Origin of the sequence: Acanthopleuribacter pedis, from assembly GCF_017377855.1 — a bacterium.
Lineage (GTDB): Bacteria > Acidobacteriota > Holophagae > Acanthopleuribacterales > Acanthopleuribacteraceae > Acanthopleuribacter > Acanthopleuribacter pedis.
The window spans coordinates 57,672-115,342 of record NZ_JAFREP010000022.1 but is presented as its reverse complement, the minus strand read 5'-3'; the positions used below and the strand labels follow the sequence as shown (position 1 = coordinate 115,342).

At 55.6% G+C, this 57,671-nt stretch carries 45 protein-coding genes (2 of these 45 cut by a window edge); 25 read left to right on the top strand and 20 right to left on the bottom strand.

Annotated features, from left to right (window positions below; genetic code table 11):
- Window positions 1-3,561: the 5' portion of an alpha-glucan family phosphorylase gene (gene glgP / locus J3U88_RS35085; protein ID WP_207861167.1), read on the bottom strand. It extends 735 nt beyond the left edge of the window; the window shows 3,561 of its 4,296 coding nt (coding positions 1-3,561); the start codon lies at window positions 3,559-3,561; its stop codon lies beyond the left edge, outside the window.
- 436 nt (window positions 3,562-3,997) lie between these two features.
- Between glgP and J3U88_RS22125 the strand changes: the two genes are divergently transcribed.
- A complete protein-coding gene (locus tag J3U88_RS22125; protein WP_207861166.1) occupies window positions 3,998-4,651 on the top strand; it encodes a hypothetical protein in 654 nt (217 codons plus the stop codon).
- A 33-nt stretch (window positions 4,652-4,684) separates the two neighbouring features.
- Window positions 4,685-6,028, top strand: coding sequence for an AarF/UbiB family protein (locus J3U88_RS22120; RefSeq protein ID WP_207861165.1), 1,344 nt, complete (start codon window positions 4,685-4,687; stop codon window positions 6,026-6,028).
- A gap of 980 nt (window positions 6,029-7,008) precedes the next feature.
- On the opposite strand, the gene J3U88_RS22115 is transcribed toward J3U88_RS22120, so the two are convergent.
- The 4 genes from J3U88_RS22115 to fusA form a co-directional block, all read right to left on the bottom strand.
- Entirely contained in the window at window positions 7,009-7,608 is a 600-nt protein-coding gene (locus J3U88_RS22115) for a hypothetical protein (protein ID WP_207861164.1), read from the bottom strand.
- Between the two features lie 215 nt (window positions 7,609-7,823).
- Window positions 7,824-8,366 (bottom strand): hypothetical protein, encoded by a 543-nt coding sequence (locus J3U88_RS22110; protein ID WP_207861163.1) that lies wholly within the window; start codon window positions 8,364-8,366, stop codon window positions 7,824-7,826.
- A 724-nt stretch (window positions 8,367-9,090) separates the two neighbouring features.
- A complete protein-coding gene (locus J3U88_RS22105; protein WP_207861162.1) occupies window positions 9,091-10,926 on the bottom strand; it encodes a methyl-accepting chemotaxis protein in 1,836 nt (611 codons plus the stop codon).
- Between the two features lie 278 nt (window positions 10,927-11,204).
- Entirely contained in the window at window positions 11,205-13,283 is a 2,079-nt protein-coding gene (gene fusA, locus J3U88_RS22100; RefSeq protein WP_207861161.1) for an elongation factor G, read from the bottom strand.
- A 719-nt stretch (window positions 13,284-14,002) separates the two neighbouring features.
- Between fusA and J3U88_RS22095 the strand changes: the two genes are divergently transcribed.
- Complete coding sequence (locus J3U88_RS22095) at window positions 14,003-14,983, top strand: tRNA dihydrouridine synthase (protein ID WP_207861160.1); 981 nt, start codon at window positions 14,003-14,005, stop codon at window positions 14,981-14,983.
- A 49-nt stretch (window positions 14,984-15,032) separates the two neighbouring features.
- Here the strand turns inward: J3U88_RS22095 and J3U88_RS22090 are convergent, their stop codons facing one another.
- The 6 genes from J3U88_RS22090 to trkA all read right to left on the bottom strand — a co-directional run bounded on the left by J3U88_RS22090 (window position 15,033) and on the right by trkA (window position 23,483).
- Window positions 15,033-16,679, bottom strand: a complete 1,647-nt coding sequence (locus J3U88_RS22090; RefSeq protein WP_207861159.1) for a DedA family protein — start codon at window positions 16,677-16,679, stop codon at window positions 15,033-15,035.
- Window positions 16,680-16,841: 162 nt separating this feature from the next.
- A complete protein-coding gene (locus J3U88_RS22085; RefSeq protein ID WP_207861158.1) occupies window positions 16,842-17,291 on the bottom strand; it encodes a hypothetical protein in 450 nt (149 codons plus the stop codon).
- A gap of 18 nt (window positions 17,292-17,309) precedes the next feature.
- The gene (gene thiI, locus J3U88_RS22080) at window positions 17,310-18,512 is read right to left on the bottom strand and encodes a tRNA uracil 4-sulfurtransferase ThiI (RefSeq protein WP_207861157.1); all 1,203 of its coding nucleotides are present in this window, start codon (window positions 18,510-18,512) and stop codon (window positions 17,310-17,312) included.
- Between the two features lie 122 nt (window positions 18,513-18,634).
- The gene (locus J3U88_RS22075; protein WP_207861156.1) at window positions 18,635-20,341 is read right to left on the bottom strand and encodes a penicillin-binding transpeptidase domain-containing protein; all 1,707 of its coding nucleotides are present in this window, start codon (window positions 20,339-20,341) and stop codon (window positions 18,635-18,637) included.
- A 356-nt stretch (window positions 20,342-20,697) separates the two neighbouring features.
- Entirely contained in the window at window positions 20,698-22,143 is a 1,446-nt protein-coding gene (locus J3U88_RS22070) for a TrkH family potassium uptake protein (protein ID WP_207861155.1), read from the bottom strand.
- Window positions 22,140-23,483, bottom strand: coding sequence for a Trk system potassium transporter TrkA (gene trkA / locus J3U88_RS22065; protein WP_207861154.1), 1,344 nt, complete (start codon window positions 23,481-23,483; stop codon window positions 22,140-22,142). The genes J3U88_RS22070 and trkA overlap by 4 nt, the downstream gene beginning before the upstream one ends.
- Window positions 23,484-23,942: 459 nt before the next feature.
- Between trkA and kbl the strand changes: the two genes are divergently transcribed.
- From kbl to J3U88_RS22050, 3 genes are all read left to right on the top strand, one after another.
- The gene (gene kbl, locus J3U88_RS22060; RefSeq protein WP_207861153.1) at window positions 23,943-25,130 is read left to right on the top strand and encodes a glycine C-acetyltransferase; all 1,188 of its coding nucleotides are present in this window, start codon (window positions 23,943-23,945) and stop codon (window positions 25,128-25,130) included.
- Window positions 25,131-25,368: 238 nt separating this feature from the next.
- On the top strand, window positions 25,369-25,692 hold the full coding sequence (locus J3U88_RS22055; protein ID WP_207861152.1) for an HNH endonuclease: 324 nt from the start codon (window positions 25,369-25,371) through the stop codon (window positions 25,690-25,692).
- A gap of 424 nt (window positions 25,693-26,116) precedes the next feature.
- Complete coding sequence (locus J3U88_RS22050) at window positions 26,117-26,608, top strand: hypothetical protein (protein ID WP_207861151.1); 492 nt, start codon at window positions 26,117-26,119, stop codon at window positions 26,606-26,608.
- Window positions 26,609-26,629: 21 nt separating this feature from the next.
- Here the strand turns inward: J3U88_RS22050 and J3U88_RS22045 are convergent, their stop codons facing one another.
- Window positions 26,630-27,400, bottom strand: a complete 771-nt coding sequence (locus J3U88_RS22045) for an RNA methyltransferase (RefSeq protein ID WP_207861150.1) — start codon at window positions 27,398-27,400, stop codon at window positions 26,630-26,632.
- A 355-nt stretch (window positions 27,401-27,755) separates the two neighbouring features.
- Here J3U88_RS22045 and J3U88_RS22040 point away from each other — a divergent pair, with 355 nt between their 5' ends.
- Complete coding sequence (locus J3U88_RS22040; protein ID WP_207861149.1) at window positions 27,756-28,502, top strand: lysophospholipid acyltransferase family protein; 747 nt, start codon at window positions 27,756-27,758, stop codon at window positions 28,500-28,502.
- Window positions 28,503-28,954: 452 nt separating this feature from the next.
- Here the strand turns inward: J3U88_RS22040 and J3U88_RS22035 are convergent, their stop codons facing one another.
- A complete protein-coding gene (locus J3U88_RS22035; RefSeq protein WP_207861148.1) occupies window positions 28,955-30,898 on the bottom strand; it encodes a methyl-accepting chemotaxis protein in 1,944 nt (647 codons plus the stop codon).
- A 2-nt stretch (window positions 30,899-30,900) separates the two neighbouring features.
- The gene (locus tag J3U88_RS22030) at window positions 30,901-31,407 is read right to left on the bottom strand and encodes an ABC transporter substrate binding protein (RefSeq protein ID WP_207861147.1); all 507 of its coding nucleotides are present in this window, start codon (window positions 31,405-31,407) and stop codon (window positions 30,901-30,903) included.
- 720 nt (window positions 31,408-32,127) lie between these two features.
- On the opposite strand from J3U88_RS22030, the gene J3U88_RS22025 reads away from it, so the two are divergent.
- From J3U88_RS22025 to J3U88_RS21990, 8 genes are all read left to right on the top strand, one after another.
- Window positions 32,128-32,553: a hypothetical protein gene (locus tag J3U88_RS22025; RefSeq protein WP_207861146.1), complete on the top strand. Its 426-nt coding sequence runs from the start codon at window positions 32,128-32,130 to the stop codon at window positions 32,551-32,553.
- Between the two features lie 188 nt (window positions 32,554-32,741).
- Window positions 32,742-34,220 carry a peptide MFS transporter gene (locus J3U88_RS22020; RefSeq protein WP_207861145.1) on the top strand — a complete coding sequence of 493 codons (1,479 nt, stop codon included), beginning with the start codon at window positions 32,742-32,744 and terminating at the stop codon, window positions 34,218-34,220.
- Window positions 34,221-35,080: 860 nt separating this feature from the next.
- A complete protein-coding gene (locus J3U88_RS22015) occupies window positions 35,081-35,584 on the top strand; it encodes a hypothetical protein (RefSeq protein WP_207861144.1) in 504 nt (167 codons plus the stop codon).
- A 1,002-nt stretch (window positions 35,585-36,586) separates the two neighbouring features.
- On the top strand, window positions 36,587-37,066 hold the full coding sequence (locus J3U88_RS22010) for a hypothetical protein (RefSeq protein ID WP_207861143.1): 480 nt from the start codon (window positions 36,587-36,589) through the stop codon (window positions 37,064-37,066).
- A 215-nt stretch (window positions 37,067-37,281) separates the two neighbouring features.
- Window positions 37,282-38,361 (top strand): quinone-dependent dihydroorotate dehydrogenase, encoded by a 1,080-nt coding sequence (locus J3U88_RS22005; protein ID WP_207861142.1) that lies wholly within the window; start codon window positions 37,282-37,284, stop codon window positions 38,359-38,361.
- Window positions 38,362-38,488: 127 nt separating this feature from the next.
- Window positions 38,489-39,046 (top strand): NifU family protein, encoded by a 558-nt coding sequence (locus J3U88_RS22000; protein WP_207861141.1) that lies wholly within the window; start codon window positions 38,489-38,491, stop codon window positions 39,044-39,046.
- Between the two features lie 353 nt (window positions 39,047-39,399).
- Window positions 39,400-39,594: a hypothetical protein gene (locus tag J3U88_RS21995; protein WP_207861140.1), complete on the top strand. Its 195-nt coding sequence runs from the start codon at window positions 39,400-39,402 to the stop codon at window positions 39,592-39,594.
- Between the two features lie 7 nt (window positions 39,595-39,601).
- Window positions 39,602-40,543 carry an HD-GYP domain-containing protein gene (locus J3U88_RS21990; protein ID WP_207861139.1) on the top strand — a complete coding sequence of 314 codons (942 nt, stop codon included), beginning with the start codon at window positions 39,602-39,604 and terminating at the stop codon, window positions 40,541-40,543.
- A gap of 241 nt (window positions 40,544-40,784) precedes the next feature.
- Here J3U88_RS21990 and J3U88_RS21985 read toward each other — a convergent pair whose 3' ends face one another.
- The 5 genes from J3U88_RS21985 to J3U88_RS21965 form a co-directional block, all read right to left on the bottom strand.
- Window positions 40,785-41,105 carry an indolepyruvate ferredoxin oxidoreductase subunit alpha gene (locus J3U88_RS21985; protein ID WP_207861138.1) on the bottom strand — a complete coding sequence of 107 codons (321 nt, stop codon included), beginning with the start codon at window positions 41,103-41,105 and terminating at the stop codon, window positions 40,785-40,787.
- 124 nt (window positions 41,106-41,229) lie between these two features.
- Window positions 41,230-41,886: a lipoate--protein ligase family protein gene (locus J3U88_RS21980; RefSeq protein ID WP_207861137.1), complete on the bottom strand. Its 657-nt coding sequence runs from the start codon at window positions 41,884-41,886 to the stop codon at window positions 41,230-41,232.
- 53 nt (window positions 41,887-41,939) lie between these two features.
- A complete protein-coding gene (locus J3U88_RS21975; RefSeq protein ID WP_207861136.1) occupies window positions 41,940-42,272 on the bottom strand; it encodes an STAS domain-containing protein in 333 nt (110 codons plus the stop codon).
- 116 nt (window positions 42,273-42,388) lie between these two features.
- Complete coding sequence (locus J3U88_RS21970) at window positions 42,389-42,907, bottom strand: MogA/MoaB family molybdenum cofactor biosynthesis protein (RefSeq protein ID WP_207861135.1); 519 nt, start codon at window positions 42,905-42,907, stop codon at window positions 42,389-42,391.
- 275 nt (window positions 42,908-43,182) lie between these two features.
- A complete protein-coding gene (locus J3U88_RS21965; protein ID WP_207861134.1) occupies window positions 43,183-43,755 on the bottom strand; it encodes an NAD(P)H-dependent oxidoreductase in 573 nt (190 codons plus the stop codon).
- A 319-nt stretch (window positions 43,756-44,074) separates the two neighbouring features.
- Between J3U88_RS21965 and lpxC the strand changes: the two genes are divergently transcribed.
- The 10 genes from lpxC to J3U88_RS21915 all read left to right on the top strand — a co-directional run bounded on the left by lpxC (window position 44,075) and on the right by J3U88_RS21915 (window position 57,309).
- Window positions 44,075-44,989 carry a UDP-3-O-acyl-N-acetylglucosamine deacetylase gene (gene lpxC, locus J3U88_RS21960; protein ID WP_207861133.1) on the top strand — a complete coding sequence of 305 codons (915 nt, stop codon included), beginning with the start codon at window positions 44,075-44,077 and terminating at the stop codon, window positions 44,987-44,989.
- A 146-nt stretch (window positions 44,990-45,135) separates the two neighbouring features.
- Complete coding sequence (locus tag J3U88_RS21955; protein WP_207861132.1) at window positions 45,136-45,963, top strand: DUF4388 domain-containing protein; 828 nt, start codon at window positions 45,136-45,138, stop codon at window positions 45,961-45,963.
- A 99-nt stretch (window positions 45,964-46,062) separates the two neighbouring features.
- Window positions 46,063-47,031, top strand: coding sequence for a methyl-accepting chemotaxis protein (locus J3U88_RS21950; RefSeq protein ID WP_207861131.1), 969 nt, complete (start codon window positions 46,063-46,065; stop codon window positions 47,029-47,031).
- A 215-nt stretch (window positions 47,032-47,246) separates the two neighbouring features.
- The gene (locus tag J3U88_RS21945) at window positions 47,247-49,061 is read left to right on the top strand and encodes a tetratricopeptide repeat protein (RefSeq protein WP_207861130.1); all 1,815 of its coding nucleotides are present in this window, start codon (window positions 47,247-47,249) and stop codon (window positions 49,059-49,061) included.
- On the top strand, window positions 49,062-50,348 hold the full coding sequence (locus J3U88_RS21940) for a DUF4388 domain-containing protein (protein ID WP_207861129.1): 1,287 nt from the start codon (window positions 49,062-49,064) through the stop codon (window positions 50,346-50,348).
- 7 nt (window positions 50,349-50,355) lie between these two features.
- Window positions 50,356-51,168 carry a hypothetical protein gene (locus tag J3U88_RS21935; RefSeq protein ID WP_207861128.1) on the top strand — a complete coding sequence of 271 codons (813 nt, stop codon included), beginning with the start codon at window positions 50,356-50,358 and terminating at the stop codon, window positions 51,166-51,168.
- A gap of 195 nt (window positions 51,169-51,363) precedes the next feature.
- The gene (locus J3U88_RS21930; protein ID WP_207861127.1) at window positions 51,364-51,888 is read left to right on the top strand and encodes an EVE domain-containing protein; all 525 of its coding nucleotides are present in this window, start codon (window positions 51,364-51,366) and stop codon (window positions 51,886-51,888) included.
- An 11-nt stretch (window positions 51,889-51,899) separates the two neighbouring features.
- Window positions 51,900-53,324 (top strand): ribonuclease E/G, encoded by a 1,425-nt coding sequence (locus J3U88_RS21925; protein ID WP_207861126.1) that lies wholly within the window; start codon window positions 51,900-51,902, stop codon window positions 53,322-53,324.
- A gap of 462 nt (window positions 53,325-53,786) precedes the next feature.
- On the top strand, window positions 53,787-56,024 hold the full coding sequence (locus J3U88_RS21920; RefSeq protein WP_207861125.1) for an APC family permease: 2,238 nt from the start codon (window positions 53,787-53,789) through the stop codon (window positions 56,022-56,024).
- A 205-nt stretch (window positions 56,025-56,229) separates the two neighbouring features.
- A complete protein-coding gene (locus tag J3U88_RS21915; protein ID WP_207861124.1) occupies window positions 56,230-57,309 on the top strand; it encodes a tetratricopeptide repeat protein in 1,080 nt (359 codons plus the stop codon).
- A 30-nt stretch (window positions 57,310-57,339) separates the two neighbouring features.
- Here J3U88_RS21915 and J3U88_RS21910 read toward each other — a convergent pair whose 3' ends face one another.
- A protein-coding gene (locus tag J3U88_RS21910; RefSeq protein WP_207861123.1) for a GatB/YqeY domain-containing protein crosses the window boundary here: on the bottom strand, window positions 57,340-57,671 show its 3' portion. It continues 118 nt past the right edge of the window; the window shows 332 of its 450 coding nt (coding positions 119-450); its start codon lies off the right edge, out of view; the stop codon is at window positions 57,340-57,342.

Genomic DNA, 57,671 nt, shown 5'->3' with positions numbered 1-57,671 from the left:
CATGATACCCGAAAGCATGTCGTAGTTGCCCAAATTGGAGGGCGCGTTGAGCCATAAATCGCAACCCTGAACCAGCATGCGGTTGAGGAACAGGTCGAAATTCTCCAAAAAGATCAGGCGCCCGAGGAATTCTTCGCGACGCGACAGGTGGAACATGTCTTTGACCAGTTTCTCGGCCTGCTTGCGTTCGGCCTCGGTTTCGGCTTCCAGGGTGCCCGGCAAGATGTGCGAGGCGAACAGGATGATCACGGGGCGGTCTTCTTGGTTGAGCAGGCGGGCGAGGTGGGCGGTGTCGCGAAATAGCAGGTTGGCGCGAGGGTTGAGGGCCAGGTGGTGGGTGAAGCCGATAATGAGCGCGTCGTCGCGCATGGTGCCGATGATTTTGGTCAGGAGCGACGGCGAATCGCGGCGGTGGTGCCAGGTGTGTTCCAAATGACGGCGCACCTCGTGAAGCAAGCGTGCCTTGGCCTTGAGTTTGGCGCGGCGGATGTCTTTTTCCGGCAGGGTGGTGACCAGGTCGAAATCCACCTCACCGGGACCGCGCTGGGTCCAGTCGGCGCCCAAGGATGTGTTGAGCAGCTCGAGCAGGTCGGGCGTGATCCAGGAGGTGGGGTGGACGCCCTCGGTTACTTGGGAGATGGGGAGTTCCGAGGCGTGGTAACCGGCGGCCAAGGGTTGCAGTTTGCGCTGAATTTGAGCGCGGTGGGTCTGGTTCTTGGCGGTGAGTTTGCCGGCACTGCGAATCCCTAATAGGTTGAGGGAGAAACGGTTGCGTCGCTGAGGGTCGGGTTGTGCGCCGAGGGCGGTGAGGTGTTGCCACGAAACGGAAAGCGAGTGGCGGTAGAGGTTGAAATAAGGACGGATGGTGTCCTCGTCAAATACGGTGCCTTGGTGTGATTCCTCGTCATGGCCGGCGTGGTACACGGTCATCAGCGTGGTTTCACGGATGTAGGCGAGCGCGGCGTCGAAGGGGAGATTCTCCTTGTGGACCAATTGCGCGGCCCGGCTGAAGGTCAGAAAGGCGCCGTGACAGTCGTTGAGATGCCAAATTTTGGGTTTGATATCCAGTTCTTGCAACAGGTGGCGGCTGCCGACGCCGAGGATCATACACTGCTGTAGGCGGGTTTCGGGGTCGGTTGGGTTGCAGTGGCGCGTGATGAGCCGGTCCTGATCGCTGTTGTCGTGGTGGTCGCTGTCCAGCAGGTAAAGCGACACGGCGCCGACCTCGACCCGCCATACCTGGAGGGTGACCCGGCGACCGGGGAAGGCGATGCGAATGGTAAACAGCGAGCCGTCCCGTTGTTTGAGGGGGCGGATGGGTTGAGAGGTGAAGTCGGATTCGCGGAATTCGCCGTGGAAGTTGCCCTGTAGGTCGAAGCGCTGGGTGGGGGTGCCGTGGTGGAAGGCGAGACTGAGGCCGACCATGGGGAAGTCCAGGTCGCCGGCGCTTTTGAGGGTGTCCCCGGCGATGGTGCCCGCGCTGCTGAAAAACAGGGGCAGGCATTCGTGCAAGGTGAATTGGTAAGAGATATAAGCGACCTCGGGCCGGCGCGGGCCGGTGCGTTGTCCCTGGTAGGCGTCGAAGCGGGCGAGGGTGTCGTCGAGGCGTTGGAGGAATACGGGGTCTTGGGCGAGGTTGTTCAGGGTTTCTTGGGGGACGGAATCGAGCATTTCCACCGGGTTGTGCCCCGACTCGTGCCAGGCCTCGTTGTCGAGTTCGGCAAAAAGTTCGGCCGCGCTTGGATGCCAACTCCACCAGAGGTTGTAGGCGAGTTCTCGCAGGCGGCGCAGGGAGGCGGGCAGCAGGTTTAGCACGGTAAAGGGTTTCATAATCGGCGGTTGGCCGGTGCTGAGGGTGAGGATGTCGGCGTTTTCGTAGAGGGGAAGGGTTTCTTTTTTGTGGCGACCGTGGCCGTGGTAACGACGGTCGCGGGCGGTAATGGCCTCGTGGTAAGCCTCGAGGTAGTTGCGAATGCAAAGGGTCCAATGGAAGTTGTCGGCGCGTTTGCGCGCCTCGCGCGACCACTGTGCTCGTTGTTCGGCGGGCGCGGTGACAAAGCCGGCGGTGAAGCCGGTGAGCTCGGCGGTGGCTTGCTCGTAGTCGGCGGTGGTGCGCTGCATGACATGGCAAAAACGGCTGCGTGGATAGGCGTCGGAAACCCAATTACCGAAACCGGAAAGGTCGGAGGTGAGGGTAGGCACGCCGTTGGCCAGGGATTCCATCGGACCGAAACCCCACGTTTGGTAGTGGGCGGGGAACAAGGAGAGGTCGAAGCCGGGTAACAGACTCGCGTAATCCTGGTTCATGACGCCGTCCTCGCCGTCGAGCACGGCGGGTACAAAGATGACGTTGATGTGATCTTCCGGCTGGTTGCGAATCTCGAGTCGGGCCAGATGGCGTTGGATCGGATCGTCCTCAATGTGGTAGAGGTCGTGGGTGATCAGTTTGGGTTTCTTGAGGGGTTCGGTGCCGTTGAGCGCGTTGACGACCTGGCGGTTGGGATGAAGAACGCGGCTAGGTGTCAGCAAAAACAAAACGACGCGGCGGCTGCCGGTTTTGAGGCGTTCCTCCAGGTGGGGCAAGGTGTCGAGGATGAGGTTCAGGCCTTTATTGATGTAGTCGTAGCTGCCCGAGCTCAAGAGCAGGAGGGTTTCCTCGCGGTCAAGGGTGGCGGCGGTCAGGGCTTCCGCGACTTGGAACAAACGTTCGCGGGCTTTTAGCCGGTGTTCGGGGTCGCTCGTGTGGGGGGCGGGGAAATCGTCGGGTAAGGCGTTGGGCGTGATGAGTGAGGCGCGACGGTCGTGGAAAAACTGCATCTCGCTGGCAGTCACGGCGCTGGGGGTGGTGATGCAATCGGCCTGAATAACGGCCGCTTTTTCGAGTTGATAGGGCGGATACAAACCCAGGTATTTGGCTTTTTCGTCGCCGTTGATTTTCTCCAAGGCGGTGACGACGTTTTCGCCGGTATTGGCGATGGCGCGGCCCAGCACGGTGTGGTGGAGGGTCACGACATGGGCGACTTCCGGGTGCCGGTCCTTGAGGAAGAGTTGGCCCGCGACGACTTGCCAGTTATGCCAATGGGCGACGATTTCCAAGTTCTCTTGGTTCACCTCGCTGTAGGCGCTGATCACGCGGCCCGCGGTGTAGCCGAAGAGCACGGGCTCAAGGAAGTCCCAATCGGCGTCGTCGGCTTCCACGTGGTACTGGCTGAACAGCCAATCGACCAGGTCTTTTTTGCGGCGGTAGGCGTTGGAAAAGTCGACGAGCAGGCAACGCGGGCGGCCGGGAACGTCCCAGCGGTAACTGTTGATGCGCCAGCCTTCGTCCTGGAGTGGGTTGAGCCAAGTCATGGCATGGGGTTCGGGGATCAAGTTGTCGGGATGTTGATCCTCGCGCTCCAAGTGGGGGGCGATCAGGATGTAGTGGTCGCCGTAAATCTTGGTCATCTTCTGCGCTTTGCTCGCCAGAACTCGCCGGGTCCCTCCCTTGGGGTCGCCTAAATCCCAGCAAACTTCAAAGATAAAGTAGGTGTCGGTCGGTTCACGCGGCGGCGTAATCACGGGTTTGACCTCCTAGGCGTGGGCTGTCATGGAAGACCATGTCGCCAAGCTGTCGCTCAGCCGGCGCGCCACAAGGGGTTTCTCCCCTACGGGGTGTTGCATTCGTCATTTCTGCAGGCTTGTGGTTATCATCTTACCTGAACCGCGCGGGATCGTTGAGATATTTACCGCAAAGAGTTATCGGGTTTTGGGTCGGCAGGTCGGTTTAGATCGGCGTACTACCGAGCCAATGGCTTGGTGGCGCTGGGTTTGGGCGCGAAGCTGGGTCGCCTTGGTGAAGCCCGCTGTTGGCGGGTGACAACAAAAAGGAAACCTTTGACGCGGTGATTTCGTCTCAAGTTCGGACCATGCAACCCGCGCGGAAAGGGTGAAAACCGCCGGCCGAAGGCGGCTGAGAAAACGCCGGTCGAAGGCGGCTGAGAAGGAAGGTACAACCATGACGGAAACAGTCGAAGCGACACCGTTTTGTTGGAAAGAGGCACTGACGGCCTATGTCACCGAATACGGTGATCGCCCGAAGACGGCGGCGGCGTTGGCGCGTCACGGCGAACGCGAAACGCCCGAGTTTTTCAAAAGTTACGGCTCGCTGCGGGCCCTGGAGAAAGCGACCTGGGCCGAATTCGGTCGGCGCACACGAATGATTCTCGAGGCCGATGAGACCTATGGCGAATACTCGGGCCGCGAAAAGCTGCTGGCATTCTGGTTTACCCTGTTTTCCGAGTTTGGTCGCGAACGGGCTTTTGCCGCGGCGTATGAATCGCTGCTGCGCGCGCCCGCGCTCGGCATGCCCCGCGTGCTGGAGGGCCTCAAAGAAGAAATCTTGGAATGGGCCGAACCCGTAATTGAAACCGCCTTGGAAGACGGTGAGCTGGTGGAACGGCCGATGGTTACCAAATACTACGCACGAGGTTTGGTTTTTCCGACCTATTGCTTGTTGTTGTTCTGGCTGGATGACGAATCCGCGCAATGCCAAAATACGGATCAAGCCATTGAAAAAACCGTCCATGCTCTGTTTGATTGTGGCGGAAAAAACCTGTTCGACTCCTGGTTGGATTTGGGCAAATTCGTCGTGCAGCAGGGCCGACGTTAACCCGGCTTCGGCCGCGAGGGTGAGAGGTGTTGTGTGAAAGAATTGGGCAAAATTCCAACGGGCAAAATCCAGCGCGCGATGAAGTTCGCAACGACCGGGGCCAAGGTGGGCGGGAATTACGTCAGTCATTATTCCAAAAAGCTGATTGACCCCAAACGGCCGCGTACCGAACTCGAAGAGGCCAATGCGCAGGAAATTTACCAGTCATTAAGCGAGTTGAAAGGCAGCGCGCTTAAGGCCGCCCAAATGATCAGTATGAACCCGGATTGGCTGCCGGCGGCCTACCGGCAAAAGTTTAGCCTCTCCCAGTACAGTGCACCGCCCTTGTCCTACCCGCTGGTGGTCAAAACGTTTATGGAAGAACTGGGCAAGGAGCCCACGATGATTTTTGACGAGTTCTCGCGCAATGCGGTCAATGCCGCCAGTATTGGACAGGTCCACCTGGCCAGGCGCGGCGAGCAGAAGTTAGCCGTCAAGGTGCAGTACCCCGGCGTGGGGGATTCCGTGATGACGGACCTCAAGATGGTGCGTCCGCTGGCGATTCGGTTGCTCAATGTGAACGGCAAAGAGCTGGATCACTTTATGGACGAGGTCGCCGTCAAGATGCTGGAGGAAACCGATTACGGTTTGGAGCTGTCGCGATCCTTGGAGATTAGTGCGGCCTGTCGTCATTTGGAAGGCATTGATTTTCCCGAATATTACCCGGAACTCTCCGCCAAGCGGGTGTTGACGATGGATTGGCTGGACGGCGAGCATTTGCGTGAGTTCCTCAAGCGCAAGCCGGACCAAGCGCTCTTGGATTTGATTGGACAGCGCCTGTGGGATTGTTTCCACTTCCAAATTCACCATTTGCGCAAATTGCACGCGGATCCACATCCCGGCAACTTTTTGTTCCGGGAAGACGGCAGCATCGGCATTCTCGATTTTGGGTGTGTTAAAGAGATTCCCGACGATTTTTACACCAATTACTTTAGCTTGGTGCGTCAGGACTTGCTCGATCCCGAGAACCTGGACGCACGGGACGATTTGTTCTCCCGCATGGGTTTCCTTTATGACCACGACGATGCGGAGCAGCGCAAATTCTTTACCCAATTTTTCATCGGCATGATCGAGTTGCTGGCGCGACCGTTCCACGCGGATCGGTTTTACTTCGGGGACCGTACCTATTTTGACGAGATCTACGCCTTCGGGGAGCGGGTACGGCGTGATCGTGATCTGCGCGACAATAAAACGGTTCGTGGCCGCAAGGACGCGATTTACATTGACCGTACCTACTTCGGGCTCTATCACATCCTCCACGATCTCAACGCGACGATTAAGGTGACCAAGCCGGCCTGGCTACAGGAGGCGGGCGCGAGCCAAGCGTCCGCGGGTTAGGGGGAATATTCCGCACGACGGTATTTTTGGGCGTTGCGGAAGGGAAACTTGTTGTCATGGCTCGGTGATGGAAACGGTTCGGAATGGGCGGCTGTTGAAATGGGTGGTGATCCGGCGTTCCCTGTAGGGGAACGCACACCGCCGTGCGCGGACCCTAACTGGTTTAAAACGTGAGCCGAAGGCGAACCTCTTACAGCGGCACTGAAGGTGCCGAGGATTTCAGCCCCGATCAAATGGTTGTGGCACAACCATTTGCTCTGGGTTCTCTGGGGTTCCCTTTGGGTAGGCGCTGACGGCGCCGGTACCACAACGGTGAACCGTATGGTAGGTACGATCTCCGCGGACCCTACGGGAATGAACGGGTGGGACGATCTTTGGCGGAACTACGGCAATGAACCGAATGGATCATGTGGTTGTTTTATTGGCAAACCAACCCTTGGTTATTTTGTATTGCCATGGAGGCCTGTGGGATTCGTAAATTATGTGGTGTCAACCCCTTCGGGGTTTTTCCGTTCGTGAACCCCCGTGACCCAGGGTGCGACCATTTTCAATGGTCGTACCCGGGGCTAACCTATTGCACGCCTTCAGCGTGCGTCCAGGGTGGCGAGGCGTTGCCTCGCATTTATTGAAAACATGGTCCTAAGGGGCGGCGGTGCGGCCCGCTTCGGGGCGCGCCGGATCGGATCCCAACCAAAGATGGGGCGCGCCGGATCGGATCCCAACCAAAGATGGGGCGCGCCGGATCGGATCCCAACCAAAGATGGGCCGGAGCGAAACCAAACCATGGTGGCCGTTGACCACACCCCGGTCCAAAAAATGAAAAAGGGAACAGCGGCCTGTCGATCTGCTGTTCCCAAATAATCTGAGTAGATGAATCCTGAGTGAAAACCGAGGCGGTGCGAACGAGGGGGGCTGTCGCGGGGTGCCTCGGTGTTAGAACGGGTCTTGCGGTTCTTTACAGCGCGGTGGGCAACCGACGCTTAGAAACCTTTCATCCAAACTTCTTGGAAAAACCAAGAGCCGAAGCTGTCCATGTGGACGAAGTATTCACGTTTGGTGCTGTCGTACCAGCAGCCGTTGTCTTGCATGGCGCGCTCTTGATTCTTTTCTTTGCGAACCAGGTTTTTGATGACCTCGGCGTTTTCTTTGAAGGGAGAGTACTGACAGACATCGTTCAAGCGGAAAAAACCTTTGAGCTTGAGAATGTTGTTGGCGTCGGTGACACCCTCGGGGATAACCTTCAAGTCGCGAGGATCAATGTTGGTGGGAATGGATTTGAATTGTGAAATCTTTGTAAAGGTCTCACGAAACTTACTCATTTTCAAAACATACTGGCTGCCGCGCGGCTTGAAGAAACCGTAGTGCTCGTAGGTGTCGAGACCTTTTTGCTCGGCGACCTTGCTAAGCTTGGTCAGCTCCATGGTGGTCATACCCAGAATGTCTTTGATTTTGGAGAACTTATACATACCGTCGGTATTGAGAATATCCTGAGGGGTGTGATCGTCCTCCACGTTGGGCCAATGCATTTCTTCGTGGTCAAATTCGAATTTGCCGCCCTTAGTGTTGTCCAAATTGGTCATTTAGTGCCTCCGCAAGAGTTTGATGTGTGGTGTTAATTTGTATCCATAGAGAGAGGGAGAAAATTTATACAGCGAGGGAAGCCCGGCTCTTACATCCTAAAAGTTTCGCCCGGCAGTTGCACCGAGATCAAGTAAGAATGTTGAAAAAATCATGATTTGTGTTTTTGTTGGCGTCTTGGCTTTGTTCTTTTGGGGGTTTTTCCCTAAGTCGAAAACTAGTTTCGTACCCAGACGCTGCTAAAGAACCAGTTGGGGAAGAGTTCCATGTCGACGAAAAACTCGCGTTTACCGGCGTCGTACCAGCAACCTAGGGTCGCTTTGGCTTGTTCCTGGTCCTCATGTGCTCGGATCGTGTTGCGAATGTTCTCCTCGCTTTCGCGAAAGGGCGAAAAGGAGCAAATGTCTTTCAGGTAGTAATACCCGCGCAGCTCAAGCAAAAGATTCGCATTTTTGATGTTCTTAGGGACGGTTTGTACCTGGTCCAGGTCGATGTTGGTGGGTAGGTCCTTGCGTTGGTTGAACTCACTGTAGAACTCGCGAAACAAAGACATACGTACAATGTACTGGCTGCCCTTGGGTTTGCCGAATCCGTAAGTTTCGTAGGTGTTGATGTTTTGTTTGAGAGCGTCTCGGCTAATTTTGGTGAGGTCGGCCGTGGTCAGATTTAACTTCTCCTTGATTTTGGAAAACTTAAACATGCCTTTCCGGCATAACAGCTCTTCCTCGGTCCAAGAATCCTCGACCTCAGGCCAAACCATTTCTTCCGGGTCAAAGGAAAAAGGTTGTTTCGTTTGCTTTTTGGTTTTCGTGGCCATTGGTGGTTTAGACCTCCGTTTGTCGAATGGGGGCGTCTCCTTGTAGTCGGCTTGCTGCCACCGAGGTGGCATACGACCTTCAAGGGAACAACCGCGACTCGTCAAATCTTCATTAATCTACGAACCGTTATAAGCATATTCGAGCAGGGGCCTGGCTCAGCCGTCGTTTTTGAGCCGGCTCTGGCTATTTTATTCAATGTATGTTTCGTGGCCAAGTCCGAAAAAGTTTTGTTTCCTTCGATTTAGGCCGTCTCACCCTTGCCAAAACGGGTCCATGGGCGCCTTCTTGGACCCGTTTTTGGGCCGTTTCTTTGCGCCGCCACATCACGCAAAGGCAAGGGGCGCAAGGGTTCACCTTCGCGGTTTGTGGTGAATCATGCTTCAGAAAAAAGCTGGGTTTGTGCCCGCGCGAGCAACTGAGAGCGCTCTCAAAATTTTACATTTCGAACCCATAAAAAAACACGTGGTTAACCAGTTGTCCCACTTTGAGCCCTCGAAAAAAGGCGTTTAAACGCAGTTGGTTAATTCATTGTGGGTTTTTTGTGGATGTTTAATGACAGCGGTGTCGGTCGCCTCGCCTTACTTTGCCTATCCACGAAATATGTTGCTTTATACCTGCTTGTCCCCGCCAAAGGGGTGATGATACAAGGCTAATATACGCAAGGCTTTATGTCTTGAAAGTGCCGATTAATTCCGACACCGATTGGGCAATTTCGCTCAATCCTCGCGCCTCTTGCTGCAGCCGCTCCGCGCTGCTGTTGGATAATTTTGCCCTTTTGTGAACTTTCTCACCGATCTCTTTGACCACCAGCGACTCTTTGTACATCGCGCCGGCTTGTTCCGCGTCGGTTTTGGCCGCGGTACTCACTTTGGACGACTTTTCGGTGACTAACTCGGAGAACTGAGCCGATTCATTGACGCCTTGGGATACCTCATGTGCCTTCTGCGCGCTGCTCACCATGCGTTCTTCGATTTCAATCGCCGTCTGTGTCTGCTGTTCCACCGCCGCTGCAATATCACCGGTTTTGGTGTTGATGATGTTGATAATCTGATTAATGCTGCGAATCGCATCAATTGCGGTGGTTGTGTTGGACTGAATCGCGTTGATGCGACGGGAGATGTCCTCGGTTGCACCGGCCGTTTGGTTGGCCAATTCCTTGACCTCGTTGGCGACAACCGCGAATCCACGACCGGCCTCGCCGGCTCTGGCCGCCTCAATTGAGGCATTCAACGCCAGCAGGTTGGTTCTCTCTGTAATTTTGGAAATCAAGGCGACCACCTCGCCGATCTCACGCGCGGCCGTGTCCAGCTGGTTGACGGTCGCGTTGGTTTCCCGCGCCGTTTCGGCGGCTTGTGCCGACACCTTACGTGCCTCATTGATGTTGCTGCCGATGTCCTGAATGGTGTGGCTTAATTCTTCGACCGAGGCCGCTACTTCATTGATATCGCCCGACATCGCCTGGGCCGCGCCGTCCATATGCCGCATATTGCCCTGTATTTGCTGCATGGCTTGTTCCATTTCTTCCAGCGAATTCACGCCCGCCTTGGCGCTTTTGGCAATGTCGGATAGGGTACCGGAAGCCGTTCCCGCCAGGGTTACCAAACGGTTCGCGTCCCCGGTTAGTTCCTGAGATTCCGCGTTGGTTTCATCGCTTTGCCGGCTGAGTTGTTCGGCGGCTTGTGCGAGCTTGGCAATGTTTTGGTTGAGCTGGACGATCAGTGCCAAAATCGATTCGTTGTAACTGTTGAACCAACGGGCAAGTTGGCCCATTTCATCGTTGCTCTCTTCTGGAAGGCGACAGGTTAAATCCCGTGTCTGTAGCATGTTCTGGATGTGTGCCACGGTAGCGCGAACCGGCTTGGTGATGTAGGTAACCAGACCGAGCGAGATCACGCATGCCAGCAAGGCAACCACCAAACCGACCCAAATCAGCGGGGTCATTTTGTCCATGAGGGCCGATTGAACGTCGTCCGCGGTGAGATCGATGGAAACCAGCGCCACCACGGCGCCGGCGCTGTTGCGAATGGGGCCGTAGCCTGAAATGTAGGTGTTGGAAGTGCTGGTATAGAGATCGGTGTGTTTTGGCTTGCCCTGTTCGAGGGTGGTCGCCATATCGTCGGCCACGCCGTAAAGGGCGGCGTTGTAGGTACTGCCGACAAAAGTCTCGTCCTGGGTCATGATGACAAACTGCATACCCTCGTTGGTTTGGCGCAGGGTGTAAATTGGATGCGGTAATTCCATGGCGTGGGCAATGTCCCGCAGTTGTTCGCGAATCGTGGTAAAGGCTTCGCCGGCGGCGTCGTCATTGCTCCGGACTTGTTCGTGTAAATCGCCGTCAATGGCCAAGGCTGCCACGGCCGCGACGTGTTGGGCTCTTAGGCCCAGTTCCTCAATGGCGGCCTGACGTAACACGCCGTAGGCGGCGAAGAGCAAGGCGGCAATGGTTAACAAGACAATGCCGAGACTGTAGATGCCAAGCTGGACTTTTAAGTTCATCGCCATGGCGCGGACCTCCGCACAACCCCACCCTACGGATTCCCGAAAGGGGCGCCGAAACATCAAAATGCGTTGTATTCATGAGAATGGTTTATCTTACCTAAAGCCGCTTATCGTCGGCGAGCCTTTTTTGTTTAAGTTTTTACATTTGACGGGGCTGTATGCCAACGGCACAGCCGGTTCCCCAACAAAAAAGGCGCATCCGAGGATGCGCCCGTGGGTTTTGCGCCGCGCGTTTTTCCCGCGGTTACCGCGAGAAAAGGGCTGAGCAACCAAAGATTGCGTTAGGCGTGCCCTTGTTCCTCTCGCAAGGCTTTGAACTTTTCGATCAGTTTGTTTTGGACCTCACGGGGCACGGGTTCGTAATGGGAGAACTTGCGGCTGTGCCGCCCGCGACCCTGGCTGATGGAGCGCAGGTTGGAGGAGTATTTCCACATTTCACTCAGGGGCACCTCGGCGTGAATGACTTGGAAGGCGCCGTCGTTATCCATGCCCAGGATTTTCCCGCGACGGCTGGAGACATCGCCCATCACCGAGCCCATGTAATCCTCGGGGATGCGGATTTCGAGCTCGTAGATGGGCTCCAGGATGACCGAACCACCTTGCTCCATCGCTTCTTTCATGGCCAGGGAGGCCGCGATTTGGAAGGCCATATCGGAGGAATCGACGTCGTGGTAGCCACCGTCAAACAAACGCACCGAGAGATCGACAATCGGGCAGTTGGTGAGGAACCCCTCGCTCATGGCGTGGACCACGCCTTTTTCGCATGCGGGGATGAATTTGGTTGGGATGGCGCCGCCGACGATGTTGTTGACGAATTTAAAGCCGCCGCCGCGGTGCAGCGGGGTCACCTCGATATGAACGTCACCGAATTGACCGCGTCCACCGCTTTGTTTTTTGAAGCGTTTGTGGACGGTGGCGGATTTCCGCAAGGTTTCGCGGTAAGGAATATTGGGTTCTTCCAGGGTGCAGGTGACCCCAAAGCGGTTCTGAAGGCGGTGGATGACCCAATCGAGGTGGAGTTCGCCCTGCCCGCTGACAATGGTTTGTTTGATTTCGGATTCGTAACTGAAATGGAAGGTGGGATCTTCCTGGTGGAGTTGGGCCAGGCCTTGGCTTAATTTGTCCTCGTCCGCGTGGTTGTTGAGCACCAGGGCGGCGCGGATAACGGGTTCAGGGAACTTGATTTGGCTGATGATGATCGGGGCCTTGGCGTCGCAGAGGGTTTCGTTGGTGTGGGCGTGTTTGAGTTTGATGATCGCGCCCATATCGCCGGTTTCCAGTTTGTCGGTTTCTACGCGGTGCTTGCCGTTGAGTAAGTAAAGCGCCGAAATGCGCTCGCTTTGGCCGCTGTTGGCGTCGGTCAGCGTGGTGCCGGACATAAGGGTGCCCGAGTAAACTTTGACGAAGGACAACTCGGCGTGTTTTTCCGATATCGATTTGAAAATAAGCGCGGCGGCGGGTTCATCGGCGCTACAGCGGCGGGAAATGATGTTGCCCTCGGGATCTTTGCCGGTAATGTCGGGCAGATCCGAGGCCGAGGCGCCGTACTTCACGAGCACTTCCAAAAGGCGATCAACCCCGATGTTCTTCTTCGCGCTGCAGCACATGATCGGATAGAACGCATTGTGTTTGCTGCAATGGGACAAAACCGCTTTGAGTTCGTCCTCGCTGATTTCTTCGTCCATCAGGTACTTTTCCATCAGGTTTTCGTCGTGGTCCACCACGGACTCGATGAAATTGAGGCGGTATTCCTGATACTTCTCCTCAATGTCGGCGGGAATCGGTTCTTGGCGATAGTGGCCGTCGTCGCCCTCATAAACCAACATGGCGCCGCGGATGAGGTCGATAATTTTGCAGAAACCGGCGCCGGTTTCGTAAGGAAACTGGGCGATGACCACGTTTTCGCCGAACTGTTCGATCACCTCGGCGGCGACCCGGTCGAAGTTGAGGTTTTCTTTGTCGAGTTTGTTGATGACCACGAACTTGCTGAGATCGTGTTTCTTGCCGTATTTCCAATGGAGTTCGGTGCCGACCTCGACCCCGGAAGAGGCGTCTACCACAATCAAGCCGCTGTCGACGACGTGCATGGCGCCGTAGACTTCGCCGATGAAATCGAGGTAACCCGGTGCGTCAACCAGGTTGATTTTGTGATCGCTCCATTTGAAATGCATCATGCTGGTGCTGATTGAGATGCCGCGTTCAATTTCCTGTTCGTGAAAGTCACTGGCGGTGTTGCCTTGTTCGACCGTGCCCATGCGGTTGGTGACCCCGGCGGTGAAAAGCATGGCTTCGGCGAGTGTGGTTTTGCCACACCCGCCGTGTCCCGCAATGCCCACATTGCGAATATCTTCTACATTCATGTGTCGACCCCCTTTTCATCATCCCCGCGTCGGTCGGGCGGGGACAGGTTTGGTGGCGAACGAATAAAGTCGCAACAGGAGGCGGTCGTGGTTCGCCCGCCGCCTCCAGACGACCCCGAACGGGGGCCGTAAGATGATCGTGGCCGGTCGGCGGACGGCTCGGTTGCAACGCCGCGGAACTCGGCCGGTTCCTCACGACGGGTTCTGTACCGGTCGCGCGGGACCTGTAGTCATGGTTGGTTTCGGACCGTGACGACCGAAACGGAACACCCGCGTCTTGACGGGGTGGCTCCCTCGAGCGTGGCAGGAACAGCCTGAGGGCCCGATATGAAGCGGCGTTGGCGCCGTTTGGGCGCGTGGAAAGGCCTGGATGCAAGGTTCGTTTTGTGTGAGGAATGCGTTACCTTGACTATAGCGAAACGGGATTGGGAAACCCAGCGAAACTTGGCCTTCCACAATGGATTCTGTGGCCCGTCTCCCATGACCCCTACTTTTTTGGTAAAATGCCCGTTTGCTGTGCGCGTCGGTCTTTCACCTAAGAAGCGCGATAACTCGCGGTAATTTTAGCTAAACCTCTGGGCTGCAACGGCCTGTAAAAATGCTCGACGTACCTTCCAGGTACGCCTGCGCTTTTTCCAAGCCATTTCGCTCCAGATCTTTAGCCAAAAATCCTCGCTTCGCGCCTCTTAGGTTCCGCACCCGCGCCGAAGAGGTAATGCATGACCTGGTTAACGGGATCCTATCCCAAGGTAATTCTGGCCCCGATGGACGGTTATACCGATCCACCCTTCCGCCGTTTCATTAAAAAAGTCGCGCCCGGTGCGACGGTTTTTAGCGAATTTCTCAGCGCCCGCTTGGTATCGCAAAAACCCAGCCTGGCCAAAACGATGTTTCGCGTTTACGACGATGAAAAACCCGTCGTCATTCAGCTTTACGGCAAAGATCCGGCCGAATTCGCCCTTGCGGCAAGCCTCGCCGAGCAAGAAGGCGCCCAGGGCATCGACATCAACATGGGGTGTCCCGCCAAAAAAGTTGTCGCGCACCGCCACGGTTCGGCCCTCATGAAAGAGATCGACCTCGCCGAGGAAATCATCCGCCAAACCAAGGCGGCGGTTTCTGTTCCGGTTACGGTGAAAACCCGGCTTGGCTGGGAAGACGACCGCAACCTCATTCCCTTCGCGTTACGCCTTCAGGATTGCGGTTTGGACGCCATCACCATCCATGGTCGTACCTACAGTCAAAAGTTCGAAGGTGAAGCCGATTGGACCTCGATCTACGCATTAAAAGAAGCGCTGTCGATTCCGGTATTCGGCAACGGTGACGTGGTTTCGGTTGCCGGCGCCCTGGACAAGCTGGGCAACCTCGACGGCGTCATGGTCGGGCGCGGTGCGGTTGCGGACCCCTGGTTGCTTAAACGGGCCTGTGCGGCTTTTGCGGGTGACGAGGAAGGCGCCCGTCGCGTCTACGGTTTTGAAGAGAAAATCGCGCTTTGGAAAGCCTTTGCCGAACTGGCGGTCGAGAGCAGCGTTAAAACGGAAAAACACGCTTGCCAGTCGTTTCGGAAATTTTTGGTGCGGCTCCACAAGGACCTGGGTTTGTCACGCGAGGTTCGTGCCCAAGCGGTGCGAGCGTCTACCTTGGCAGAGGTACACGCGGCCCTCGATTTGTTTCTCGAGGCTTCGCTGGAAACCGCCGCCTGATTTAGGCGGGCGCCGCCCTGGGTATTGATCGCGTAAAACCCCGTTTTCGTTAATCCGGGGTGGGGTGGGATTGGGCCGTGCGGTAATAACGCCACACGTCACCGATAAAACGGCTGATGGGAAAGCGCGCAACCCCGTTTTTGCGGTTGCGGTAGCCGATTTCCCACAGGAACCGGTAGTGTCGCACCAAGGTGCGTTGGGCGTGCAGGATGCCGTGGCGCTGGTCGTACATATGCGAGGGTTCCCCGGTGGCGCCGTTCAATTCGATGATCTTGAAACGCCGGCCCTTGCGAAAGTCTTCTAAATTGTCGGCGCGGATATCGTAGCGGCCGATGAAAAAGCCGTCCATCGACTGGGATATTTCGTCGATCTTGGCCGCGAGTTCGTCGGTCATCAGGTGAGAGGCGTCGTTAAAAATGGTACCGAGGCAGTGGTTGCCCGCAAGCACCAGCGGTACGGCCTCGCCACGTGGGATGACGGTGTCCAGCTGATCGCGGTAGCGGTGGCGGTAGATGTGGATGCGGCCCAAGCCGGACGGTTGGCGCAGGATGAGTTCGTCCAAGGTTTGGCGGCCGTCACCGGCTGCAACGGGAAACTCTTTGCCGGTTAAACCCAGCACCCGACCTTTGCTTTCGCCTGGCAAACGCACGTAATACACACCGAATTCATAGGGGCCGGGATGGTAGGCCTGGGCCTGGATTTCGCCTTGGAAATTGGCAAAATAGGCGGCGGCTTGATCGCGGTTTTTGACCTTTTTTACGCCCGCACCCCGTTGACCGGAATCCGGTTTGAGGAAGATGGGCCAGGCGATGTCTTCCCGTTCCATCCAGGTTTCCAACTGTTGGAGGCGTTTTTCCGGTGTCTCCGGTGGAAGTGCCAACCACGGGGCGATGAAGGCGTCACATCCCTGAAACGCGCCCAGGATGCGGTTTTTCGATTCGCCGATAAAACCGCTGTTGTTGATGCCGGGGTTGGAAACGAGCGGGTAACTCAAGGCGCGGTAACGCACCATGCACCAGAGGTTGTAGCCGATGATCGGCGCGTAAACGATGGGGATCGGCCAGAATTCCCAGCGGTAAAAACGGCGTAAACGGCTTTTGAGGCGGCGTCGAATCCGCCAATCGCTGAGTTTCATGACGAGCTTGAGGAAGACAAACATCAACAGGATGCCGCCGACCATGACCGGGACTTGGTACTTTTCGTTAAAAATCATCAGCGAGAGGAGTTTGTCGCCGAAAAACCAGGAAAGCCCGACCAGGAGTGGGACCCAAATCGCAACGGCCACCGCCGAGGCGATAATGAAAAATTTGGCGCGTGAGCCGAGCAGGCCGGCGGCAAAATAGGTGGGAAGGCGGGTGCCGGGAATGAATCGGCAGGCGATGACCACCATCATGCCGTTTTTTTCAAACCAGGTTTCGGCCAACTGGACCTTTTCTTCGGGCAAGAGGTTGCGAAGAATGGGGAGTTTGAGCGCGGGGCGTCCGAGCAGCAACCCCGCCAGGTACAGCAGGCCGTCGCCGAAAAAGATCCCGATGAAACAACCCAATAGGGCGGTGAACGGGTTCAGGGTTCCTTGCGCGACCCAAATACCCGCGCTAATGGTGGTCAAATCCTCGGAGACCAGGGTTGCCGATGCAAGAATAAAAATTTTCAACCATTCGGGAGCTTCGAGAAGCCGTTCCAGCAAGCCATTCAAGGGTGGGTGCCTCGTTAATCAAAGGTGGGGGCGCGAGGGTCGCGTGCCGCCGAGGGCATCATAGCGCGTGAAGTGGCGCTTGTGACGTCGTTTTCTTGGGTGTGCCCTGTTGGCGGCCGCGTTTGTCGCGAAGGGGTCCGTGCCGGGGCCGAACGCTACCGATTAATAGCGGATTCCGTCGCGAAAAAGGATCGGTGGTAGGGGTTTATCGGAAAACCGCCAGTCGGGGAACAGGCGCCAAACCCAAGGTGTGATCAGCAAGACGGCCGCCGCCGCGAGGGCGTAAACCAGGTATTGCTCACCGTAGGCGGGTTCCATCAAGGCCATTTCCATTTCCTTGAGGCGTTTGCCGATGTACCAGTAACCCAAGCCGCACCATGCAAGAACGCTCAAATGAAACAAACGATTCCTGCTGATGAGGATTTTCATGGCGACGGCAAAGGCGGTAACGGTCAGGGTCAGGTCCCAAAACTGAACGCGCGCGGGTTCCTCGGGAAGTGGGAACAAACCGTTGGCGGCGAATGCGGCGAACACCATAAAAAAAAGAGACAGAACCACGCGCTGGGGTTCGGGTTTGAACAAAGGGACGTGTTTGACGGCGGGACGCGTCATCAGGGCCTCCTTGCGACCTTAGACATCGGCGGGGAGCGGGCGTTGGGTGTAATCGGCAAACACAATGATCCGTTCAGTTTGGGTCAAGGCTTCTTCGATCAAAGCCGCCGCGTCAATCTTGGCTTCTTCCTTATGTACGATGTCAAGCAGGGCCTTGGTTACAGGATTTTTTGGAGAAAACAGAGAACAGCAGTCTTCGAAGGGCTGGATCGAGATGTCGAAGGTGCCGATGCGGCGCGCGTGACGAATGATTTCTTGTTTGTCCATGCCGATACAGGGACGCAGCACGGGCCACGGCAACCCCTCGTTGACGGCGGTAATGTTTTCAATGGTTTGCGAGGCGACTTGGCCCAAGCTTTCGCCGGTGACGAGGGATTGGCCGTTACAGGGTTTTAGCAGTTCAACGGCGACCCGCATCATAAAGCGCCGCGAGAGGATGACGGTGTAGCGTTCGTCGCATTTGGCGCGCAGGGTTTTCATGAGGTTGGTGAAGTTCACCACGTGGAGGGCCAAGCCGTTTTGGTAGCGTGCCAAGACCTCGGCCAGATCTTCGACTTTTTCGCGCGCGGCCTCGACGGTAAAAGGCGGTGTATGGAAATAGACCGCCTCCAGGCGACCGCCGCGTTTTTGAATCAAATTCCCGGCGACGGGGGAGTCGATGCCGCCGCTGAGCAGCAAGCCGTGGGTGGTACGCCCGCATACCGGAAGGCCGCCCAATCCCGGCCAAGTCTCTAGGTATAGCCAGGTTTCGCGGGTCTCCACGGAGAGACCGAGTTCGATGTCGGGGTTTTTGAGGTCGACTTTGAGGTTCAAACCTTGCTGGAGCAAAAAGGTGGCGACCTCGCGTTGCAGGTCCATCGAGGTCATCGGGTATTTTTTATTGGGACGACGGCCGCGGATCGCGAAGGTTTTGCCGCTGTCCTTGTATTTTTTCATCAATTCCCAGGCGGCCGCTTTGATGTCGTCCAGTTCATGGCCGACCGTGTAGATCGGGCTGATGCCGGCCAAACCGAAGACGGTGGACAAGGCCGTGCGCACCTGTTCGGGTGGGGCGGTGGTGTGGAGCAGGACCCGTTTGTGGCGTTTCTCGCATTTGCCGTCGAGGTGTTTGACGCGGGGTTTAACAATTTTAATGAGGTCGTCGACAAAACGATCTTGGTTGCGTCCTTTGAGGCCCAGCTCTCCAAAGCGTAGGACGTAGGATTTAATATGAAGCGACATGGGAGAAACTCCTCGGAACAAGTGGTCGGGAGAAGCGGTCGCGGCCGCCCCTCGGCGCGGTCGTGGGTCAGAGACCCTTTTTCGATGGGGTGGATGTCGGCGTTTAAGGGCCGTAGCTCAATTTAATCGGCCAGATAGCTTGGCGCCAGGGCGCTCATCTGTTCCTGTAACCGTTTGGCCACACGGGCGCCGTTGATTTCGCATTTGCCGCCGCGATCCAAGAAAAAGGCGAAGGCGACCTTGGGTTTTTCGACGGGGAAAATGCCGATCATAATGCTGTCGTGGGGACGGTCGCCGGCGGTTCCGGTTTTCATGGCGGCCTTGACCAAATCGACCTTGGCGCGTCGGGCCGTGCCGCGCGGCGCTTCCATGGAAGCGGCCATGGAGTCGACCAGTTTGGCGGCGGTTTGCGCGCTAAAGATGGCTTGCTCCGGCGAGGGCTCCGGTGTGTGGAACGGTTGGTCTTCCAGGTTGGAGAATGCTTTGAGCATCCAAGGTTCGGCGACCTTGCCGCCGTTGGCGACGGCGGTGGGAATCATGACCAAGCCGACCACGCTGGTGTCGAGGAAATCGAGGCCGATGGCGATGCGGCCCAGCTCATATGCGTTTTCTGGTTCCTTGTTGACGCGACCGGGCGTGGCCGCGGTGAGCAGATTGGCGCCGACGCGGTCGTCGAAAATACCGCGATAGCCCTCACCCAGTTTGGGCCAACCTTGTTCCAGGCCCATTTGGGCGAACATCAGGTTGCAGGAAACGGCCATGCCTTCCTCGACGGTGTTGAGTTGGCCCTGGGTGGTCCAGTCGTACAAAATACGGTCGCCGATTTTCATGTTGCCGGGGTATTTTCTGGGGGCGAAGGGTTTCACGTCACCGCCGTTTTCCAAAAAGATGCCGTAGGTCAGTACCTTAATCACGGAGCCTGGCTCAAAGGTGCGGGTAAAGGGGTTGTTGCCGTCGGTGCCGTAGGCCGCCAGGATTTCGCCGTTTTGTGGGGAAACCATGATCATGGTGCCGTTGTAGCCTTCCATGGCCTGATGGGCGACCTGCTGAAGGTTGAGATCCAGCGTGGTATGAATGCGGCTCATGCGCTCGCGTTCGCTCAGCATGGCCGGCGCGCCCTGTTCCCCGTTGGGATCGTTCCAGCCGGCGAAGAGTTTGGGGGTGGCAAAGGCGTAGGCCTCGGACTGCATGTCGTATTGCAAAATGGCTTTGCCGTTGCGGTCGAGCAAGACCGGCACGGCGCCGTCTTCCTCGTATTGTTTGGCCAGGGCCGTGACTTTTTCGTAGCGCGGGTTGTCCGCCTGGGCGGTGACTTTTTCAAGCAGCGGTTTGGCGGCTTTTAGATCGCGGACACCTAATTGAATCGCGGCGAAGTCGAGCAGGTAGGGTTGCAACGCGTCGGCTTCCTTCCAGTTTTGCAAAAAGGTCAAATAGATGCGGCCGGCTTCGTAGCGGCCTTCTTCGATCATCAGGTCGAGTACCGCGGCCGGGTCGCCGCCGAACCGACTGGGTTTGTGTTCCAACACGATGCGAAAGTGTTCGCGGGCCGCCTCGCGGTCGTCCTCAAGTAATTTGAGCACACCGAGTCCGTCGTGACCCCGCCCGTTATTGAACGGCAGGCCGGAGACGCGTTCGAAATAAAGTGAGGCGTTTTGGTAATCGCGGCGAACCAAGGCTTCGTTGGCCTTGTCCAGCGTCATATTTATGAACTGGCGATACCCTAAGTAACCGGCACCGGCGACGACCAGGAGGAGGATAAGAAAACGGCGTCCGCCGCGTCCTTCGCTGCTTCCGCCACGTCGTCTGAACTCTCTATTACGCAAAACCATGTTGACTCACTTCTTATCGAAATTAATTCGGATGGGTACCGAGGCGGCGTCGGGAGGACACACAATCTTGCAAGAGGGTCGACCGCGCCGGATCATACGTGGACTCGCTGAAACCACAGGACTTTGTCAAAGGGAACCGACCTCGAGACGGGCATTGCGTGGGAAAGGGGTTTCGGGACCCGCTGCCGGACAGTCGTGGTTTGCGATGAAGGGTGTGGAAGGCCGGCCGATGCAGAGAAACCGAACCTGCGCATAAACCGCTCCAACTTAGCACAGATCCCGTCAATCCGTGAAGGAGGAGGGGCGGGGAGGGGTGTGCAAGAAGGCGGCGGGGCTGGTTTGAACCGGGTTTGGTTTTACCGTTGCCAGGTTTGCGGCATGAAGAGGATGAGCAGCGAGAAGATCTCGAGGCGGCCCATGATCATGCACAGGCTCAGCAGCCAAATACCAGGGGTTGGGATGCTGCTGAAGTTTTCGGTGGGGCCCACGTCGCCCAGGCCGGGACCGATGTTGGAGACGCAGGAGAGGGTGGCCGTGGCCGCGGTAAGTACGTCCACGCCGTAGAGGGTCAGGAAAAAGGTCGCAATGGTGATAATGAACACAAACACCATGCCCAAGCTGAGGATGTTTTGGATGACCTCGCGCTTGACGCGCACCCCGTCGAGTTTGATGACAAACACGCCGGAAGGATGAAGCTGCTGGTTCAGCGAGATTTTGAGGTATTTGGTCAACAGCAGAATTCGGATCACCTTGAGCCCGCCGCCGGTGCTGCCGGCGCAGCCGCCCACAACCATCAGGGCCAGCAGTGAGAATTGGGCGACCGGTTTCCACTGCTCAAAATCGGCGGTGCCGTAGCCGGTTGTGGTGATGATGGAAACCACCTGGAAGAGGCTTTCGCGGAAATTTTGTTCGATGGGGATGCCGGCATCGACACGAGAGAAGTAAATGATGAAGGTGGTTGCAAAAATGAGTAGCAGGTAAAAGCGCAGTTCCGCCGTACGCAGGTAGGCCTTGGGTTCACCGCTGAGCGCGCGGTAGTGCAGGGCGAAGGAGATGCCGCAAATCAGCATAAAAAAGATGACGATGTATTGAATCAGGGGTTGGGTGAAATGGCCGAGCGAGGCGTTGTAGGTGGAAAAACCACCGGTTGCGACCGTGCCGAAGGTATGGCAAGCGGCATCGTAGACATCCATGCCCGCCAACCAAAGGAGCAGGAAGCAGGCCAGGCTCATTAATAGGTAGACGCCCCACAGAAGTTTGGCTGTTTGCTGGATGCGTGGCTCGAGTTTGTCCTTGGTTGGTCCCGGTGATTCCGCTTTGTAGAGCTGCATGCCGCCCAGGCCGAGGTAGGGTAAGATGGCGACGCTGAGAACGATGATCCCCATGCCGCCCAGCCAGTGGGTGAAGCTGCGCCAGAAAAGGACGCCCTTGGGGAGGGCTTCAATGTCGCTCAGGATGGTGGAACCGGTGGTGGTCAGGCCCGAGGCCGATTCGAAGAACGCCATGGCGAAGTTGGGAATGCTGCCGGTTAACATGAACGGCAACGAGCCGACCAGCGAAGCCGCCAACCAGCTAAAGCCGACGATGCCGAACCCTTCTTTGAGGCCCAGCTCGCCCTCGCGGGGTTTGTACTGCTTAAAGGCGCCCGCGCCGATCACGAGGGCGATTAAGGAACTGAGCGCGATTTGCATGGCTGTTTTGTTTTCGCCGTAGAGCAGGGAAACCACCATGCTGACCAACATGCAGCAGCCCATGACCATGGAAATCATGCCGACCAGGCTGATGACCAAACGAATCTTCATGCAAACAGCTCTTCGACATGGCGTTTGCTGGTTGGCCCCGCGACAACCACCACCCGATCCGACTCCAGGATTTGGGTGTGCCCCGTGGGCACAAAAATCGAACCCTCGCGTTCAATCAGTGCAAACAGCACCTCGGGCGGGGTTTTCAAATCCTTGAGCGGGGTGTTGGTGAGCTTGCAGCCGCTGGTGACGCGGAACTCCATGACCTCGGCCTCGTTGCCCTTGAGGGTGGCCACCGAAAGAATATGGCCGCGGCGAACGTATTTCAGGATTTTGTCGACAATCGCCAGGCGTGAGGAAACCGCCGTGTTCACGCCGACTTGGTTCACCAGCGGCACGTATTCCAGTTTTTCCAGGAGCGCAATCACGATGGGCACCCGTTTTGAACGGGCGATTAGCCCGGAAAGCAGATTTTCCTCGTCATCACGGGTCAGCGCCAAAAAGGCGTCGGCTTCTTCAATGCCCTCTAAATCCCACATTTCGACGTTGGTTGGCTCGCCTTGGATGACCAGGGTTTGGTCGAGTTTTTCGGCCAATTCCTCCGCGCGTTCCTCGTCGTTTTCGATGAGGGTGGCGCGAATCCCTTTTTTTTCCAAGATCTTGCAAAGGTAAACCGCAACCTTGGAACCGCCCAAAATCATCACACGGCGGACCATGCGACGTTTCAAACCGCAAAATTCGTAAATGTCGTCAAGTGATCCGCGTTGGCAGAAAAAGAAAACTTGGTCACCCGCTTCCAAGCGGGTGCGGCCGGTGGGGATGATGGTGCGTTGGCGACGGGAAACGGCGCCCGCGAGGAAGTATTGGCGGTCATAGCGCAGCATCATGTCGGAGAGGGTTTCGCCGACACAGGGCGCGCCGTCTTGAATGCTCAGCCCAATCAGCATGCCTTGGCCGCTACCGAATTCGGCGACGTCCGAGGCGCCCGGTACCGCCAGCAGGTTGCCGATTTGCAGGGCGCATTCGAATTCGGGGTTGACCAGTAGGTCGACGCCGAGGTTGTCCTCGCTCAGCCAGTTATCCAGCAGGTAGTAGTCCATATTGCTGACACGGGCGATTTTAAAAGGGACCTTGCTTTTGCAGGCTGTCAGCGCGGCCACGATGTTGATTTCATCCTGATTGGTTAGGGCCATCATCAGGTCGCAGGTCTCAATGCCGGCGCGCTGAAGAACCTTGGGCGAGGCGCCGTTGCCCTGCATGACCAAAATATCGAGCGCATCCTGCAGGCGCTGCATGCGGTCCTTGTCTTCCTCAATCACCGTGACGTCGTGGTGCTCTTTGGAAAGCTGCTCAGCTAGGTGGGAACCAACGGCGCCGGCCCCGACGATAATGATCCTCAAACGTCCCTCACACAAGCACTTAAATTTGGGATGCGATGCTCAACCATAGCGCGAAAGAGGCCTACTTTCAACCAGGACGGGGCGCCTCGGTGGATGGTACCGCCGAGCTGTTAAGCCCTTAAAGCAGATGTGGGCGAAGCGGCCGAGGCGATGGGTTGCTCTCCTGCATTTTGTGGTGACAGTCTTGTGCAAGCGGTTCGTTTTGTTGGGTTTTTGGTGTTGACGGTACCGTTGAGACCTTTCCTTTGATTATGGCCCTGGTGGTGCCGGTCTTGTGCAAATTGCTGTATTTATGATGCTTGGGTGTTGGTTGCGGGGTTGGGTATTCCCGTCCTTGGTCTGTTGCCGAATTTTTGTTTGCAGCCCAAGGGACGGTTTTTTATCGTTGCGGGCCTGTTAGTATAAGGAGATCATGCGGGACGCACGTCCGTTCCCGCAAGTTTGGTCAGGGAAGGACATATGTACGATTCGAGTCGCGATCATTATGCGCATACCCTCAGTGAAATTCAGGATGCCGGTTTGTACAAAAGCGAGCGTATTATCACCACGCCGCAGAGCCGTTCCATCCGCGCCGGTGCCGGGCCGGTGCTCAATTTTTGTGCGAACAATTACCTGGGCCTCTCCGACAATCCCGATCTGATTGCCGCCGCCAAAGCCGGATTAGACAGCCATGGTTTCGGTTTGTCGTCCGTGCGTTTTATTTGTGGCACCCAAGACATTCACAAACAATTGGAAACCTTGATCGCTCAATTCCTCGGTTTCGAGGATACCATCCTGTACTCAAGCTGCTTTGACGCCAACGCGGGTTTGTTTGAGACCTTGCTCGGTAAGGAAGATGCGATTATCTCCGACCAGCTCAACCATGCCAGCATTATCGACGGGGTGCGTTTGTGTAAAGCGCGTCGTTTCCGTTACGCCAACAGCGACATGGCCGAGCTGGAGCGTTGTTTGCAAGAATCCCAGGACGCCCGCATTCGTTTGATCACCACCGACGGCGTGTTCTCGATGGACGGTTACATTGCCAAACTCGACGCCATTTGTGATTTGGCCGACAAGTACAACGCGCTGGTTCACGTGGACGATTCCCACGCGACCGGGTTCGTCGGCAAAACCGGGCGCGGTACCCACGAGCACCACGGTGTGATGGGGCGCGTGGATATCATCACCTCAACCTTGGGCAAAGCGCTTGGTGGGGCGTCGGGTGGTTTTACCGCCGCCCGAAAAGAAGTCGTGGATCTTTTGCGTCAGCGCTCGCGACCCTATCTGTTCTCGAACACCTTGGCGCCGCCACTGGTGATGGCCGCGATCAAAGCGTTCGAAATGCTGGCGGAATCAACGGAACTCCGGGATCGACTTGAAAGCCATACCACCTATTTCCGCGAAAAAATGACGGCGGCCGGGCTGAACATTCTCGAGGGGACCCACCCCATTGTGCCCGTCATGATCGGTGACGCGCGCCAGGCCGCGGAAACCGCCGACGACCTGCTGGGTGAAGGCGTGTATGTAATTGGTTTCAGTTATCCCGTGGTGCCCAAGGGCCAGGCGCGTATTCGGGTCCAACTTTCCGCCGGGCATACCCGTGAGGATTTGGACGTTGCCATCGGTGCCTTTACCAAAATCGCCAAGCAACGTGGTTTGATTAACTAGAGATTGGCGCGGGTTTGTCCCGGCCCACACCGGGGCCGACCCGCCTGGTTTGGATCAGACCTAAGAAGCGCGACAAGTCGCGGTGATTTTAGCTAAACCTCTGGGCTCCAACGGCCTGTAAAAATGCTCACCGCACCCACTGGGTGCGCCTCCGCTTTTTCCAAACCATTTCGCTCCAGATCTTTAGCCAAAATCCCTCGCTCTTATCGCGCCTCTTAGGTCAGAAGGAGATGATTTTTTGGATTTTTTTGTGTCGTTAACGCCCGAGGATGAACAGAAACGCGAGCGCACCAAGGCACGAGAGCTACGCAAAAGCTCCTGGTGGCGCAACCAACTGGGAAGCGGGCGTTGTTACTATTGTCGTGAATACTTTTCTCCCGACGACCTCACCATGGACCACAAAACGCCGATTGTGCGTGGCGGACGTTCCACCAAAAACAACTGTGTGCCTTGTTGCAAGGACTGTAATAACGAAAAAAAATACATGCACCTTGGCGAATGGATCCAAAAACGCCTGGAGGAAGGCCGACCCTTGGCCTGTGCCAAGGATGAGCTTTATTAAAACCACCTGCATTTTTTAGGGGCTTATTTTGAGTTTTTGCTGAGCTTGGGATCTGGTGAATTTTTATATCGTCTGTTTTCCTTTTTGTAAGTGTCTGAGGGTATTCTTGTTGCCGGTTCTTTGGTGAGGAAACGGCATTTGGCGCCGCTCACGGATTTTCTGAGACCATGCCAAAAATGAGTTGGCAATGGAGCCGTGCTTGATAAAATGGCGATCTGCGATTCTTACCGAGGGTCGCATTTGGTACAGTATTCCGGCACGAACGACCTTTCTTCTTCCGCCCCGGTTTGTGGTTTGCACCAGGGAATGCGGCTTTCGAATCGCTGACGGTTCGTTCCTTTGTCGTTCGGTACGCCGTTGAATCGCGCGTTAGCAAGCGCAAACCCCGCGAAGATGTGCGGTTGTATGGTTTTGAGGTGAGTGAATGAAAGCGGGTTCCGCGTCGGTCGCGTCCGGCAAAAAGAAGGTTCGAGGCAAAAAACGTTTGGTCAAACGACTCCAGCAGGAGGCGCGGGCTTTCCAGTTAGATCTTACCCCCGGCAAAAGTTATGATTTGTGGCAGTGGCAACCCCATGCGGTTGGTCCGGGCGAGTTTTGGGCCGAACGGGTCGATAGCCTTTTTGTCGCGTTTTCTCATCTGCTCGAACAGGTCGGGGATTATCCCCAATCCTACCAAACCTGGGTCACTGTTGATGAAAGTGACGAGGACGATACGGCCCTGTATTTCCACACCGCCAACGCCACCGGCGGCAAGTTCCCCATTCGGTTTACCGATGTAACCTGGGAAATAGCCGTGCCTGATTACCTTAAGCCCTACCTTGGCGATGCCGGTACCTTTAACTGCGGTATGGCCGGACGCGAAGAAGCGCCCATTTATTTCATTTACTCCAACTACCACGGTGTGCCGCTTATTTAGCGGGTGACGCTTCGGTTTGCTTTAAGTATGCTCCTCGTCGCGTTCTTTCTTCCAGTCTAGTTTTCGGCTGAGTGCCGCGTAACGGTTGGCACCCTTAGAGAAAATGCCCATCAGCAGGTTCATTTCGCGACGGGTCCAATCGCGGGTCTTGAACATCAAACACACCTCGCGCCACAGCCGGTCGGGGTACTGGGGGTCGAGAAAGTCCATTTCCTTGAGGAAGTGTTGGATTTTGTCGACCAACACCGCCTTCTCGCGCCCGTCGGCCATTTCCGGGTCTGGTTCGTTGCGGTCGAGGCGCCCGGCTTGCTTGCGGTTAATCTCCCATAGAACAATGAGCACCGCTTGCGCCAGGTTCATGCTGGCGTAACCCTCGTTGGTGGGAAGGGCGACGCGGAAATCACACAGGGCAAGGTCGTGATTGGTGAGACCGATTTGTTCATTGCCGAACAGCAAACCGATGGTTTTGCCGCGGCCCACACCTTGGTGGAGTTGTTCATGGAATTGGTCCAAATCCAAAGCGCGTCCATCAAGCCAGGGATTGCGTGGGGAGAAACCGAAAACCAGGTCGCATTCGTCGATGAGCTCGTTTATATCCGCGCACTTGTCCGCTTGTTCGAGGATGGGCAAGGCATGGACCGAGAATTTGCGTGCTTCGCCAACCCCGGCGTCCAGCGGCCCCGAAAATCGCAGCCGTGAGAAGCCGGTATTCGCCATGGCACGGCAGACGCTGCCGAGGTTGACCGGGCCTTCTACCTGATTGAGTAATATGTGAATGTCTGCCTGAACCATCGGTGTGTTCCTCCCCTGCTACATTGCCGGTTTTCCGGCTTCTAGTACCCAGGACGCTGTATTTCGCGCCTCGGTGAACCGTGACGGCCCCGTGCGGCCGCGGTACCGGGGGCTTGTGGTAAGATACACGACTCTTTGCGAAGCGCCCAGTTTTGGTTGGTTCGCATGGTGTCGCCGGGTGGCGCGCCGCTTCGCGGCCTTGCCCCTGTTTGTCGGTAAGCGGCACAAAACCCGTGGTTGTGTCGCGGTTTGTGCTTTAATCTTAAGGAAATCGTCGGTCAACGGTAGGGTGTTCGCTGCTATTTAAGTTTTGACCCGATTTTGCCGTTAGCATGACGTTAAGAGTGGTCTTGTTATGAATGTTCGAGGAGTTATCGCCGGGTTATTGTTTTTGCCCATCACGATCCTGTTGTCGATCGCGGTGTGTTTGGCGAGACCCTTTTCCCGCCTGGCCTGGCCCTCGAAAGTGATGCAGCTTTGGGCGAATTCCGTTTTTTGGATGTCCGGCATCAAACTCCAGGTTGTGGGTGAAGAACACCTCACCGCGGGCAAACCCGCGATCTACATGGCCAACCACGCCAGCATGATCGATATCCCCATTTTGGTCGCTGTTTTGCCGGGGCATGTGCGTTTTTTGTTTAAGCACACCCTGATGTACGTGCCTTTTTTGGGGCAAGCCATGATGTTGCTGGGCATGATTCCCATCAACCGCACCAATCGCACCAAGTCGGTCGAGAGTTTGCGCAAGGCCGGTGAACGTATTCGCTCCGGGATCGATGTGATAATTTTTCCCGAGGGAACCCGGACCAAAACGGGCGAGATGTTGCCGTTTAAGAACGGTGGTTTTTTGATGGCGATCCAAGAGGGCTTCGACATTGTTCCCGTGACCATTCACAATTCTCGCGAGGTATGCGGGCGCAACAGCATTGTGACCCGAAAAGGGGTGTGTCGCGTGACCATCCATCCACGCTACGAAACGACCGGTTTTACGGTTGCGGATCGGCGCCAAATTATGAGTGATGTGGAGCGTATCATCGGTTCCGCGGTTCAGTTACGCGGTCGTGATAACGCCGCGCCTGTGATTGAACTTGGCCATCATTAGTTGCTTTTTCAGTTGTGGATGATGGGCGTTTCCGTTTCCCTTGGCCCGCATTGCTTACGAGGATTCGTCGCGAGAAGCTGAAAGCCTTGTGCGTAGGAAGATTGCTCGAGCGAGTAACGCGGGAGGCCGCCCCGCGGGAGGCCGCCCCGCGGAAGGCAAATCCTCGTAATCGTATGGGTTGCCCCGTAGCAGAATGCCTTGTAAGCAATGCGGGGTGGGAAGAATGGCCGGCATTTGTGGTTTCGTGAGTCGTCGCGACAAGGTCGGACCGATACCGCGGCTCATATGAATGAGGCACACCCTGTCGCGACCACAATGGCCGCTTGCTTGCTAACGAACGTGGGGCGGGTAAACGTGCGAACCTTCATTCGCATGCATACCCGCCCTGTTGTGCAATGAATAATGGGCCGCCCGTGCGCGACGCAAACGCGTCGTGCACGGGCCGGCAGAGGTTAGTTGCCGTCTGCTGTATCCAGCTTAAATTTGTTGGTGATGGCCAGCATGGACTGGGCCGCGTTGGACAAATCGGAAACCGAACTGGTGCTGCTGCCCAGCGCATCAACCATTTCGGCCGAGGATGATTTGGCTTCTTCCGACTTTTCAGCGAGCAGCTTGGAGTGTTCGAGAATGTCGCGGGTTACCGTCAAAACACTCGACGCTTGCTTGAATGCTTCTTGGCAGGCGTCGCGTACCTCAATGGAAATTTCCAGCGAGGATTGGATTGATTGCGAAATCGCTTCCGATTCACTGCTGGTGTTGTCGAGGTTGCGGTGGATCTCCTGAACCGTGGAGGCCTGTTCCTCAATCGTGGCAACGATGCCGGTGTTAATCGAACTTACCTCGTTCATTACCGTGGCAATTCGGTCGTTGGCTTCGATCACGGTGTTGGTACTTTGCTGAATCTCAGAAACACGGTGGGCAATTTGTTGTACCGCTTGTGCGGTTTGTTTGGCCAGATCCTTGACCTCGTTGGCAACGACCGCAAAACCCTTGCCCGCTTCACCGGCGCTCGCCGCCTCAATGGTGGCGTTCAGCGCCAGCAAGTTCGTTTGTTTGGAAATGGCGTCGATGATACTCACGAAATCGCTAATGTTACGGGCGTGCTCATCCAGAATGCGGACACTGTCGCTGGCTGTTTTGGAAAGTTCCGTGGCATCGAGGGTGGTTTTGCTACAGTGCTCCATGTTGCGTGAAATCTCTTGCAGGGTGGCCGACAGTTCTTCAACCGCCGAGGCTACCTCGGCCAGGTTGCGCACCGCGGATTGGACCGAGGTTGAAACCTCTGAGATGTTGCTGGACATGGTTTCTGAACCGGATGCGACTTTTTCCATTTCGGCGTGGGACGTTTCCGTTCCCAGGTTGATGTTGTCGATGCCGACCTGGAGCGATTCGCCGACTTGGGCGACCGCGTGGAAGGTGGTGTCCGTCTTGTCGACGTTCTCGTGAAGGAGCTCGATGTTCTGGTTCAGGTTGGCAAGCTGCTTGTTGAGCAGGTGGCTGGTCGTGTCCATCCGGCCAATGAGGTCGTTGAGTTTGCCCACAAAGGTGTTGAACCATTTACACAAATCACCGATTTCATCGTTCGTACTTGAGTTCAAGCGCACGCTCAGATCGCCCTCGCCTTCGGCCAGATCTTTAATGATTTCCACGACGTCGTTAATCGGCCGAACAATATAATTACCGAGCGCCAAACCGAGCAGGATGGAAATGAGAGAGCCCAAGACAACGATCAGGAGTGACATCCAACGGTTGTCGCCGATGATGGTGTCAAGCCGTTCCAAGGAATAAATGAGGAAGACGTGCGCGCTGGAGGTTGCTCCCTCGTCAAAGGCTGAAGAAACGAACACGAGGTGTTTGCTACCTTGAATGTCCACGGTCTCTTGAAAGCGAATGTTGGTGCCGTAGCCAAACTGTTCGCTTGACTCGAGGGTTTTGGCGAAATCTGTATAATTCGATGTCTCTTTCTGGCTCTCGTATTTTTGGTCCTTTTTTCGAAAAGTGACCGCTAACTCACCCAGCTCCTTCAGCAAGTGGTCGCGTTGGCTCTCCGCATCGCCCGCGCTGATTCGGTTGCCATCTTTGTCGGTGGCCTGGTACATCCAGCCGTCAACGCCTACGTCGAAGACCAGAACCCCGACCAAATCGGAGCCCCTCAAACGGGAGGTGATACTTTTGTTGACTGCTTCCGTGTCGCCCATGATCAGGTTCAAAGAGATTTCGTTCATGAAGCTGGAAGCGTCGCTTTCGATCCGGGTCAAGAACTCGTTAAACACCTGAACTCTGAATTTTCGGTCGGTTACGAACGAGAAGACACTGGAAAGTACGATCACCAATGCGAGGAAGCCGCACCAGATTTTGGTTCGGATTCGCACGTTGAGTAAGCTCTTTACGGCCATGCCTATTCCTCTATTTTGATTTTGTTATTTCCTTCGGGGATCTGCAGGTTAAAACGCGATTGAACCTTGCCGTTAATGGTCAGTACCGCCGCATCGCCGGAGCCATCGATCCGACCAAGGGCACCGCCTTTGAAGGCGTTATCAGTTGTGGCAAAAACAGGAATACCCTTCTTAACGGTCGATTTGACAACGAACTTTATGGAATTGGTGCCGGTAATAATTTTGTCTTCCACCAAGTACATGAAATCCACTTCAAACGAGGCCAAGTTGCGCATCGCCGGTGCAATTTCGCGAATAGAGGTGATCGGTACTTTGATGACCATGAGCGATTGGTCGCGGCTGGTTGCCTCCATTTCGCCCGTCAGACTGCTTGCCGCCGGACCGTTAGGGTTGAAAATAACGGCGACCCTGGAGCTATTGGGAATGAGGGTTTTGATCAGGCCCATGTTGACGGACATCTCCTGGCCAAACAGACCGGTGCCGGCCCAGAGCACGGCAAAAAAGAACAAGCGACACTTCACAAATAACCCCCTACACGATAGGTGCTTGGTAAATCTATCGTCAGCGTTTGCTGTAACATGAGTTTCTGGTTGGCGCGTTTAAATGACCCTTGTGTTTTGGTGAGTGTGAGTATTTTGGTCTCGTTGCGTACTTTCGTCGCTTGCGAAAGTTGATTACCGAGCCGCTTTTTACGTTGGGCCTTTCGGCCCACCGCGCAGGCGGCGTTTGGGTCGGGATGCACTTTTTTGAAAACCTGCCGGGCACCCCGGGGTGTCTCCGTGGTTTTCTTTCTTTCCGTGGGCTGGGAACCGAATTTCGCGACCTTTGACCGTGTCTCTTATCGCAAGGTGGGTTTCGAAGGGATCGGACGGTCCTTACGAGATGGTCTTTGGGGATGCATCTTTAAATAAAAGAGCCCTCGGCTAAATCAAAAAGCCGGGTCGTGAAAGGGGAAACTGTTAACGGCGCTGTCTTTTTTTGGCGTGATCACGCGCATGATTGCGCTTCGAGCCTGTTTTGGGAAATCCCGGAAAGACGCCGGTTGAAGGTTGGGGGTTTTTTAAGGGGAAATCGTTACCTTATTAAATAGGTAGAGTGGACTAGCCGAGAGGGGAGCCTTTCTCGGCTACGGGTAAGTTGTGTGTATTTTAGGGGGAGATTGTGGCGAATGACAAGTCTCTCTCTTTGCCTCGTTTGCGGAAACGAAGCGCGGCCAGGGGCTATGACCCGTGATGATTTTTGTTATGTTAGCGCTAAAAAACGTTGCCGGCTACGGCTTCTTCGGAGGAGGCGTGCGGATATTGCGGTTCAAAGAACGCGGGTTTGAGAAAACGCAACCTTCCGTGGGTTTTCGCCAGAGTCGTGAAGCCGGCCGACAAACGCACGCGGTTTATGCTTCTCTTTCACCTGAAACAAGCCTGTTTGTTTTGCGGTTTGACTATCTATCGTTTGCTTGCGATTCGTTTCGGGCTTGCGGTATACTGCCGCTGTTATTCCCAGCGGGAAGCAATTTTTATCGGCAGATTATTGCATTGAGGTTCGCCTCTTTTGCCAAGGTTTACCTATTTTGTATCCGCAACCATGCACCCTTTTGCTTTCCAAGCATGATGCCGTTCCGCGGTAGACGGCCGTTAATTCATGTTGTTACCGCGTAACGTTCGGAAGGGGAGAGGCCGCTCGAGATTTAGCGCCGCGAAGGATGCAAAGAGAGACCTCCTGCTTTTGGGAGGAACCACGCCGTTTCATGCCGGTTGGTTCAGTTGGTCTTTGTCGCTTTTTCGTTGTCACCGGCGCACGGCCGTCGATCCTCATGCAGTTCAATGAGATTTGAGGTACACAACTTATGACTGAGGTTAAACAAAGTCACCCACCAGGCTTGGCCGTGCTTTTTATGGCCGAGATGTGGGAGCGATTTAGTTACTACGGCATGCGTGCTTTGTTGACGCTTTATTGTGCCGCGACCCTTTTTGCTCAAGACCCTGACCCTGAGGCCAGCGCTTATGCCATTTATGGCAGTTACACCGCGTTGGTTTATCTAACGCCGCTGTTTGGCGGCATGCTTGCCGACCGCGTTTTGGGGTTCCGCAAGGCCGTTATGCTCGGCGGGATTCTCATGGCCGTCGGTCACTTCGTTATGGCGTTTGAACATGAACAGATCTTCTACTTGGCCCTTGCCTTTATTATTGTTGGGAATGGATTCTTCAAACCCAATATTTCCAGTATTGTCGGGCGCTTGTACGATGAAGGAGACAAACGTCGCGATGCCGGCTACACCATCTTCTACATGGGGATTAACCTCGGCGCCTTCCTCTCTCCCATCGCCTGTGGTTACCTGGGTGAGAACGTGGGTTGGCACTGGGGTTTTGGTCTTGCCGGTGTCGGTATGCTTGCCGGTCTGGCTCAGTTCTATTACGGCAAAAAACACCTGGAAGGTAAAGCTGAGCCGCCCGACCCCGAGGCGCTTGCCAAAGCGACGCCGCTTGGGGTCTCCCGTGAATGGGCCGTCTATATTGGTGCTTTTGCTTCCGTATTCGTGTTTTGGTGGCTTGTCCAGCAACACAAGCTGGTGAGTGTTGTTTTGATTGTTTTGGCTGTGGGCTCTATTGCCTTTATCGCCGGTTACGCCATCACCAAATGCGAAAAAGTTCAGGCGCAACGGCTGGTTGTTGCCGCAATTCTGATCGCTTTTTCGGTGGTGTTTTGGGCGTTTTTTGAGCAAGCCGGTAGCTCGCTCAACATCTTCGCCAGGGATTATGTCGATTTGAGTTTGGCGCCCATTAGTACTTGGGAAATGCCGGTTTCCTGGACTCAGTCGTTCAACTCCATGTTCATCCTGCTCTTCGGTATTCCGTTTTCAGTCATGTGGATCACCCTGGCTCGCAAGGATTTAGAGCCGTCTATTCCGATGAAGTTCGGCCTGGGGATTTTTCAGGTCGGGATCGGGTTCATCTGTCTTTGGTACGGGGCCCACATTATGCCCGAGGACAGCAAGGTCGGCCTTATTTGGCTGGTGCTTGGTTACATGTTCCACACCACGGGCGAACTGTGTGTTTCTCCTGTCGGCCTGTCCATGGTTACCAAATTGGCGCCGCAACAAATTACCGGGTTTGTGATGGGGATGTGGTTCCTGTTTACCGCCTTTGCCAACAACTTGGCCGCCATCATTGCCGGCTTTACCACCGGCGACGATGTTGGCGCCGCCGCCGGGGTGATGGCCTACGGGAACGTCTTCTGGGTCATTGCCATGCTGGCTTTTGGTTTTGGCGTGTTTGTTTCGCTGATTTCCCCGCTGCTCAAGCGCTGGATGCACGGCGTTACCTAAACCTGTCGCCTCGTTTGCCCACAACGACCGCAAGCTGCATTTGAGATATGCTTGCGGTCGTTTTTTTATGGTGTGCTCCATCTTGGTCCTGGGCCCGTTTCGGCGATTTGCCCGCATTTCTCACAAGGACTCCTCGCGAGAAGCTGAAACCTAAAGAAGGGCGAAAATCACCGCGAGTTATCGCGCTTCTTAGGTGAAAGCCTTGTGTGCACGAAGAGGACGACCTTTCGCGGGGCCGACCTTTCGCGGGGCCGACCTTTCGCGGGGCCGACCTTTCGCGGGGCCGACCTTTCGCGGGGCCGACCTTTCGGCGTCGCAGCTGAGGCGAAGGCGGCTCGAGCGCGTCACACGGAAGGCAAACCCGCGTCATCGCATGGGTTGCCCCGTAGCAGATTGCCTTGTGAGAATTGCGGGTTATGAGCGCGTTCTTTTTTGAGGGGGCGCCTCGCTTGGCGATGCTGTTTCTTTGCGGGGTTCGCTTTGGTGCTTTTGAGGGGGGGCGATCTCTTTTTTCTCGGGATTCACACTGCCCTTAAACGTTTTGTTTTTTTAGGCCGTTTATGGCATGCTTGGGGGCATCCCCGCCGCCTCATATCGCTTGTCGTTCCGCGCGAATGCTTTTTCCGGCGTGCGTTTCTTAGTTGTGCCGATTGAGGGTGTGTCGAGGAGAAAGCTTCTTCGAAAAACCCTTTCGAGTATTTCAGTTGAAGCCGCCGTGTTCCGAAATGTGAAGAAGGTGACTGCGCTTCTTAATTAAGGAAGTGTCGACGCTTTCAAGGGGGTTCGGGTGCTTCGTGTTCCCGAGGACCTAAAATACCGAGATTCGGGCCTTTGTTGGATATTCTCACCCTGGACGATCTATGACCAAAGTGCTTTTCTGTACCGGCAAAAAGAAACGTGTTAAGGCGGTCCTCGACTACTTTCTTTCTCAGGATAAGGAAAACCGCTTGACCGTATTATCAACGAAGCTGCAAACCAAAAGGGTTCTGTTTTTTAATTACGATGAGCTTCGGGTTCTTTTTCAGGTGAACGGCGGCGGCGGTAACGATTTGGCGCCCATGAAGTTGCTACAAGGGGTTGAATACTTTACCTTCAAAGATCAGGCCCAGGTACTGATGGATTTTGAAAGCCCGCTGGTGAACGATGAAATGCTTAAAGTGAAGGTGTTAACGGCTTGCCACCCATTTATCGCAAGGGGCGTGCGATGCAAGGTCACCTTGAAAAAGAAAAAAGAAACCGAATTCCGCGTTTTCTACCATGTGGTCGGCCAACTACATGGCCCGGCGGACGGTGTGCTGCAGTGTCGCGATCATCTAATCAACGACAATTTACTCGATCCCGAAAAGACAAGTTTCCTATTTTGAGGATGTGTTGTCGGTAGTCGGCCTGTTATTTGTGGGCTGGTTTCCCCGCGCGAGAATGGGTGGGACAATGGTTAAAGTGTGTATGGTGGTCAAGGGTATGGACTGATTTGATGGATTTTGAAAAGTGCAGAGGGAGATGCGCTAGTTAGGGTTTGAGTTGGGTGGATATTTGGATGAATGAGAAAGAATTATTGTGTTGTGAAAGTAATTAGTGGCTTTTTATGGGTGGTGTTTTGTGAAAATGAAACGGCTGGGGTGTTCTTAGCGGTAGGAAAAAGTTGGTGCCTGAGTATTTGAGTCTTGGGTTTTGACGGCGCCTCCTCGAAATACCGGGGATTAAGAGGATTATGGTTGTTTCGGCGTTGGACAAAGGTATTTTGCTTGTGAGGCGGGCCCGCGCCGGGGTTTTTTTGGTCGAGGTGGCATTGTTGCCGCGGTTTTGGGCCGGGTGGAAGTTGGTGCGTTGTCGTTGTAACGCTCTGATGATTGGCGGGTTGAGGCGGAATACGGCAAGGCGGCTTGACATGGCGTCTCATGGCGTGAGCGAAGCGCGTTGTCCCTGCCGCGGGATGCTGAAAGGAAACAGCTGGTTTTGATGGTATAGGTCGCATTTGTGATGTCGTGAGAATTGACGCGTTCAGCCACCTTTTTAGAAATGATAGTGAGCATTTTGAGCGGGGAGAACACTCGGGGAAGATGGTAGCTTAGATGAGACATAGCCCTATTGGGGTGTGTCTTGGGCTGGGCGTTTGAGGTATTGCTTGGCGATGGGTTACCATGAAATATCGTTGTGTTGGTGCTGGATGTTCTGAAGCGCCTTGTTTGTTTGGTGGTGTTTCAAGCGCCCCTAGAGGTCGCGGTTTCTTTGCGGCGAGTGGCGGTTTGCTTTTAGTGCTGCCGTTTGTGTCCCATGGGCGGGATTATTAAACCTGTCGTGTTGACATTTTATTTCTTAATGATCTAAGATTTGAGCTGTTGCATCATAAATTTAAGGAGTGATCATTGGGTACCTTACGAAAAGAACCAAAATACAAGAGTTTTTTGAAGCAAGGAGAGTATGACCATTATCTCTCCACCCTACGAGAAGCTCAAATGGCTGCCGATGATAATAACGTTTTCTTTGACTTGGATGCGAGCGAGAAGGCAAGCCAGGTTAAGAAGGCTTTCTTATACGTGGCTGAAAAAGAAGGCGTTGATGTCTCTATTCGCCAGGTTCGTGGTGCTAACAGCATTGCCTTTCAGTTTAAGAAAGGTAAGGGCGCGGGTGGCACGCGTATGTCCGCGGATGAATCGAAAGAGCGTATCGTTAAGTGCTTGGCCAATGCGGAAGGCCCGCTTAAAAAGAATCAAATAATTCGTCAAACCGGCATTTCTAGTTCTACCTGGAACATTCGCATTCGTGAATTGTTGGATGAGAAAACGGTAGCGCGTCGTGGCGAACGTCGTGATACCACCTACACATTGGCTAAATCCAAAAAATAATCAGGTTCCTTACCGTTCCTTTTGTGTTTGTCTCGTGATTTTTCTAAGTCGTAACAAGGAGTCCCTGGGCCCACCGGCTTCAGGGATTCCCAAATCGCTGCTTGCTCCGTTTGTACCGCTGACCATGGGTCCGTGAATGTGTTACCTTTGCAGCGTCACCGCTGGTGAAATTTTGGTGGGTCCCTCTTCTGCACCACCTTTTGCGGAGCACCTTTTTGCTTTACGACACCCTTATCAAACCGCTGCTTTTTCAGTTTGATCCTGAGCAAGCGCACCACATGGCTGAAAAAGTCATTACCTCTCCTTTATGTTCGCCCCTTGTCGGCCTTCAGGTTCCCGCCGTTCGCTTTCCCGGCGATTTTTTTGACGCCGATCTCGCGGGGATTCCGCTGCGCAATCCTGTCGGCCTAGCTGCCGGCTTTGATAAAAACGCCCTTATGTTTCGCCATTTGGACCGGCTCGGATTTGGATTTGTGGAAATTGGGACCGTTACCGCCAAAGAGCAAGCCGGCAATCCCAAGCCTCGGTTGTTCCGCTTGCCCAAGGACCGGGCTTTAATTAACCGCATGGGTTTTAACAATCATGGGGCGGAGAAGGTGGCCGCGCGGTTGGCAGGTCCCCCCGGAACCTTGCCGTTAGGCGGTAATATCGGCAAGTCTAAAGTGACCCCTTTGGAAGAAGCGGTTGACGATTACTTATTTAGTTTCCGTAAGCTCAAGCCTTATGTCGATTATTTTGTCGTGAATGTGAGCAGCCCCAATACCCCCAACCTGCGGCAATTACAGGAACGAGCGCCGCTTCAGGCGCTATTGAACGCCCTTTCTGCTGAAAATCAAGATCCGAAGTTGCCGCTGTTTCTTAAAATTGCGCCTGATTTAAATGATGCACAGCTCGAAGACATTGTGGCGGTGGTTCACGAGACCCGGGTCGACGGTGTGATCGCAACCAACACGACCATTGATCGAGATGGTTTGGCGACCGGCTCCGTAAAAGTCGAAAAAATCGGTGCCGGCGGGCTCTCCGGCCGGCCGGTACGACAACGTGCTACCGACGTCCTGCAATTTTTGCGACGTCTCCTGCCGGAAGACGTTGCCTTGGTCGGTGTTGGTGGGATTTTTGACGGAATGGACGCCTATCAAAAAGTACGGGCCGGTGCCGCCACGATCCAGATTTATACCGGGTTGGTCTACGGTGGTCCGGGAACGGTTGTCCAACTGCTAAACGAGTTGTACGGCTTGATGGCGCGCGACGGTTTTACGCGCTTCTCCGAGGCGATCGGCGTCGACGTGACCTGAGTTTTTGATTGTCGCGTGGTTTAAATAGGCCTAGAATGGTCCTGATTGCTCAGGGCCCGCGTTGGCCGTTGGGGATGCTCGCCATCCTTTCGCGCAAGCCGGCTTTGTTTTACGAAAGAGGTACACCATGTCTGAAGAGACCGTTTACATTACGGCCAACCCCACGCCGAATCCCGAGTGCATGAAGTTTATTGTTGACCGCCAGTTGGTGGACGGTGACCCCGTGTCTTACCAGGGCGCCGGCGATGCCGAGGGCTCCCCGTTGGCGACCGCCCTGTTTGACCTGGGCGGCGTGGCCTCCCTGTTTGCTTACCAAAACTTCATTACGGTGACCAAAGAGGGTGAGCAGCCCTGGCAGCAGTTTGCACGGGAAATCGGAAAAACCATTCGTGGTTTTATCCAAACCGGCGCAACCGAATATTTCAAGCCCGCCGCTTCCGCGGAGAATGGCGACCAGTCCGAGGACGTGGCGAAGATCCGCGCCGTGCTTGATGAAATTCAGCCCTATGTCGCCGCCGACGGTGGCGCCATTTCTTTTGCCGGTTACAGCGACGGTGTCGTTCAGGTCTTTATGCAGGGAAGCTGTAGTGGTTGTCCCAGTTCAACCGTGACCCTGAAAGCCGGTATTGAAGAAAAGCTGCGTGCTGTGCTGCCCGGTTTAAAAGAGGTTGTCGCCATTTCTTAGGTTTGCCGCGGCGGGGGACGGCGCGCTGTGGCCGCCTCACCGCCTTCCTTGGCTTAAACTCCTCGCGCTTATCGCGTTTCTTGGGTTATTCCGTGGTTTGTTGCAGTATGACCCTGGTTGAACCCTTCTGCTAAGCGCTGTTTCCTCGCTGATGCCGCGGCGTCACATTCGATTTGCCGATTTGTCGTGGACGATCATGCTTGTTGTGCGTTCTTTGCAGCAGGTTTCGGGCTTTTTAGGTATAATCCCAGCTTGCGAGGCTTGGTGTGATGAACCACCCATGCCGCTTTCCCGCACCATGGGCCGGTTTGACCCAAATCGAGACCCACTTACTTGGAAACGAGGAAGAACCGATGATCAATCTGATTTTTACGGCGCTCTACGAAATTGTGTTTTCGCTGAACCTGAGCACCTGGCTTCACGTGTTGGGCTTGTTTGTCGTGATATGCCTCATGTCCAGCCCGGGCGCCTGTGCCACCGTGGTTGGTGTGGCTGCCAAAATGGGCATCGGTGCCCATGCGCTCGACAAGGAACGCGAAGGAGCCTAACCGCTCAATGTCTTGGCGCGCACCAGAAAATTGTGACGAAATAAACCGCCGATTGCTTGCCCTCGAGCAAGATCTGCTCGCGGTTTACCGTCGTACCCAAGAGCCGGGTTGTCTTTTGACATCGCCGGCTTTTCGTTTTGTTTGTGACTGGGTCGACGAGGATCCCTACCGCGGCTTGTTGATGAGCCGCATCAAACATCCCCATGCCTTCACACCGCGCCACGGCATCAATGTGATGCTCATCGCGCGGGCTTGGATGAGCTGGGGACACCGCTTGGGTGATAAGCGCGACAAGCACGCGTTGGCGGCGCTTGTCCACGATATCGGCCATTGGTCTCAGCCCGCGTTGCTGCATGTATTCGGCTTTTTTCAAAAGACGGAATACCGCCAAATGCAGCAGCATGCCCGCCTACCCGACGCGCACAGTTTTCCCGAAGGTCATCCGTTGGCCGATCCCGATATCCGGCTCTGGATTGAACAGCATCATGAACAGCCCGACGGACGCGGTTATCCCGATGGGATTCGCGATCCCCATGTCCTGTCGCAGGTCTTGCGCATTGTCGATTGTTATGAGGGGCTAACCACGGACCGGCGTTTTCGAACCCGCTATACGCCTCATCAGGCGTTGCGGCTCATGGCGCGTTGGGCGGGTTACAAATTCAACGCGGGTTTGTTTAAGAATTTTCAGCGATTTGTCGGTGTCTTTCCGCCGGGGACTTTTGTTTCTCTTGTTGACGGGCGGTTGGGCGCCGTTTTGCCCGCTCTTGAAGCGCAAACATGCCATGTGCTGGTGTTGACGGGTGAAGAGGGTGATCCCGTGGCCGCGGCGCGTGTGGTGGCCGTGCCCGCTGCGCGGGTGCGCGAGGAGGCGCCGGCGTGGCGCCAGGTGGCCTTGCCGGAGCCTTGGCGAACCTTGCGTCCTGATTTGATGGCTTTACCGCGTTCCTGAATTCAAACGTTCGGGCAAGTGGCCGGCTCGGGGGTTCTGCCAAACATTCCGCCGCGGGAATGTGTTTTGGTCAGAACTGTAGGTGTAAACGAAAAACACCGCTTTGACGAGGTCAAAGCGGCGACGTGGTTTGGTCGGACTGCATGGGGGTTTGAAGCGTAACGAGCCGCCCGGTTCGAGGTGTGGGGGATCCTGGTGAACGCGGGCGGTTGCATCCTGGGGTGGGGGGGCAGGATGCGCGCTAGAAGCCGAGTTCGGCTTTGCGTGCTTCGGCAGTCGGCAAGGGATCTTTTTGATCCGTAATGGGTTCCTGGCCGGAGTCTTTAAGCTCGATGGCCAGGGCCGCATTTTGCTCCAGGGTGGCCTCCTCACTCTCAGGAAGCTCGTCCTCGGCGAAGATCGCTTCGACCGGGCATTCCGCGACACAGGCGGAGCAATCGATGCACTCGTCTGGGTCGATGACCAGTTGCGTCTCCGTTTCGTAAAAACAGTCAACGGGACAGACCAGTACGCAGTCGGTAAATTTACAGTTCAAGCAATTGCTTGTAACGACGTGAGTCATATCATCCTCCAACTCCCGAATTTGAAACCTTCAAATCATACCCAATCCCTTGGGACCGGGCTACATTGAACTTCGCTTGGGTTCTCATTTCAGCCAAAAAAACGAGGGCGTTGTTGGAGACGGGCTAGGGGTTGCCGTTGACGTTGCCGATTTCCTGCTGGAGAAGGGGTGGCAGTTGCTCGCGTAAATCGTCGGCCAGTTGGGCTTTTGGCCGCGGGATGCCCAGGTCGGCGAGGCATGTCATGAAATCGCGATGGTCGCGGCCCGCGCGGTAGTCGGGTTCCTTGGGGGGATGGCGCAGTGTTTTTTCGACCAGATCGATGTTGAGATGGACCAACAGGGACGCTTGGTAGAGGAGAAGGTCGCGGCGGCGATAAATCGAAGAGCCCAGGATCTTCTTGGGGCCGACGGCGATATCGGAAATGCCGCGTTCGCCGTAGTCAAGTTTGCGCCAGGTGCGAAATACGGTAATGAGCGCCCGGTTGACGGCCGAAAAGTAGGCCAGGTTGTGGAATGGGTGAACCGCGTGGGCGTGGACGGTGATAATGATGGTTTCCGGGCCGAGGAGCACGGTGCCGCCGCCGCCCTTGCGTTTGTAGAGGGGGATACTGTATTCGGCAAGCCTGTCCGCGTAAACCTCGCGTTCTGCTTTGCCTGAGGCGCCCATGACGACATGGTGTTGGTCGGGGAGTGTCACGGCCAAGCGAATTTCGTTGGCCGCGACCGGATCAAAGGACTCGGGATAGGGCCGCCATAGCGGTTCGGCGGAGGACTTGTTCACACATCACCTAGTATTTTTCGGTGCTAAAGCAAGGGTCGTAAGACAATGCGAGGCTAAAGTGCTTGGATCGCTTCTTCGACCGTGTCATAGGTTTTGATGTGGTTCTGTAGGCCGGTCAAGCGCAGGAGCTCTTTGATCTTATCGTTGGTGCGCGCCAATACTAATTGGCCGTCAACTTCATCCAGTGCGGTGTAGCCGCCGGCGATTTGGCCGATACCCAAGCTGTCGATATATTTGACGCGGGTCATATCCAGCACAATACGGTGACGTTCGCGGGCGATTTGTTCTTTGAAGGTTTTGGCCAGCTTGTGATCCGAACCAATGGTGATCATGCCGTCAATGGTCACGATGGTAATATCGTCAATGTCGTTTACCTGGATATTCATGTCTTGTTGGACCTTCTTTTCTGTCGCGTTAATGCCGCTTCACGTGGTTAAGCTTGTGTCACTGTATCTGGAAGTTCGGTGAAAATCAAGTTGATCGCCGCGGTCAGGGTTCGAGGTTAGGACGGGTCCGGGATGGTGCCTCGGAAATTGCAAGGGCGCGTGGTGTTGTCGATCTGTGGCAGGATGATTTTCTCGAGCGCCAATCGGCAGGCGCCGGTAGAGCCTGGCAGCAGAAAAACGACTGTTTCGCCGCATAGACCGGCGGTGGCGCGACTCTGGATGGTTGCCGTGCCGATGTCCTTGTAGCTCAGGAAGCGGAAGAGCTCGCCAAAGCCGGGGATTTCTTTGTCGAAAAGCGGGCTTACCGCTTCCGGGGTTGCGTCGCGAGGGGTGAGCCCCGTTCCGCCCGTGAGCAGAATGTAGCTGCAATCCCGTGCGTCGAGGCGTTGTTGGACTGCCGCGCGGATTTGCGTGGGTTCATCTTTGACCAGGGTGGTGTGGACGACCTGGTGACCTTTTTGGCGCAGGGTGTCGGCCAAATATTTGCCGGAGGTGTCTGTCGCCTCGGTGCGGGTGTCGCTGACGGTAATAACCGCTGTTGCCGCCGGGCGGAAATGGGTGTCGTGGTGGGGCATGTTGCAACTCCTGGGTGGTCGCGATTCCAGGGTGACAACTCGCCCTGGAAAAGCGTGTTTGGTACTTGCGGTCCACGTTGTTTTTGTGGCGAGCGCCGCCGTGGGACCGCTTAGGGCCGGCTTGCGAGAAGTCGCGGTCCTTGCGTGGAAAGGCTGTCTTGGTGAGGACAAAGGCGGGGTTCTTTTGGGTTGCGCCGGCGCCATGGGATGGTGCCGCGTAAGCGCGGTGACCGCAAGGACCTTGGTTGCGATTTGCCTGGTTTAAGCGAAGTGGGTTAGCAGCGGCGCGCCATGTCGCGTACGCGTTCGAGCGTTGCCGCTTTGCTTTCTTCGTCTGAGAAGGCGCTGTAGAGAAAGTGCTGTTCCGTTTCCGCCACGCCGCTGTAGCGGAAAATACCCGTCTCATTAATAAAACGCATCGAGGCTTCCAGTTGCGGGTCGACGTCTTCCTTTTTGTTGCCCAGTGTTGCGACGATGATGACCTTTTTGAAGGTGAGCAAGCCGCGCGTGCCGTCGGCGCCGTAGTCGTAGGCGAAACTTTTGGAGAAAACACGGTCAATCCAGCCTTTGACGATGGCCGGCATGCCGTTCCACCAAACGGGGTAAAAAAGGGTGAGGACTTGGCTTTTTTGAAGTTGGGCCTGGATTGCCGAAACGTCGGCGGGTAGTGGTTTGCCGGAGAACTGGTTGAAATCGTCGCCGCGCATGATGGGTTGGAAGCCGTCCTCGTAGAGGTCGTAGGTGAAGCTTTCGTGGCCCTGAGCGGCCAGTTCTTCATTAAAGACGGAGACCAGTTCGCGGGTTTGCGACTTGGGGTGATGGCTTGAAAGAATATTGGTAACGAGCATAAAGCGTTCCTTCCTTCTTAGTGAGGTTGTTGTGTGTGCTCACTCTAGCAGCGCGGCATGGTGTGTGAAAACCCTTTTGGGGAGTGGCGTGGTCGAGGCAAATCGGGGTAGGGCGTGGAAGGATTCAGGTGGGTGTCAAAAAAAACACGTGATCTGTGTCAAAAAAGGCATAGCCGGTGTGTGGGGTTGTGGTTGGAAGGCCACGCTTGGATGGTGACGGTAGGGTGTGTTTGATCTTAAATCCAGGGAAATATAGGGTTATGGTGTGTGCTGTGGTTGGCATGTTCTGTGCAACGAAGGGGGCGCGGAGGCTTTAACTATGACTTTTCAAGCGACCATTCAAAACGAAGTTCGTACCGTCGGCGTGGGTTTGCACTCGGGCAACCTGGTGACCATGACGCTGAAACCGGCACCCCCGAATACGGGTATCGTGTTTGTTCGAACGGATTTGAACGGTGCCTATGTCAAGGCCTCGATTGAGCATATTGATTTCAGCATGCTGCAGCTGGCGACCACCTTGCGTTCCGGTCGGGCTTTGGTGCAAACCACCGAACACCTGCTCTCCGCGGCGATGGGTTCCGCGATTGACAATCTGATTGTTGAGTTGGATGGTGCCGAGGTGCCCATTATGGACGGCAGCGCTACGCCGTTCTTGATGTTGTTGGAAGAGGCGGGGCGTCGTGAGCAAGCCGTTGCCGCGCAAGTGTTGCGCGTAACCAAGCCCTTCTTTTTTGAGAAGGACGGTAAAAAAGTGTGGGTTACGCCCGCGTCCGACATGCGGGTGAGCTACGAGATCCGTTTTGATCATCCCCTGATCCAGCGTCAGCGCAAAACTTTGGTGGTAAACGCTGCCGCTTACAGCGGCCAGGTAGCGCCCGCGCGTACTTTTGGTTTTTTGCGCGATTTGAATTACCTGCGTGGTCAAGGTTTGATTAAAGGCGGCAGCGTTGATAACGCCATCGTTCTGGATTCCGATCACATGCTGAACGAAAGCCTGCGCTTGAAGGACGAATTCGTCAGCCACAAGATTTTGGACATGATTGGCGACCTGGCCATGGCGGGAACCCGTTTGGAAGGACATTTTCAAGGTTACAAAGCCGGCCATGAGATGCACGCGTTGTTCCTGCAGGCGCTGTTGGAAAACGAAGATTGCTACGAAATGGTGCGTGGTGATGTTGCGGCCGAATCCCCGGTTTTTGCTACCTCGATGGTTGAGGTTCCCGTGCCCGCCTAAACCCTTCGCCGCGGCCTGGGAAGCGGGCTGTTTCTAGAGAGGCGGTTTTTGGCAACCAACCCGCATTTCAGGGGTTGGCCACGGTTCCAGTTGACAAGGAACGGGGCTTAAGTTACTTTAGGGCAATCTTTAAATTAGGATGTCCCATGGCGATTGAAGGGAGCCTTCAAAGCGTTGATATTCAAGATATCGCGCAGCTTTTGAACATCAATCGTTCAACCGGTCTCTTGCATATCGAAAGTGATGTGGTCAAGGGGATTATATATTATCGCGACGGCTCTCTGGTTAACGCCGCGGCCGCCGGCCTTGACGGCGACAATGCCGCCTATCTCTTGCTGAGCCAGAATGAAGGCCATTTTCATTTCGAAATTGCCGAACACGATGCCGCCCACGTCATCCAGCGGTCACTCCATGATTTGGTGCTTGAAGCCGCTCGCCGAAAAGACACCATTAAACGAATTCGCGATAGTATCAGCCATGACAATATCGTTTTTTTACCCTTGGTCGATGTGCGGATTCCCGCCCAGCGCAAGAGTTTCTCTGAATTCGAAATTAAATTACTCAGTATGTTGGACGGTCAAACCGACCTCAAGGACGTGATTTCGCGGTCGGGTGCATCCGATTTTGAAGTCGTTCACGTCATCTATGAATTGGAAAAAAAAGCCGTTGTCAAGCGGGTCGAGGTCTACAAGTTGCTACAGGTTAGCCCGCTTCGCAAACTTTTTGGTAGCAAAACGGATGTTCAGGTTACCGCCGCGCTTCGCGAGGATTGGATTAAGGAATCCGTCATTTACGCCGATGCCAAATATGTGGAAATTCGTACCAAAAATATGGTGTTCGGCGAAGTTCCGCTTTCGCCCAAGCCCAGCGGCGGTTCCGACGACGTGATGCTTGTGCCTAAGCCGATCATGGCGCAGTTTGAGGTTGAGGACGGCGAAAAAGTTCTGGTTAAACCCATCCTGTATCCCAGTTAACGGGACCGATGTGACAGCATATCGCCATGGGACGGGTTTCACGCTTCAAGAAATTTGTTTTTTGTTCGATAGGCTGATCAAGGAATGCCGGAGGATACGATGGAGCAGAATGAAGCGCCCCGGGATGCAAAGCCCGCCGAGGCCGAGTCCCTGAAGCACCCGGATCCGCGTGCCCTGCTAAGCAAGATTGAAAACTTTACCGAGCAGGTGGGCGATACTTTTAAAGGCATTCTTGGTTCGCTTGAGCAGCTTCAAGAAGATATCAAGCAGCTCGATAATTTGAAGCAGGTCGCCGTTGTCGCGGAGCAAATGCTCAGTGGGCAAATGAGCAGTCATGTGGACCTGGAGGCCAAGGGCGAGGTCGGCCGTCTGGTTCACGCCATCAACAAAACCTTGGACAATCTCCAACAGTTGGACAAAACCGTCCATCAGGAAACCGGGAAAATGCCGGAGTTGGCGGAACACCTTGACCAAATAACCAAGGAAACAGAATCGGCGACCCAGCAGGTTCTCGAAAAGCTCGACGAAATGATCGAGGGTTCCGAACAGCAGTCGAACGGTTTGCAAGCGGTCAAGCATCTCGCCTCCGAACGGCTGGAGATGGACCTAGAGTTCCGTGCCGGTGTGGATCGTTTTCTCGAGTCCCTGGAGGGGGGCGACGACCGCGAGGCGATTTTGCAAGAAGCCATGGAGTTCGTGGCGCTCATGAGTGAGCAGGCGCGTCGCCAGGTAACCAAGTCGGAGGAAGTGAATTCGGCGATTGAAGAGGCCGGGATTCAGGCTGAAAATCTGATGAACTACTCTTTTGACATTATGAACCTGCTGCAGTTCCAAGATATTACCCGCCAAAAAGTCAGCAAGGTGATTGGATTGCTCAAAGAAATGCAGGCCGGCTTGTTCCGTTTGCTTGAAATCTTTAATTTGAGCGTGGATACCGAGAGCGAGCTGGTCCTGACCGAGGAACACCGCGCGACCCAGGATCGTATCCTTGAGCGCGACGCGCTGGGTTCAGACACCGGCATGGTGAATGTTGATCAAATCATCAAGGATTTTCAGCGCTCCGGCTAAATCAAATAAATGGAAACTTTAGGTGGTGGTTGAGGGCTGCTTGCCGCCCCGACCTAACTTCACTTGCTCCGCCCTTTCAAGCGCTTTCTTCCTGTATCATGCTGTGCTAGTATGCCAATAGTTTCGAAACGCAAAATCCGAGGAAGATTGTGTTTATGGGTCTCAACGGCGTTCATACAGCGCGACCTTGCATATTCCGTTTGATGGGACTTCTTGTGCTGTTGATCGTGCCCATGGGCTGGGCGCAAGATCCGCCACCCACGACCGAGGGCGAGCAGATGGCTGTTTTGGCCGGGGTGTGGGAAAATTACCAGCGCGCCAAAGCCGACGGCAACGACGCTGAGCGCGAACGGGTGTTCCAAACGTTTCGTGAAATGCAGGTAAGCGCTTCGAGTGAAATTTTTGAAAGTGCCGGTTATTTGTTCTTGCTTGCCGGTTTGGATGATTTGGAGCAAGGGCGGACCGCCGAGGCACGGCGTGAATTTTTAAATGCCCTGAAGCTTAATCCTTACCTGTGGCCCGCTTACGGCGGTTTGGCCAAAATCAAGGAAAAAGAGAACAATACCGGTTTGTTCGTGGAACTCAACAAGAAAGGCGCGCTCAAGGGGCTCGATCCCCAAAACGCCTACTTCTTCCTGGAAGTCCTTGGATGGCTGTTTACCAATTTGTACGTGGTTTTTGCCGTTGCGTTCAGCGCCTTTGTGTTTATCCTGCTGCTCAAATACGTACGTCCTTTTGTGTTTACCACCCAGGGTGCCATGGAACATCGCGGTATGAAACCCATGCTGGGCCGGATCGTGGGCTATTCTTTCTTCTGCCTTCCGCTTCTGCTTGGCTTGAACTTCTTTTTGGCGATGGGCCTGTACTTGGTTTTGTTTTTTCCCTTTTTGGATCAGCGTGAAAAAATCGTGGGATCCCTGTCGCTGCTGTGTTGGGTGTTGGTGGCCCTTTGCGCTTTTTTCCAGGCCAATATCTTTGAGGCGCGGGTCGATCCCTTGTTGCGTTTGCATTTGAATCAGTTTTACCGCGGCGCCACCGATGCCGATATCAATACCCTCGAGGCCAAATCGTCCCGCGAGGGATCGCTTCGAGATCAAACCCTGTTTACCTTGGCCCGTATGTACAAAATTCGCGGCGAATTCGTGGTCGCGCTTGAGACCTATGAAAAGATTCCAGAGTCCTCACCGTTGTGGGTGACCGCGCGCATCAATATGGGTAATCTGCACGTATTGATGAAGGAGTTTCAGCAGGCTGTCGACCAATACAAAAGTGTGCTCGACAAAAACGCAAAGATGGCCCTGGCCCACCACAATCTGAGTTTGGTTTACATTCGCACCGGCAACCCGCAGGAAGCGGCCAAACATCGCAACCAAGCGCGCGACTTGGACCAGGGAATCAGCGATATTAGTGAATCCTTGCGCGCCGGCAACGAGTCGGTCATTGACGCCGGTGGCTTAACCGGCCGTCGTCTGGTTCAGGCCGTTTTTGGTTTTGATCGTCCCGCGGCCGGGGCTTTATGGCTGCGACCCATGGTGGTGGTCCCCCTGGTTTCCGCGTTGTTGCTCCTGGTGTTGTCGTGGTTACACACCCGCTTGCGCAACTTCCGCCTCATTGCCAAAACCTGCGAAAAGTGCGGCATGGTCTATTACCAAAGCGATTCACCCAACAGCGAATGGTGTAGCCAGTGTGTGAGTTTGTACATCAAGAAAGAAGATCTGCCCAGTGATGCCAAGATTCGCAAACACGAAGAAGTAAAGGCGTTTACCAAGCGCCGTCGCCTTATTTCAACCGTGTTGCAAATCTTCCTTCCGGGTTCCAAAAACATTCTGCACGGCAGCCCATGGAGTGGCGCATTAATTGTGTCGGCTTGGACGTTCCTGGTGGTGATGGCGGTTTTGCCGATGTCCCGCCTCGCTCACCCCTTCATGATTTATCTGGAGGGGCCGATTGTGCTGAGTTTTGTGTTCGCCATTTTGGCGGCGGTTTTTTGGTTGATCTTCGGTCTTCGACCCATTTGGCAGGAGGACTAAATGGCGCTCGAGGGAACACTCAGCGATTTTGGCCTAGCCGATATTTTTCAGCTCATCGGCCTACAGAAAAAAACCGGGGTCTTGACCCTGCGTAACGATAAAGAAGAAGCCCGCATTTTGTTCATGAACGGGTTGGTCGTGGGTGCCGACACCAACAGTCAAAAGCTGGAAAACCGGCTTGGCCGGGTTCTTGTCAAATCCAACCGCATCTCTCAAGGTGAGTTGGAACAAGCGCTTTCGATTCAGGCCAAGACCCTGCAGCGCTTGGGGCAGGTGCTGATTTCCAAGAGTTTTATCAAACCCGAGGATTTGCGCGATTCCCTGCAGACCCAGGTCACCCAAATTATCTACCGACTCTTCCGCTGGACCGACGGCGAATACCATTTCCGGCCCGAACGTTACGTTGATTACGATCAGGAGAATTTCACGCCGATTAGCTCCGAATCCATTTTGATGGAAGGCGTGCGCATGCTCGATGAGTGGCCGATGATCGAGCGCGTGATTCCCGATTTTGACATATTGGTGGAGCGTACCCCGCGTGGACGCAAGGTGAAACTGCAAATTGAAAACAATTTCTCCTTGGATTCGGGTCTAAACGAGAGTTTTGACTCCTTGTTGGAAGGGGTTATGTCGGACGGTGGTGACACCGAACACGGTGAAATTGAAGCCACGCAACTCGACCACATGCAAGAGTTGGTGCTCAAGTTGGTAGAAGGACCGACCGTGGTTCAGGATGTCATCGACCGCAGTGGTCTCAACGAATTTGAGACCTGTCGTTGCCTCTACGATTTGATGGGTTACGGGTTTGTCCAGCGTGTCACCAGTGAGTCCGCCGAGGGCGATTACAAATACATCGAGGAGGAGCGCCAGATTCCCATCTGGATCCCCATCTCCTTTTTGGCTGTTTTGGCAAGCTTCAGCTTTTTCTTAAGCTGGAATCCCTTGAACAACCTGTTGCCGCTTCCGTTTGAAGCGAGTTTTCAGCAAAACCAATTCGAGGTGGTGTCCCGGCACCATATTGAAAAGATCGATCAGGCGGTGGCGCTTTATTACCTGATGCGCCGCGAGTTGCCCACCAACTTAAACCAACTGGTGCAGCAGAACTTTTTGGTGGAAAGTGATTTAGTCGACCCTTTCGGTCGTCCTTTTGACTACGACGTTTATGTTAGCGAGAATCGGTATAAGATTTACGGCAAGGATGAAAACGGCCGTAACTTGGATTCGCTGACGTTAGAGCGTATGTTTTCAAAAGCGTTTTCATCGAATCTGGGAGAACGCATCGACTGAATCGACCATGGAAGAACCAAAATCGCTTGCTGCACAAGAGTTATTCTCTTGGGGTGAAGAACGCGTGCTCAAGTATTTACTGGAGCATGATCGCCCCGAGTGGGACATGCTGCGCTGTCATCCCGCGTTTACCCCCAAATGGGTGATTTATTTTCTGGAACGACACCGCGCCTTGCCGGGCGAGGCCGTTGCCGACATTTACAAGAACCGCGAATTGCGCGGTAATTACCAAGTCGCTCGGGCCATGGTCGCCAATCGCGCCACGCCGCAGGGCATGGCGATGAACCTGGTGCCGCGCTTGCGATGGGGCGATCTTGTGAAAATTCTTCGCATGCCCCACCTCGCGGGCGGGGTGAAGCTGCGCATCGAAAAACACATGAACGAGATTTTGCCGCGGATGGAGCTGGGCCAAAAAGTGGCCTTAGCAAGGCAGGCGCCACGCGCGCTGGTGCGGTTGCTGCGGATGGCGGAGGAGCCGCAGGTCATGCGCGCGCTGCTGCAAAACCAATACTTCACCTACGAGGACGCGCTTTTCCTCGCCAGTTACAGCGGCATCACCCCGCGCATTCTCGGCGTTGTGGCCGCCCACGCCCGTTGGAACCAGTTCAAGGAAGTGAAACGCGCGCTGCTCCGCAACGCGCGCACGCCTCGCGCTGCGGTGCTCGGCCTGGCGCGAGGCCTCACCGAACACGACTTACGTCAGCTGATGCAGGATCCCGGCTTGCCGGTATACACCCGTCGCATCATGGTGCAGTTGCTTTCGGAGCGCTACGATCCAGCCAAACGCGCCACCCTCCGAGGCAAAAAGCCGAGGAACTAATCTAAGCGCCGGCCGGGTATGACGCCCATGAGGCGACTCTTTTGTCAACGGTGCACCCTGATTTGGTTGAATGGCAAACCATGGGTGTCCATGATGGGGTGATCCCCAATGCCAAGGATCATGGGGCGAAGGGGGCTTGCCCGCGGCCTCCTTCCTCTGCCGAGATGCTAAATCGTTTTGGGATTGATGGGGAGTGTGTTAGGTTTCACCGCGTTGCAGGCGCGGGCCGCAACCCATTTTCACCACGGCGAGGACGGCATGGCTTATTGGTTACTAAAAACAGAACCCAATGTGTTTTCTTTGGATGACCTGAAGGCGGTCGAAAAAGAACCCTGGGACGGGGTTCGCAATTACCAAGCACGCAACTTCATGCGCGATGAAATGAAACCCGGTGACAAGGTTTTGATTTACCACAGCCGTGTGCAGCCGATCGGCATCGTCGGCGAGGCCGAAATTGTATCCGAACCTTATCCCGACCCGACCCAGTTCAATCCAGAGGAAAAGTACTACGACGCCAAGGCCAAACCCGAAAATCCCCGCTGGTTTGTGGTAGATGTCCAGTATCGCCGTACCTACGACCAAGTGCTCGAACTCGCGGCCCTTAAAAAGACACCCGGCCTGGAGAACATGGTGCTGACCCAGAAGGGGAGCCGGCTTTCGGTTCAGCCGGTACGTGCCGAAGAATGGGCCGTGATCCAACAGCTGGCCGGTCTGGCGTGAGTGACGCCCCCATGCGTTCCCTGCTGGTGAATGTGTTGCCGGCCGCGACCCGGGTAGCCGTCACCGAGGCGGGGCGGCTCGTTGCCTACCGCCTCCTCGACCCCAACGCCGTTTGGCGGCTCGGCCAGGTCTATGTGGGGCGGGTGACCCAGGTGTTGCCCTCGATTGACGCCTGTTTCGTTGATGTCGGCCGCGAGGATCCCGTGTTTGTGAACCGTCGCCAAATTCCCGACGCGGGACAACGGCAGGCCACGTTGAAGGACCTTGTCAAACAGGGCCAAATCATGCGCTTGCAAATCACCAAGCTACCCGTCGACGATAAAAGCCCGCGGGGGAGTGGCATCCTCAAACTCGGCGGTTTTTATCTGGGCTTGGAGGAAGGGGCGGGCAAGGTGCGTTTTAGCGGCCATTTTGAAGGTGACCGCGGCGCACTTAAAAAGCTGCTCGGTGAGGCACCGTTCTCTTCCTACGGGTGGCGTGTGCGCAGCGCGGCTTCGCATGCCGATCCCGCCGGCCTTCGTCACGAGGCCGAGGTGCTGCAAAAACGGGCGGAAGCCTTGCTTCGCATGCCGCTTGAGGGTGCCAACCGCCTGCTTGAGGACACTTTTTTCCTCGACGACCTTTTATTCGCGGAAGCGCCCCACCAGTTGCACGCGGTTCACTGTGATGACGACCACTTTATGGCCGACGCGCGTGCCGCTTACAAGGTCCTTGCGCCTTGGCTTTCGCCGCGGCTGCAACGCCATCACGGTCCCTTGCCCCTGTTCGATACCTACAAAATTACCTCGGCCCTCGAACGCATGCTCGCGAACCACGTTTGGCTCAAATCCGGCGGCTCGCTTTTGTTCCATCAAAGCGAAGCGATGGTGACGATTGATGTTAATACCGGCAAGCAGCGCAAAGGAAAGAAAGGTCAATCGGCCCATTTGACCACCAACCTCGAGGCGGTCACCGAGGCATTCGAGCAGATTCGCCTGCGCAACCTGGCGGGTTTGATCGCCATCGATTTTCTCAACCACGACCGTCCCGACGAGCGGCGTACCTTGCAACAGGCTGTACGTGACGCGGCGAAGGCGGACCGTGCCGACCTCGACCTGGAGCCGATCAACCGCTTTGGGGTTCTGGTGATGACGCGCCAACGGCGCGGTGACGATTTCGAGCGTCGCCACAAACAAACCTGCCCCCAATGCGGTGGCAGCGGGCGCATTCCGACTGCCGAGGTGGTCGCCCTCCGCCTGCAACAAGAACTCATGCGCGACGGCGCCGGTTACGCGGGTGAAACGCTGGTCATCGAGGCCGGCGGTTTGCTTTTTCCTTATCTCACGCGCCATGCCCGACTGCTTTTCGCAAACCTTGCCGACGCGCACGGTTTCCAATTCGTCCTGCAAAAAAGTCCCAAGCGGCACAGTATGGGTTACCAAATCAATTTATCCTGACGGCCGGAATCCTTCAGGTTGCCACTGCTTCAAGGCCGTTCCCCCAAACCTAACCGTTCGCTGGAACCGCCTCACCCTTCCCGCTTTAGGTGTAGCCCGCATATCTCACAAGGATTCGTCGCGAGAAGCTGAAAGCCTTGTGAGTACGAAGATTACGACTGAGAGACAGCACAGGGGTCCGACCTATCGGCGTAGCAGCTGAGGCGAAGGCGGCTCGACCGAGTAATGCGGGAGGCCGCCCCGCGGAAGGCAGCCCCCTCGTCATCGCATGGGTTGCCCCGTAGCAGAATTCTTTGTGAGATATGCGGGGTAGGCGTCCGCTTCTCGTTGTGCCACAATAGGAACCATCCCCCACTATGTGACCGTTCGGCTAATGATGAAGGATTTATGGTATGAATTGCCGCGCTGCATCAAGGTTGATTAAATCATCTGTTTTCTTCCGCTTTCAAAGCAGGGGGAACCGTGAGTGACGTCAGTAAAACCGGCGGCGCCACGCCGCCAGGTGACACCGGCACCTTTGGCATGATCGCGGCGCAGTCGCAGGGGGAACCCAACCCGCCGGACGGTAAATTCGGTACCTTCAACGGTGTTTTCCGTCCCACCATCCTCACCATCCTCGGCATTATGATGTACCTGCGCGAGGGCTGGGTGGTCGGCAATGCCGGCTGGTTCGGCGCCGTGTTGGTGATTCTTGCCTGTTACCTGATTACCGGCACCACCGCGTTTTCCATTTCCTCGATCACCACCAACATCCGCATGGGTGCCGGCGGTGTGTTCGCCATCATCAGCCAGAGCCTCGGCCTTGAGGTCGGCGGCGCCGTCGGGGTCCCGCTTTTCCTTGCCCAAGGCCTGTCCGCCGCGCTGTACATGCAGGGTATTGTCGAAACCTGGATGTACATTTTTCCCGATCACCATCGCTGGCTGGTGCTACCCGCCGTGTTTGCACTCAGTTTCGGCGTCTCCATCATTTCCACCAAACTTGTGTTTCGCATGCAGGTGATTGTCATGATCGGCGTGATTGCGGCCCTGATTTCCATGGGGCTTGGGCTGCGTATCCACGAGATCAATCCCAATCCCGTCGCCATCGGCGACTTTGAGGAAGGCGGCTTCCACTACCTCTTCGCCGTGTTCTTCCCCGCCGCCACCGGCATCATGGTGGGCTCCAGTTTGTCGGGGAACCTCAAAAACCCGCGGCACAGCATTCCCCTCGGGACCATCGCGGCATGGGGTCTTTCGCTTTGTGTTTACCTGGCCCTCGTCGCCTGGTACGCCCTGCTCGGTACGCCGGAAACTCTGCGCAACACCGACCGCATTTTCGCCGTCGAATACGCTTACTTCGGCCCGCTGGTGCTGGTCGGCATTTTCTCTTCTTGTTTCTCGGCCACGCTCAGTTCCCTGGTGGCTGCCCCGCGCGTGCTCCAGGCCTTGTCCCAATACCGGATTGTGCCCTTCCACGCCACCTTCGAGAAACTCCATAAGGGCGAACCGCGCAATGCGACCTTGCTCACCGGCGGTCTGGCTTTTTTGTGTCTGATCCTCGGTGACCTCAACGCCTTGGCTTCCGTGTTGACCATTTTCTTTCTCGTCATCTACTTCATGATCAACTTGGTTCTTTTTATTGAGCACCGCCTGAAAATGCTTAGCTTCCGCCCGACCTTCCCCATCCCTTCCGCCGTTCCGGTGATTGGCGCCTGCACCTGTCTGATTGCGATTTTGTCGATCAGCCCCTTGCTCGGCTTGATGGCCTTGGCTTTTGCCGTCGGCATTTATGCCTACCTCGACCACAAACAACTTGAAACACCGTGGGAAACCGTTCACTCCGGCCTGTTCGCCAGTGTCGCCAACTGGGCCGCCAAACGCGTGTTTCACACCCGTGCTTCCCTGCGCCGTTCCTGGAAACCCGACCTCGTGATTCCCGTCGAGCGCGCCACCCAGTTGGAAGGTTACTATCGCATCGTGCGGGCGCTCACCAAACCGCGCGGTTCGATTCAGGTGATCGGCATTTTTAGCGACACCTGCACCGTGCAGCAGGAGGAAGGCGAACTGCGTGCCCTGGTCAACGATTTCCAACGGGACGATTTGTTCGCGACCGCCGCGATGGTGGAATCGAACCAATTCTGCCGCAGCCTCAAAACCTGCGTTTCGGTCACGCGCGGCGCATTTTTTAAACCCAACACCATCTTCCTCTCCATCGAGAATCGCAGCCAGGAAGAATTGCAGTTTATTGTGGATATGGCACGGGACAATGACATGGGTGTCATGTTCCTGGCGTTCCACCCCGAGTCGGGCTTGGGTCGGGAGCGAACCGTAAACCTGTGGGTCCGCGACCAATCGCCCGATTGGCAGCTCAGCCTGAAACTCTCCAATCTGGACTACGCCGTGCTGATGAGCATTCAGTTGAAACTCAACTGGCAGGCGAATAGCCGCATCTTGACCGTGGTCCGCGAAGAGGAACACGTCGAATTGGCCCAGCGTTTTCTGGGGAACCTGCTGGCCTACGCGCGGATGCCCAATGATGTCGAAATTATCGCCGAGCACGGTCGCTTTGATGACTTCCTGCGCAAGGCGCCCCGCGCCGACCTCAACATTATGGGGCTTTCCGGTCAGGTCGACAAAGCCGGCATGGAGCGCTTGGTGCGCGAGTGCCACGGCTCCTGTCTTTTTGTTCTGGACAGCGGTTACGCGAGCGCGTTGGCCTAACCCGTGCGATCCTTCGGGCGGATCTCGGGGGGGCGGATTAAACGCCGGTGGTTGTTGCACGCCGTTTCGCGCCGGGATGGTTGGTGGTATGATGTGCCGGATTGTCTCTCGGGCAGTCCGCGTTATTCTCTTTTTCGGTAGCTCATCCCTCGCGGTCTCGCGAGAAAAGAGCGAAACGCAAGCGCAGCTTGCGTTAGGAGTGTCCATGGAACAACAGTCGGCGTCTTCTTCTGCCAAGTTTTGCCCCGCGTGTGGGGCGGCCCGTGAGCCCGGTGCTTCTTTTTGCCACCAGTGTGGGACCGCGTTCGCCAAATCAGGCGAATCGCAGCGTGCGTTTTTTGTGGTGGCGGCGCTGGTGTTGGTGCTGAGCGGGTTGGTGTTCTTTTATGTGGAGAAGATTTACGATCCTCAATTCCAAACGAGCCCTGCACATCACGCCCATGACGGACACGACCACGATGACCACGACGGCCACGACCACGGACCGCTGGATAACGCCCGCATGCGCGAACTCAAAGCGGCCGCCGCGTCGGGTAACGCCGCCGATTTGATTCTCCTGGCCGAATACCAAATCGAACGCAGCATGGACGATCCGCCTTACCTGCGCCAAGCCGCCCAGAGTTTGGAAAAAGTGGTGGAACTCTATCCCACCCACGCTTACTCACTGCGGCTTCTGGGCAACATTTACTTCCAATTAAAAGAACCGGAACTGTCGTCTAAAAATTACCTGCGTTACCTGCGCGTGATGCCCACCGACGCCAACGCGCTCACCGATTTGGGTACCCAGTACCTCGCCATGGGCCGCACCGACACCGCGATTGAATCCTACCAACATGCCCTAAAACTCTTTCCCAACCTGTATCACGCTCAGTTCAATTTGTCCGTGGCCTACACCGAGTTGGGTGACGAGGTGAGCGCCGAGGAAGCGCGCCAAGCCGCCAACGACATCGAACGTCGGGTTGGCAAAATCATGGCGCCGGTACCCGAGGTCAGCCGGCTCCCCGAGGGTTTGGCCGTGAGGGCGCCCGCGTCGGATGGCCCTTTTTCCGCTTTGCGGACTTATTTCGCCGAGCACCCGATCATTGGTCCGAAAATGGTGGACTTCAACATCGAAGACAAACACGCCACCTTGGTGCTGAGCAATTTCCCGATGGAACAAATGCCGCCTTTTGCGCGCGAGAAATTCGATACCAATGTCAAAACGCAATTGGCCGCGCTTGAGGGTGCGGAGTTAACCATTCGCGACGCCGACGGCAACAAAGTGTTGGCGACCTATACAAACTAACCCGCCGCGCGGCGGGCTAGCGGATGTGTACTAGTTCAAGAAGCTTTTGACCGCTTCGCTCATGCGTTTTCCGTCGGCCGCGCCGGCGACTTTTTCTTTGAGCGCTTTCATCAGGCGACCCATGTCTTTTTTCTCGGTGGCACCCAGTTCTTGGGCCGTTTCCGTGACCACCGCGGCCAGTTCCTCGTCCGTCAATGCCTTGGGCAAGTAGGATTCGATCACCGTCAGTTCGGCGCGTTCGTTGGCAGCTAAGTCGTCGCGACCGCCTTTCTCAAACTGGGCGATGGAATCGTCCCGTTGTTTTTTCATGGTTTGTAGCAACTGCATGAATTCGGCTTCGCTCAGCTCGGCGGCGCCTGCTT

What these genes read in the sequence shown, in the direction of transcription:
- J3U88_RS22125 (WP_207861166.1), top strand. Translation starts at nt 3,998, where the DNA reads ATGACGGAAACAGTCGAAGCGACACCGTTTTGTTGGAAAGAGGCACTG.
- J3U88_RS22115 (WP_207861164.1), bottom strand. Translation starts at nt 7,608, where the DNA reads ATGACCAATTTGGACAACACTAAGGGCGGCAAATTCGAATTTGACCAC.
- J3U88_RS22110 (WP_207861163.1), bottom strand. Translation starts at nt 8,366, where the DNA reads ATGGTTTGGCCTGAGGTCGAGGATTCTTGGACCGAGGAAGAGCTGTTA.
- J3U88_RS22105 (WP_207861162.1), bottom strand. Translation starts at nt 10,926, where the DNA reads ATGGCGATGAACTTAAAAGTCCAGCTTGGCATCTACAGTCTCGGCATT.
- fusA (WP_207861161.1), bottom strand. Translation starts at nt 13,283, where the DNA reads ATGAATGTAGAAGATATTCGCAATGTGGGCATTGCGGGACACGGCGGG.
- J3U88_RS22095 (WP_207861160.1), top strand. Translation starts at nt 14,003, where the DNA reads ATGACCTGGTTAACGGGATCCTATCCCAAGGTAATTCTGGCCCCGATG.
- J3U88_RS22085 (WP_207861158.1), bottom strand. Translation starts at nt 17,291, where the DNA reads ATGACGCGTCCCGCCGTCAAACACGTCCCTTTGTTCAAACCCGAACCC.
- thiI (WP_207861157.1), bottom strand. Translation starts at nt 18,512, where the DNA reads ATGTCGCTTCATATTAAATCCTACGTCCTACGCTTTGGAGAGCTGGGC.
- J3U88_RS22075 (WP_207861156.1), bottom strand. Translation starts at nt 20,341, where the DNA reads ATGGTTTTGCGTAATAGAGAGTTCAGACGACGTGGCGGAAGCAGCGAA.
- J3U88_RS22070 (WP_207861155.1), bottom strand. Translation starts at nt 22,143, where the DNA reads ATGAAGATTCGTTTGGTCATCAGCCTGGTCGGCATGATTTCCATGGTC.
- kbl (WP_207861153.1), top strand. Translation starts at nt 23,943, where the DNA reads ATGTACGATTCGAGTCGCGATCATTATGCGCATACCCTCAGTGAAATT.
- J3U88_RS22050 (WP_207861151.1), top strand. Translation starts at nt 26,117, where the DNA reads ATGAAAGCGGGTTCCGCGTCGGTCGCGTCCGGCAAAAAGAAGGTTCGA.
- J3U88_RS22045 (WP_207861150.1), bottom strand. Translation starts at nt 27,400, where the DNA reads ATGGTTCAGGCAGACATTCACATATTACTCAATCAGGTAGAAGGCCCG.
- J3U88_RS22040 (WP_207861149.1), top strand. Translation starts at nt 27,756, where the DNA reads ATGAATGTTCGAGGAGTTATCGCCGGGTTATTGTTTTTGCCCATCACG.
- J3U88_RS22035 (WP_207861148.1), bottom strand. Translation starts at nt 30,898, where the DNA reads ATGGCCGTAAAGAGCTTACTCAACGTGCGAATCCGAACCAAAATCTGG.
- J3U88_RS22020 (WP_207861145.1), top strand. Translation starts at nt 32,742, where the DNA reads ATGACTGAGGTTAAACAAAGTCACCCACCAGGCTTGGCCGTGCTTTTT.
- J3U88_RS22015 (WP_207861144.1), top strand. Translation starts at nt 35,081, where the DNA reads ATGACCAAAGTGCTTTTCTGTACCGGCAAAAAGAAACGTGTTAAGGCG.
- J3U88_RS22000 (WP_207861141.1), top strand. Translation starts at nt 38,489, where the DNA reads ATGTCTGAAGAGACCGTTTACATTACGGCCAACCCCACGCCGAATCCC.
- J3U88_RS21995 (WP_207861140.1), top strand. Translation starts at nt 39,400, where the DNA reads ATGATCAATCTGATTTTTACGGCGCTCTACGAAATTGTGTTTTCGCTG.
- J3U88_RS21990 (WP_207861139.1), top strand. Translation starts at nt 39,602, where the DNA reads ATGTCTTGGCGCGCACCAGAAAATTGTGACGAAATAAACCGCCGATTG.
- J3U88_RS21985 (WP_207861138.1), bottom strand. Translation starts at nt 41,105, where the DNA reads ATGACTCACGTCGTTACAAGCAATTGCTTGAACTGTAAATTTACCGAC.
- J3U88_RS21975 (WP_207861136.1), bottom strand. Translation starts at nt 42,272, where the DNA reads ATGAATATCCAGGTAAACGACATTGACGATATTACCATCGTGACCATT.
- J3U88_RS21970 (WP_207861135.1), bottom strand. Translation starts at nt 42,907, where the DNA reads ATGCCCCACCACGACACCCATTTCCGCCCGGCGGCAACAGCGGTTATT.
- J3U88_RS21965 (WP_207861134.1), bottom strand. Translation starts at nt 43,755, where the DNA reads ATGCTCGTTACCAATATTCTTTCAAGCCATCACCCCAAGTCGCAAACC.
- lpxC (WP_207861133.1), top strand. Translation starts at nt 44,075, where the DNA reads ATGACTTTTCAAGCGACCATTCAAAACGAAGTTCGTACCGTCGGCGTG.
- J3U88_RS21955 (WP_207861132.1), top strand. Translation starts at nt 45,136, where the DNA reads ATGGCGATTGAAGGGAGCCTTCAAAGCGTTGATATTCAAGATATCGCG.
- J3U88_RS21950 (WP_207861131.1), top strand. Translation starts at nt 46,063, where the DNA reads ATGGAGCAGAATGAAGCGCCCCGGGATGCAAAGCCCGCCGAGGCCGAG.
- J3U88_RS21940 (WP_207861129.1), top strand. Translation starts at nt 49,062, where the DNA reads ATGGCGCTCGAGGGAACACTCAGCGATTTTGGCCTAGCCGATATTTTT.
- J3U88_RS21935 (WP_207861128.1), top strand. Translation starts at nt 50,356, where the DNA reads ATGGAAGAACCAAAATCGCTTGCTGCACAAGAGTTATTCTCTTGGGGT.
- J3U88_RS21925 (WP_207861126.1), top strand. Translation starts at nt 51,900, where the DNA reads ATGCGTTCCCTGCTGGTGAATGTGTTGCCGGCCGCGACCCGGGTAGCC.
- J3U88_RS21915 (WP_207861124.1), top strand. Translation starts at nt 56,230, where the DNA reads ATGGAACAACAGTCGGCGTCTTCTTCTGCCAAGTTTTGCCCCGCGTGT.